The 57,671-nt window shown below is 40.3% G+C and carries 45 protein-coding genes, 2 pseudogenes and 2 riboswitches (1 of these 49 running past the window's edge); of the genes and pseudogenes, 43 read left to right on the forward strand and 4 right to left on the reverse strand.

The window, feature by feature from the left end:
• From H9631_RS11150 to H9631_RS11160, 3 genes are all read left to right on the forward strand, one after another.
• Positions 1-561 (forward strand): DUF1963 domain-containing protein (locus H9631_RS11150; protein WP_191812793.1); only part of this gene is annotated, 561 nt, incomplete at its 5' end.
• Between the two features lie 293 nt (positions 562-854).
• A complete protein-coding gene (locus tag H9631_RS11155) occupies positions 855-1,352 on the forward strand; it encodes a hypothetical protein (RefSeq protein WP_191812794.1) in 498 nt (165 codons plus the stop codon).
• A 468-nt stretch (positions 1,353-1,820) separates the two neighbouring features.
• A complete protein-coding gene (locus H9631_RS11160; RefSeq protein ID WP_191812795.1) occupies positions 1,821-2,261 on the forward strand; it encodes an NUDIX domain-containing protein in 441 nt (146 codons plus the stop codon).
• A 540-nt stretch (positions 2,262-2,801) separates the two neighbouring features.
• Here H9631_RS11160 and H9631_RS11165 read toward each other — a convergent pair.
• Genes H9631_RS11165 through H9631_RS11175 form a run of 3 tightly spaced genes read right to left on the reverse strand, consistent with a single transcriptional unit; the run spans position 2,802 to position 3,942 of the window.
• The gene (locus tag H9631_RS11165) at positions 2,802-3,146 is read right to left on the reverse strand and encodes a hypothetical protein (protein WP_191812797.1); all 345 of its coding nucleotides are present in this window, start codon (positions 3,144-3,146) and stop codon (positions 2,802-2,804) included.
• Positions 3,147-3,152: 6 nt separating this feature from the next.
• Positions 3,153-3,563: an SHOCT-like domain-containing protein gene (locus H9631_RS11170; RefSeq protein ID WP_191812799.1), complete on the reverse strand. Its 411-nt coding sequence runs from the start codon at positions 3,561-3,563 to the stop codon at positions 3,153-3,155.
• Positions 3,564-3,576: 13 nt separating this feature from the next.
• Positions 3,577-3,942, reverse strand: a complete 366-nt coding sequence (locus H9631_RS11175; RefSeq protein WP_191812801.1) for a DUF2089 domain-containing protein — start codon at positions 3,940-3,942, stop codon at positions 3,577-3,579.
• Between the two features lie 505 nt (positions 3,943-4,447).
• On the opposite strand from H9631_RS11175, the gene H9631_RS11180 reads away from it, so the two are divergent.
• The 26 genes and pseudogenes from H9631_RS11180 to H9631_RS11300 all read left to right on the forward strand — a co-directional run bounded on the left by H9631_RS11180 (position 4,448) and on the right by H9631_RS11300 (position 36,363).
• Positions 4,448-5,095 (forward strand): TetR/AcrR family transcriptional regulator, encoded by a 648-nt coding sequence (locus H9631_RS11180; RefSeq protein WP_191812802.1) that lies wholly within the window; start codon positions 4,448-4,450, stop codon positions 5,093-5,095.
• Positions 5,096-5,314: 219 nt separating this feature from the next.
• Positions 5,315-7,633 carry an ABC transporter permease gene (locus tag H9631_RS11185; RefSeq protein ID WP_191812804.1) on the forward strand — a complete coding sequence of 773 codons (2,319 nt, stop codon included), beginning with the start codon at positions 5,315-5,317 and terminating at the stop codon, positions 7,631-7,633.
• A 3-nt stretch (positions 7,634-7,636) separates the two neighbouring features.
• Positions 7,637-8,395 (forward strand): ABC transporter ATP-binding protein, encoded by a 759-nt coding sequence (locus tag H9631_RS11190; RefSeq protein WP_191812806.1) that lies wholly within the window; start codon positions 7,637-7,639, stop codon positions 8,393-8,395.
• 346 nt (positions 8,396-8,741) lie between these two features.
• A pseudogene (locus H9631_RS11195) lies at positions 8,742-9,385 on the forward strand (DUF3885 domain-containing protein).
• A 465-nt stretch (positions 9,386-9,850) separates the two neighbouring features.
• Positions 9,851-10,801: a cation diffusion facilitator family transporter gene (locus H9631_RS11200; RefSeq protein ID WP_191812808.1), complete on the forward strand. Its 951-nt coding sequence runs from the start codon at positions 9,851-9,853 to the stop codon at positions 10,799-10,801.
• A gap of 468 nt (positions 10,802-11,269) precedes the next feature.
• The gene (locus tag H9631_RS11205; protein WP_191812810.1) at positions 11,270-12,178 is read left to right on the forward strand and encodes an EamA family transporter; all 909 of its coding nucleotides are present in this window, start codon (positions 11,270-11,272) and stop codon (positions 12,176-12,178) included.
• Positions 12,179-12,242: 64 nt separating this feature from the next.
• Positions 12,243-12,968, forward strand: a complete 726-nt coding sequence (gene nfsA, locus H9631_RS11210; protein WP_191812812.1) for an oxygen-insensitive NADPH nitroreductase — start codon at positions 12,243-12,245, stop codon at positions 12,966-12,968.
• A 238-nt stretch (positions 12,969-13,206) separates the two neighbouring features.
• Positions 13,207-13,290, forward strand: a riboswitch (cyclic di-GMP riboswitch).
• A 74-nt stretch (positions 13,291-13,364) separates the two neighbouring features.
• Positions 13,365-14,084 (forward strand): EAL domain-containing protein, encoded by a 720-nt coding sequence (locus tag H9631_RS11215; RefSeq protein WP_191812814.1) that lies wholly within the window; start codon positions 13,365-13,367, stop codon positions 14,082-14,084.
• A 41-nt stretch (positions 14,085-14,125) separates the two neighbouring features.
• Positions 14,126-14,464, forward strand: coding sequence for a hypothetical protein (locus H9631_RS11220; protein ID WP_191812816.1), 339 nt, complete (start codon positions 14,126-14,128; stop codon positions 14,462-14,464).
• Positions 14,465-14,679: 215 nt separating this feature from the next.
• Positions 14,680-15,987, forward strand: a complete 1,308-nt coding sequence (locus tag H9631_RS11225; RefSeq protein ID WP_191812817.1) for a globin-coupled sensor protein — start codon at positions 14,680-14,682, stop codon at positions 15,985-15,987.
• A 541-nt stretch (positions 15,988-16,528) separates the two neighbouring features.
• Positions 16,529-18,124, forward strand: a complete 1,596-nt coding sequence (locus H9631_RS11230) for a methyl-accepting chemotaxis protein (protein ID WP_191812819.1) — start codon at positions 16,529-16,531, stop codon at positions 18,122-18,124.
• A gap of 77 nt (positions 18,125-18,201) precedes the next feature.
• On the forward strand, positions 18,202-19,803 hold the full coding sequence (locus tag H9631_RS11235) for a methyl-accepting chemotaxis protein (protein ID WP_191812821.1): 1,602 nt from the start codon (positions 18,202-18,204) through the stop codon (positions 19,801-19,803).
• A gap of 129 nt (positions 19,804-19,932) precedes the next feature.
• On the forward strand, positions 19,933-21,534 hold the full coding sequence (locus H9631_RS11240; RefSeq protein WP_191812823.1) for a methyl-accepting chemotaxis protein: 1,602 nt from the start codon (positions 19,933-19,935) through the stop codon (positions 21,532-21,534).
• A gap of 860 nt (positions 21,535-22,394) precedes the next feature.
• Positions 22,395-23,180: pseudogene (locus tag H9631_RS22850) on the forward strand (HAMP domain-containing protein); the annotation flags it as partial.
• Positions 23,172-23,996 carry a methyl-accepting chemotaxis protein gene (locus tag H9631_RS22855; protein WP_404801737.1) on the forward strand — a complete coding sequence of 275 codons (825 nt, stop codon included), beginning with the start codon at positions 23,172-23,174 and terminating at the stop codon, positions 23,994-23,996. The pseudogene H9631_RS22850 and the gene H9631_RS22855, both read left to right, overlap by 9 nt.
• Positions 23,997-24,411: 415 nt before the next feature.
• On the forward strand, positions 24,412-24,855 hold the full coding sequence (locus H9631_RS11250) for a chemotaxis protein CheW (RefSeq protein WP_191812826.1): 444 nt from the start codon (positions 24,412-24,414) through the stop codon (positions 24,853-24,855).
• Positions 24,856-24,886: 31 nt separating this feature from the next.
• Positions 24,887-26,476: a methyl-accepting chemotaxis protein gene (locus tag H9631_RS11255; protein ID WP_191812828.1), complete on the forward strand. Its 1,590-nt coding sequence runs from the start codon at positions 24,887-24,889 to the stop codon at positions 26,474-26,476.
• Between the two features lie 341 nt (positions 26,477-26,817).
• On the forward strand, positions 26,818-27,243 hold the full coding sequence (locus H9631_RS11260) for a chemotaxis protein CheW (RefSeq protein WP_191812830.1): 426 nt from the start codon (positions 26,818-26,820) through the stop codon (positions 27,241-27,243).
• Between the two features lie 13 nt (positions 27,244-27,256).
• Positions 27,257-29,341, forward strand: coding sequence for a chemotaxis protein CheA (locus tag H9631_RS11265; protein WP_191812832.1), 2,085 nt, complete (start codon positions 27,257-27,259; stop codon positions 29,339-29,341).
• 25 nt (positions 29,342-29,366) lie between these two features.
• Positions 29,367-29,726, forward strand: a complete 360-nt coding sequence (locus H9631_RS11270) for a response regulator (protein ID WP_191812834.1) — start codon at positions 29,367-29,369, stop codon at positions 29,724-29,726.
• A gap of 296 nt (positions 29,727-30,022) precedes the next feature.
• Positions 30,023-30,814 carry a CheR family methyltransferase gene (locus H9631_RS11275; protein WP_191812836.1) on the forward strand — a complete coding sequence of 264 codons (792 nt, stop codon included), beginning with the start codon at positions 30,023-30,025 and terminating at the stop codon, positions 30,812-30,814.
• 11 nt (positions 30,815-30,825) lie between these two features.
• The gene (locus tag H9631_RS11280; RefSeq protein WP_191812838.1) at positions 30,826-31,902 is read left to right on the forward strand and encodes a protein-glutamate methylesterase/protein-glutamine glutaminase; all 1,077 of its coding nucleotides are present in this window, start codon (positions 30,826-30,828) and stop codon (positions 31,900-31,902) included.
• A gap of 123 nt (positions 31,903-32,025) precedes the next feature.
• Positions 32,026-33,612: a methyl-accepting chemotaxis protein gene (locus tag H9631_RS11285; RefSeq protein ID WP_191812840.1), complete on the forward strand. Its 1,587-nt coding sequence runs from the start codon at positions 32,026-32,028 to the stop codon at positions 33,610-33,612.
• Between the two features lie 283 nt (positions 33,613-33,895).
• Positions 33,896-34,966 carry a tartrate dehydrogenase gene (locus H9631_RS11290; protein WP_191812842.1) on the forward strand — a complete coding sequence of 357 codons (1,071 nt, stop codon included), beginning with the start codon at positions 33,896-33,898 and terminating at the stop codon, positions 34,964-34,966.
• Positions 34,967-35,010: 44 nt separating this feature from the next.
• Positions 35,011-35,523 (forward strand): flavin reductase family protein, encoded by a 513-nt coding sequence (locus H9631_RS11295; RefSeq protein WP_191812844.1) that lies wholly within the window; start codon positions 35,011-35,013, stop codon positions 35,521-35,523.
• A gap of 87 nt (positions 35,524-35,610) precedes the next feature.
• Entirely contained in the window at positions 35,611-36,363 is a 753-nt protein-coding gene (locus H9631_RS11300; protein ID WP_191812846.1) for a (S)-benzoin forming benzil reductase, read from the forward strand.
• Positions 36,364-36,773: 410 nt separating this feature from the next.
• Here the strand turns inward: H9631_RS11300 and shc are convergent, their stop codons facing one another.
• Positions 36,774-38,654, reverse strand: a complete 1,881-nt coding sequence (gene shc, locus H9631_RS11305; RefSeq protein WP_191812848.1) for a squalene--hopene cyclase — start codon at positions 38,652-38,654, stop codon at positions 36,774-36,776.
• Positions 38,655-38,792: 138 nt separating this feature from the next.
• Between shc and H9631_RS11310 the strand changes: the two genes are divergently transcribed.
• From H9631_RS11310 to H9631_RS11370, 14 genes are all read left to right on the forward strand, one after another.
• Positions 38,793-39,857, forward strand: a complete 1,065-nt coding sequence (locus tag H9631_RS11310) for a DUF2515 family protein (protein WP_225220995.1) — start codon at positions 38,793-38,795, stop codon at positions 39,855-39,857.
• Positions 39,799-40,242 carry a CBO0543 family protein gene (locus H9631_RS22710; RefSeq protein ID WP_318246802.1) on the forward strand — a complete coding sequence of 148 codons (444 nt, stop codon included), beginning with the start codon at positions 39,799-39,801 and terminating at the stop codon, positions 40,240-40,242. Before H9631_RS11310 ends, H9631_RS22710 begins: the two co-directional genes overlap by 59 nt.
• 52 nt (positions 40,243-40,294) lie before the next feature.
• Positions 40,295-40,705 (forward strand): RDD family protein, encoded by a 411-nt coding sequence (locus H9631_RS11315; protein WP_191812850.1) that lies wholly within the window; start codon positions 40,295-40,297, stop codon positions 40,703-40,705.
• 75 nt (positions 40,706-40,780) lie between these two features.
• A complete protein-coding gene (locus tag H9631_RS11320) occupies positions 40,781-41,692 on the forward strand; it encodes a DMT family transporter (protein ID WP_191812852.1) in 912 nt (303 codons plus the stop codon).
• 249 nt (positions 41,693-41,941) lie between these two features.
• Positions 41,942-43,267, forward strand: a complete 1,326-nt coding sequence (locus H9631_RS11325) for an FAD-binding oxidoreductase (protein ID WP_191812853.1) — start codon at positions 41,942-41,944, stop codon at positions 43,265-43,267.
• Between the two features lie 50 nt (positions 43,268-43,317).
• Positions 43,318-44,622: a (Fe-S)-binding protein gene (locus tag H9631_RS11330; protein WP_191812914.1), complete on the forward strand. Its 1,305-nt coding sequence runs from the start codon at positions 43,318-43,320 to the stop codon at positions 44,620-44,622.
• Positions 44,619-46,070 carry an FAD-linked oxidase C-terminal domain-containing protein gene (locus tag H9631_RS11335; RefSeq protein ID WP_191812855.1) on the forward strand — a complete coding sequence of 484 codons (1,452 nt, stop codon included), beginning with the start codon at positions 44,619-44,621 and terminating at the stop codon, positions 46,068-46,070. Before H9631_RS11330 ends, H9631_RS11335 begins: the two co-directional genes overlap by 4 nt.
• A 456-nt stretch (positions 46,071-46,526) precedes the next feature.
• Positions 46,527-48,320 carry an L-lactate permease gene (locus tag H9631_RS11340; protein WP_191812857.1) on the forward strand — a complete coding sequence of 598 codons (1,794 nt, stop codon included), beginning with the start codon at positions 46,527-46,529 and terminating at the stop codon, positions 48,318-48,320.
• A 33-nt stretch (positions 48,321-48,353) separates the two neighbouring features.
• The gene (locus H9631_RS11345; RefSeq protein ID WP_191812859.1) at positions 48,354-49,091 is read left to right on the forward strand and encodes a TetR/AcrR family transcriptional regulator; all 738 of its coding nucleotides are present in this window, start codon (positions 48,354-48,356) and stop codon (positions 49,089-49,091) included.
• Between the two features lie 15 nt (positions 49,092-49,106).
• Positions 49,107-50,009 (forward strand): ABC transporter ATP-binding protein, encoded by a 903-nt coding sequence (locus H9631_RS11350; RefSeq protein WP_191812860.1) that lies wholly within the window; start codon positions 49,107-49,109, stop codon positions 50,007-50,009.
• Entirely contained in the window at positions 50,009-51,610 is a 1,602-nt protein-coding gene (locus H9631_RS11355; protein ID WP_191812861.1) for an ABC transporter permease, read from the forward strand. The genes H9631_RS11350 and H9631_RS11355 overlap by 1 nt, the downstream gene beginning before the upstream one ends.
• A gap of 397 nt (positions 51,611-52,007) precedes the next feature.
• On the forward strand, positions 52,008-53,585 hold the full coding sequence (locus tag H9631_RS11360; RefSeq protein ID WP_191812862.1) for a peptide chain release factor 3: 1,578 nt from the start codon (positions 52,008-52,010) through the stop codon (positions 53,583-53,585).
• 165 nt (positions 53,586-53,750) lie between these two features.
• Positions 53,751-56,831 carry an efflux RND transporter permease subunit gene (locus tag H9631_RS11365; protein ID WP_191812863.1) on the forward strand — a complete coding sequence of 1,027 codons (3,081 nt, stop codon included), beginning with the start codon at positions 53,751-53,753 and terminating at the stop codon, positions 56,829-56,831.
• Between the two features lie 66 nt (positions 56,832-56,897).
• Positions 56,898-57,064: riboswitch (yybP-ykoY riboswitch) on the forward strand.
• Positions 57,065-57,102: 38 nt separating this feature from the next.
• Positions 57,103-57,671, forward strand: the 5' portion of a protein-coding gene (locus H9631_RS11370) for a TerC family protein (protein WP_191812865.1). The gene runs 202 nt beyond the window's last position; only the first 569 of its 771 coding nucleotides appear in the window; it begins with the start codon at positions 57,103-57,105; its stop codon lies beyond the right edge, outside the window.

A 57,671-nucleotide genomic window follows, 5' to 3' on the forward strand; every position in this document is an offset into this window, starting at 1 on the left:
GCATACGATATTGAGCATAGGGTATTGGTTATGACGACGGAGCAGCTTGCTGCGGCAGTACATCGCCATTCACCGGAGGAGACTACGATGGAAGAGTCGTTTAAAGGGTTTGCATTGAGCGCGCGAGCAACGCTGGAACCGCCAAATTATGCTTATATTGATTATGATCAGATTGAGTCGGATGTTGTAGGTTATGAAGAATTTGAGGAGGTTTACCAAGATATCCGGGATGAGGGGAAACAAGATATTTTGCAGTTGTTTGGCTATCCCACGTCTCAGCATGATGATGAGGAGTACGAAGCGGCACTAAGACTTCTTACTGGCCAAGATTATGACTACAACAAGGACTCAGCTTTGAACCAAATTACAAAGAAGCTTGGAGGAGATAAGGATAAGGCGAAGCAGGAGATCGAGGATATTGTGATGCTGCTCGAGATCGATACAGATGATGACGTCGGATTTTGCTGGTGGGATGCGGGAGTATTACATTATTTTATTCGCAAAGAAGATTTGCTGGCAGGGCGATTTGACCGTACATATTGTTCGCTTTATTCCAGCTAAACAGGTAACACGTACCTTGCTTTTGCAAAAAAGATGATCTAAAGAATTGTGAAATTAACTCAGTTATTATGATAAAACCTATATTATTCGTTATTAAATATAATCTTCAATAAGAAATTAAAAAAGTAAATCGAATGATGCCAATACTTTTTTATGTAGATGTCTTGAAAGAAATTAAAAAAACGTGATAATATGGTTAAATCAGTGTGTAGAGATATTGGTCTTTTTTGGCCAAAAATATATGTCTCGCGATACGTCTACCATATGAAATATTATTTGTGGAGATGATCAATATGCACGAGGAAACAAGATTACCGAGAAATGGAAAAGAATTTGTATTATTCTTAGCCATCATTTCAATACTTTCAGTCAACATTATCGCACCTCTTATTATGGGATTTAAATTTGGATTCAGTAAAGAAGTGTATTTTGAAACCATACAAGTAATTCCCTTTGTATGGGTTTGTGTCGTCTTATTGGTGACACTTGTTGTAAATCCAATTGTTAATAAACTTGTCCAAAAGTTTATTGAACCTACGGACAGTTTTAATGCAAGAGTATTATTCACGATATTATTTAGTGTGACCATTCTGTCCATTTTACTGACAGTTATCGGATCTTGGATTGGCATGAGAGGCATTAGTTTGGAACCGATTCAAACGTTCTTTTATGATTGGCCACGTAACTTTTTCATCGCATTTTGGGTTGAAATTTTGATCGCACAGCCGATAGCAAGATTTGCAATGAAAAAATTACATGCAGTTCAGGTACGTAAAGCTGTAAATGTGTAGCAAATAAACAAGTTAGTAGCCGATTGGTTTTAATAAAAAATCAATAGGCTTTTTCTTATAGGAAAATGTAAGTATTATTCATACAGTATGTCAGCTAAAGAGGATGATAGGTATATTTTATATTTAAAAATCAATCTTCAACCATTTGTCGTTTTTCCGTAGGGAAAATTGTTCTCTTTCTTTATATTAAGAGCTATTTGGTCCAAGACTTCCCCTTTTGAACTTTTTGAATGTTAGTTGTATAGTATAATAATGAAGTGTACAAAAAATTAATAATCGTTTATGAACTGGAAAACTGTAGCTAGGGTTCCGCTATTTATTAAGGTCTGTGACCGAGGGCTACATCTTTTACAAAATGTAAAAGGCACCTATTGACATAAAAGGTCCGAGGGGAAAGGTTCAGCGTATTTGGTATGCGTTGAATTCTTTCCTTTTGGACTTTTTCTATTTTAAAGGAGGTTTAATGGTATGAAGAGAATTGATGAATTAAAAGCTGGAGTTGCTGTTATTATTTTCAATGAAGAGAATCAAGTTTTGTTACAGAAAAGAGCTGATGTAGGGCTATGGGGTATTCCTTCAGGACATATAGAAATAGGGGAAACAGTTTCTGAGGCAGCTATCAGGGAAGTTAAAGAGGAAACTAATTTGGATATAAGAATTAAAAAGCTGATTGGTGTTTATTCTGATGTTCATTCACAAATTTTTACTTATCCAAATGGTAAAGTAGTTCATTTTATAACATCTTGTTTTCTAGCTGAAATTACAGGTGGAGAACTTAGATGTAATTCAGATGAATCACTTGAAATCAAATTTTTTGGACAAGAAGACCTACCAAAGAACCTATTGAAAATGCATCCTAAATGGTTAGAGGATGCGCTTGCTCAAAGAGATTTGGCTTTCATTCGGTAGAATCCTCATTGAGATAAAGAGGGCTTTTCTATCATTAGCTGGATGAAGGGTAATAATGTCGTGAATAATCTTCGTTCAAGGATGCGATTTTTGAAAAAACTTCAGCTTTAATATGACTCTATTGCCCTGTTTCGATAAGATAGGTATAGTTCAATATCCACACCATAAAAATTCAGTCAACGTTGTTGTGAGCTAGAACCATATATTTTGTTTTGAAAAAAGGGATAAATGAGTTTTGAAGGAACGAACAGCTTTCCTTATTTTAACATCAGCAGAAGTCCCCCACTTCTGTAAGTGGTGAGATGAATTTATATTGGTATTCCATTCATTAGGGTTTAAACCCTAATGAATAAATTTAAAGCCTACGGCGGATGCCATAGATTTTCAGAGGATTGCGGAACTCGATAAAAACTGGACGCAAATAAGCCAAGGTGCATTTGATTCTCTAAGATTCTAGTTCCCCGCGGCTATCCGCGGGGAACTTCATTCTGAATCTAATTCCCCTTTAAGCACGCTGAGATACGGTAAATAAAAGCTTCACTACAATTTGATCAATACTTCCGTGCCGTCCTGAGCCTGGACATCGACTAGTACTGTTCCTTTGCAATGTTGCAACTCTTTTATGAGCTGTCTGATCGCTTGCTGCGTGCTTCGATTTTCGAGAATTGACAGCATGATATCACTCACAAACTGGTTGCTGTCCGAATCAAAATCAGCCTTCCGGCTCGAGTGCTCATCTGCATGTCTGTCTTGCTTCTTTAGCCAACCCTTCACTTTGTGTTGAACTAAATTGGAAGTCAGGATTCCGCTTCCCATGCGCAATATGGCATAAGGGATCGGAATTGTAAAAGAGTGCTCTTTGCTCTTAACTCTCACAATCATCATGATCTATCACTCAATCACTACGGTGACGGTATCCTTTTCACCGGATTGGATGTCAATGATTTGCCCGTCAAGCTCGTTTTCGATTGCATCAATCATCAGATCGATATCGATATCCTTCACATATTTCGCAGCTTGTGGAATATTGGACGCAATGCTGTGCCCCGCTCCGAGAACAGCCTTCACCAGTTTAATGGGTAAATTGATGTTGACATTATCATTTTCTTGGGATGTTACCCGTATTTTCAACGTTTTGTCTAAATAACCGTTGGATGTTGATGATAGTTTCTTTGAGTAATCGGGTTTTGAGGTATGAGCCGTTTCCTTCTCCTTCAGTGCATCAATCAACTCCGAAGCTTTGTTTGGATCAATTTTACCTTCTTGCAACATAGACAGCACTTTGCTGATTTCTTCTTTCATCATTTCTTCCTCCTTAATCATCTTTCAACATTTTGACCGCTTCATCCGCAGTGATTTCACCATTCTCTAACATGGAAATAATCTTCTTCTCATCGACTTCCGGCTTCTTCTGTGTATCGTATCCAAGGGCCGTAATGATGTCATTGAGCTTGCCGCGCACCGTCGGATAAGATATGCCGAGCTCTTTCTCCACTTCCTTTATGTTACCTCTATTCACAAGAAAGGTGATCACAAAATGGAGTTGTTCTGGCGAGAGTAGAGCCAGCTTTGATAATTCAAACGTGTTTTCAATCGTTGTCCTGCAATGTCCACATTCAAGCTTGACGGCGTGCAGTGGATTGTCGCATACAGGACACTGTGTGATAATAGGATATTTCATACTCGACTCCTTTCTTTTCTTGCATTATAGATCAATATATTAAATTTGTAAATGAAAAAACTTAATTATTTTAATTCGATAATTAATTTCATTGATTATGTGAGTTGATAAATTAAATATTTTAAAAAACCATTTAAAAAAGTCTCGACGAGTCGATAGGGATGGCGCTCAGTTTCAGTCCGGTCCAACCCTACTGATCATTAGGACGCTTTTTATTTTGGACTGATTTATGGAAAATGCAGCTCGAAAGTGATGATCAGTCAAAGTCTAATTTTAAGAATTCAATCGTGCAAACAGAATATTTTATGCTTATACGATGGTTCGGAAGCTTAGTGCTTGGTAAAAGGAAGGATGTCTGTTCCAATAACACTGAAAAACACAAACGATCCTCTTAGAATTCTGATTTTTTGTTCATTTCAAGTCGAACTTTATTTTAAAAGAACAGTATGATAGTATATTAACATAAAATGACCGATAGTCGGTCTATTATGGGGAGTTGTATCAAATGAGAGTAACAAAAAAAGCCGAGGAGCGCAGAAACGAAATACTTGATGCAGCGGATGAGCTTTTTGGTCAGAAGGGTTTTGACGGGACAACTACAAAAGATATTCTCGAAAAGGTAGGTATTGCGCGCGGAACATTGTATCACCATTTTAAGTCGAAGGAGGATATTATGGATGCGCTGATTGAGCGCTATAATATCCGTCTTTTGGGAGCGGCACAGAAAATTGCTGCAAACAAGAGCATACCTATAGTTGAGCGTATTATCCGTGTTGTTATGGCGCTGAACATAAACGGCAAAAGCAGTACAGAAATTATGGAGCACATTCATCAGCCGCAGAACGCGCTTATGCATCAAAAAATACAAAAAGTCATCATCACCGATGTCCCGCCGATATTGACGGAGATTATTCAAGAAGGAATTGTGCAGGGAATATTCAATACGCCGTTTCCATATGAGTGCATGGAAATGGTTGTAATTTATGCAACGACAGTTTTTGATGGCGATATGGTTGCTATGACAAACGAGGAACGCTTTTCACGAATGCTTGCTTTTATCTGTAATGTAGAAAGGCTGCTTGGTGCTGAAAAGGGAAGTTTGATGGATACTTTGAAAATGTTTGGGATGGAAGAAGGAGACAACGATGGATAACTTGGTGAAATCTTTCAAAAAATTTCTTCTGCTATGGCCGGGTTAGCTTGTTTCCGTTATAGGAGGAGGTCTTTGCTGACAGTGTGGGAAAAATCACCGGTACGGTAGCGGTAGGGGAACAGGATTCCTTTTTATAATTGCAGGAATTTTACTATATGTAATATCAGTCATCCTATACAACTTAAAGTCGGTGAAAAAGCTTGAACAAAGAGGTGACTTATGTATTACAGAATAATTCGAAATGATATTTTAAAAAGCAAATTGATTACATTTACAACTATGATATTTGTTACTGTAGCAGCTGCGCTTGTTGCTCTCTCAGCGATACTTGTTGTAAATCTTTCGGGTGCGATAGACACACTCATGAAGCAGGCGAAAACTCCGCATTTTATGCAGATGCATTCAGGTGATATTGATACTGAACGACTTGCGAATTTCGCGGACCAGAATAGCCAGGTCGATGAATTTCAGGTGAATGAATTTCTCAATGTTGATGGCGCGAAGATTGTAATTGAAGGAACTTCGCTTGCAAATAATATTCAAGACAATGGCTTTAGCACACAAAGCGAGAAATTTGATTATCTTCTGGATCTGGGCGGAGAAGTTATAACTGTATTAGATGGTGAGATTTATGTTCCAGTGGGATACATGAAGGATGGAACTGCAAAAGTTGGTGACACGCTAGTAATAGACAGAAAAAAGTTTACTGTTGCAGGGTTCTTACGCGATTCACAAATGAATTCATTGCTTGCCTCTTCCAAAAGGTTTCTTGTAAGCGAAAATGATTATGCAGCAATAAAAGATTTCGGAAATACCGAATATTTGATTGAGTTCAGATTAAAGGACTTATCCGCGATTAGCACATTCGAGGCTGCATACACTTCCGCAGGGCTTGAAGCAAACGGGCCGACTATCACATATCCACTTTTTAAAATGCTTAATGCCATTTCCGATGGCTTGATGATTGCTGTCATCCTTCTTCTGAGTGCACTTGTCGTAGCAATCGCATTGATGTGCATACGTTTTACGCTCTTAGCGAAAATCGAAGACGATTACCGCGAAATAGGTGTGATGAAAGCAATGGGGCTGCGCGTTTCTGACTTAAAAAAGATTTATCTTGTGAAATATGCTGCGATCGCGGCAGTTGGTTCTATTTTCGGATTGGGACTTTCGCTTGTGTTCAGAGGTATGCTTCTTGAAAATATCCGGCTTTACATGGGAGAAAGTGATCATTATTTTTCTGCTTTTTTATGCGGAATAATCGGTATACTATTTATGTTTTTTGCAATTATTCTCTATGTGAACGGAGTGCTGAGACGCTTTCGAAAAATATCTGCCACCGAAGCTATTCACTTTGGCACTTCACAGGAGAAAACACTGGGGGCCAAGCGTTTTACTCTGAGTGACAACAGGCTTTTTAACATAAATATTTTTCTCGGTATCAAAGATGTTCTTACAAGGAAAAAACTGTACGTCACAATGCTTGTAGTGCTGATGATTTCAATATTTATCATTATTGTTCCGCAAAACTTGTATAACACCATCTCCTCAAAAAGCTTCACCACATATATGGGGATAGGGAATAGCGATATGCGTATTGACATTCAGCAGACCGATCATATGTCTAAAAAGGCTGAGGAAATCATAAATACAATGAGCAACGATCATGCGATTTCGAAGTATGCTGTGCTAACAACAAAACCGTTTAACATGAGGTTGGAGGACGGTACGAAGGAAAGGTTAAAAATAGAGCTTGGCGACCATTCGAAATTTCCAGTTGATTATTCTGAGGGCGCTGCCCCCGCCTCAAAAGATGAAATTGCGCTTTCGGCCATGAATGCCGATGAACTAAATAAAAAAGTCGGCGACATCATTACTCTGGAAAATAAGGGAGAGGAAAGGAATCTCACGGTCAGTGGCATTTATTCCGACATAACCAATGGAGGGAAAACAGCAAAGGCTGTTTTTACCGATAATTCTGTCGATATTATGTGGTACGTGATCAGTGTTGAGTTTTCAGATCCATCACTTATCGGCAATAAGGTTTCGGAATACGCGGATAGATTTGATTATGCGAAGGTCTCAGATATTGATGAGTATATTGAACAGACATACGGATCAACAATCGACTCCATTCGAAAGGCTTCTTTTGCCTCAATTGTCGTTGCGCTGATGATTACGGTTTTGGTTACGCTTTTGTTTATGAAAATGCTTCTTGCAAAGGACAGATACTCCATCGCTGTAATGAAATCGTTTGGTTTTACAAATTTTGATATTACAGTGCAGTATATTGCACGTTCGGTTTTTATTCTACTTGTTGGAGTTGTTTTTGGAACGCTTCTTGCCAACACACTTGGAGAGATGCTTGCAGGAGCGGTGATTTCATCATTCGGAGCGTCGACGTTTAAGTTTGTTGTCGATCCACTTTCTGCTTATCTGTTAAGCCCGTTAATGATGATCTGTTCAGTAATTATTGCAACCATTATCGGCACATTAGGCGCGGGACAAATAAAAATAGCCCAAAATATGAAGGAGTAAATGATGAAGAAGATGATTATCGGTGAAAGTATAGTAAAATCTTTCGGGACAGGTAATGAAAAGCACCTTGTTTTAAATGGCGTGTCCGCCTGCATAAACGAAGGAGATTTTGTTTCAGTTATGGGGCCTTCGGGCTCAGGGAAATCAACATTGATGTATGCGCTGAGTGGGATGGATGGAATTGACAGTGGAAAGGTATCTTTTGCAGGCAGGGATCTATCAAAGCTGAGTGAAAATGAGCTTGCTGATTTACGCAGAACCAAAATGGGTTTTATTTTTCAGCAGCCGACTTTGCTTAAAAACCTGAACATTCTCGATAACATTATTCTTCCTTCCATGCGGGATAACCGAAAAAATGCTGCGGGGATTATAAAAAAAGCAAGAGTGCTTATGAATAAGGTTGGGATTGCAGAATTGGAAAAGCGTGATATTACTCAGGTATCAGGAGGGCAGCTTCAGCGAGCAGGGATTTGCCGTGCACTGATTAGTAATCCAAAAGTCATTTTCGGTGACGAACCGACTGGAGCGCTTAACTCTAAAGCCGCAGAGGAAATTATGGACATTATTTCTGAAATTAATAAAGAAGGTACAACAGTTATACTTGTGACTCATGACGCAAAAATTGCAGCTAGGACTGAGCGCATTATGTTTATGGGGGACGGGAAAATCGTGAGCGAAATGCGGTTCGAAAAATTCACTGGAACAGATATGGATGACAGAATGGCAAAAGTCACGGAAAAAATGCGGGAAATCGGAATATAGTAGGCTGTTTACGAATGACATGATTTTGGTTCAATGTGAGATTTATAGAATAAGGTTTTCTGTCAATCCTGTTGTTCTAAATCCATACATCAAAAGGATAAGAAATCTCTATGCATTGAGAGTGGATTTGTGAAAAAATTTCTCGAAATGATCATTTGCTGCTCCAGCGCTTTCAATGTACAGAATTGAGACTACTATGGGAAGTATGAAACAATTGCGGTTGCTCCCAAAGATAAAAAAATAAGTGAGCTACAATAGAGTAATTCTTTTATTTGAAGAATAAACACAAAGTAATGTAGAAGCGATTTCCTATGAAAAATTATCAGGATGATTCGCGAGGAATGGAATGAGCAAAATTTTACAGTCATTCTTAGAAGAGAATTTTACAGGTTTAACGTTAAGGCCAGCCCTATTTTATTCATGGAAATATGGTCTTCGTTTTGAAATTTCAATACCGTGCAGACCACATTTTGAAAAGGATAATCTAATGCAAATTCTTCATCGGACAAATACCTGTTTGATAAGGTGTTTGGAGAAGAGGATGAATTTTTGTTTGTTACAGATGTATATACTGCTAAACACAGTCTTTTGCTTCAACAAAAACCTTTAAATGTATATCGAAAATACTTAAAAGATAAGGAAACGTTATATCAATTAAAGCATTATCTTTTACCCAGTGTTTTTGAGGGCGATGAACAATCTGTCACTCATCGCTTTGTGCTTTCTTGCAAGAAAAGGGAAATAAAGCATCACCACGTTTTACAGGCAATTAGTCATAAAGATTTTGCACCTATCATTTTGAAAAATAATCTGGAAAGTGGATATGATATCTATTTTGTTAACCTTACGAATAAGATTATATTTCATTTATACGATGATCGCGGCTGTGATATCATCGCGTCAGATAAAGAAGCTATACGGTTCCTATATGATGAATATAATGGGTGGATTTTGGATTATGATCGAGAAGAGATCAATAGAGTGTTTTAATAGATGAGCGCTGTCCTGTCACAAGGATAGACGCTCATTTTATTTGCAGACGGTTTAACTCTGAGATGAAAGCGTATTAGCATTCCATTCAGCAGGGGTTTTAAAACCAGGCTCAATCTATTTAAGCATCCGGTGAATGGTCAGAGGAAATGTATCCAGCAGAGCTCGATACTATCAAATACGCCTATGCGTATTTGATAGTATCGTTTTGTAGTCGTAGAAAGGGGTATCTGACTGAGCTTTCATTAGTCAGATGTGAAAGTTTTTTTATTGACACTTAATGCTTTATATCTTAATATGTACATATGCTCATATAATCAATTATAAGGAGTTTACGAAGCTTTTATCACGTTGTTCGATGTATCAAAAAGATTAGAGGCGATTTAACATCCTTCTTTATTGAGCAAGATGATTATGTTATTAAGTTTTTGAAACGAGCAATTGATTACATAGGGAGGTATTCATATGGCACATAACCATGGGCACGACCATACACATGGTACAAATAAAAAAGTATTATTGATTTCTTTTCTAATCATTACTAGTTATATGGTTGTCGAGGCGGTCGGAGGATTTTTAACGAACAGTCTCGCTCTCTTGGCAGATGCAGGACATATGTTGAGCGATTCGATTTCGTTGGCAATTGCACTGATCGCATTTAAATTTGGTGAAAAGACAGCTAGCAAATGTAAGACTTTTGGCTACAAGCGATTTGAAATCTTGGCAGCGGTTTTAAATGGAATGACATTAATCATCATTGCGTTGTACATTTTTTATGAAGCTGTAAAACGGTTCGCAAATCCTCCTGAAGTGGCTACAACTGGGATGCTGATTGTCAGCAGTATTGGGTTAGTCGTTAATATTTTTGTCGCATGGATTATGATGCGCAAGAGTGATGTTGAAGAGAATTTGAATATGCGAGGCGCTTATCTTCATGTCATTGGTGATATGCTTGGGTCCATAGGCGCAATCGTTGCCGCATTACTCATGATGTTCTTCGGCTGGGGCTGGACAGATCCATTGGCGAGTGTCATTGTTGGATTCCTTGTATTGAGAAGCGGCTATTTTGTTGCAAAGTCCGGACTACATGTATTGATGGAAGGTACACCTCAAAATGTGGACATAGACGAAGTCATCCATACAATCGAGAGCGAAAAGGGAATTCAAAGCATACATGATCTGCATGTTTGGTCTATAACGAGCGGCTTAAACGCGCTTTCCTGCCATGCAGTTGTGAGCGATGAAGTGACGATTGCGGAAAGTGAACAATTACTTCGCAATATCGAACATCAACTTGCACACAAAAATATTAATCATGTAACAATTCAATTGGAAACATCGGCGCATCTGCATGATGACTCAATATTATGCCAAATGAAACCTGAATCATCCGATCATCACCACCAGCATCATTAGAACAATAATGAAATATTGAAACTAGTAAGGCATGTGTTTTTTGCTTGATTATTAATAGTCCTTTTAATAATATTATGCTTATAAAAGTGTTTGAACGTCTTCGTGGAGGGGACGACAGAGGTTTAAAATAGGTAACGAAATTGCTCGGTACTGAGGATTTTGTTTTTAGTTGCTGATAAAATATGATCATTACACATAACGCTCAAAAATAAAGCTCTGTTGTATAGGGCTGGAAGACTCTCGGTAATGAGAGAGGACAGTAAGATGTCTCTTTCCACTTTGGCAGGAGAGGGACAGCGGTTCGAACCTAGTTGGAATCACTGCTGTTAAAGAAGCGTTTAACCTAAATAAGGGTTAAACGCTTCTTTTTTAAGGCTAAGTTTATCTATAATCATCAGAAAATATCAGTTTCAATTGCCGGGCGGTTTTAACAAAAATTTAATAACAGACGGGTGAGATCAAGACATTATGTGGTTTATTTTTTCTATTTTAGCGGCTGTCTCTTGGGGGGCAGCAAATCTTTTTTACAAAAAAGGCTCAGATAGCAGCGACAGGTACAGCCATCTTAAGATTGTAACAATGGTTGGGTTCGTCATGGGGATTCACGCAGTTTTATATATGCTTGTGAAAGGAATTAGCTTTGATCCTTTTGATATGGTCAGATATTTTCCCGTTTCCGCTATGTATATTTTGTCAATGACAATCGGGTATATTGGACTGAGATATATTGAATTATCAATCGCTGCGCCAGTTCAAAACTCTTCTGGAGCCGTTAGTGCGATATTATTATTTATATTTTTCCCGAGGGAAATGAGTTTCATAGAGATTTCAGGAATTGTTTTTGTCACAGCTGGTGTAATCGGGCTGGCTATCTTTGAAAAACAAGCAGACAATGTAGCTTTGCGAGCAAGTAATGAAGTCATCGACAAAAAGTATCAAATGGGAGTATTGGCCATCACCTTCCCCATCCTATACAGTCTCATTGATGGATTAGGGACCTTTGCTGATGGAATATATTTGGATGAAATGAAGCTTATCAGTGAAGATTCAGCTTTATTGGCATATGAATTCACATTCCTGATTGCAGCAATCATCTCCTATTTTTATGTGAAAATCATCAAGCAGGAATCTTTTGTCATTTTCAAAGAACGTGATAAAGGATTAGCTGCCATCCTTGAAACGGTTGGTCAATTCTTTTACGTGTTTGCGATGGCAGGTAATGCAATTATTGCCGCACCACTTATAGCGGCGCATGGAATTTTTTCGGTGATATTATCCCGTATCTTCTTGAAAGAAGTATTGAGCTTTCGCCAGTATCTCATGATCGCAATCGTTATGCTGGGAATCATATTATTGGGAATAATGGAAGGCGGATGATTGTTCAAGGTATTTGTTTATTTGATATGATAATAAAAAATGAGTTTTTTGAAAGGGAGATATTATGCTAGATTTGTTAAGATCACATGCTTCAGTTCGGAAATATAAAGATGTGCCGATTTCGGATGAAACGTTCCATGAAATGCTTCATGCTGCTCAGCATGCAGCTAGCTCTAACTTTGTCCAAGCTTATTCTGTCATACGCGTGAAGGATCAGGTTAAAAGGGCTAAGCTGGCAGAACTATCGAAAAACCAACAATATGATTCAGCCGCGTTAGCACTTGTTTTTTGTGCAGATTTGAAGAGGCTGGAGCATGCAGCTGCTCTTCACGGGAAAAAAATATTGGCTGGCGCGACAGAAAGTTTCCTTGTCGCCGCAATTGATACAGCGTTGTTTGCCCAAAACTTTGTTGTGGCGGTGGAGTCGAAAGGTTACGGCATTTGTTACATAGGAGGCGTTCGTAATAATCCGGGACCAATCAGTGATTTATTGGGGTTGCCTGATCATGTTATTCCTTTGTTTGGCATGACCGTCGGTGTACCCGATGAAGCAAATGAAGTGAAGCCGCGCCTTCCAATTACCGCAATTTTACATGAAGATACATATGACGAAGATAAGTACGATGACATTCTTAAACAGTATGACTCTGTTATGAAAGAATACTACCATAATCGTTCCTCCAATAATAAAAGCAATGGATGGACAGATATTATGGCAGCTTTCTTGTCTGCACCGCGCAGAACATACATGCTTGAATTCCTGCAATCAAAAGGATTTCTAAAGAACTAAATGAAGAAGCTCCTCTCTCAGTCAGCTAGGCTGAGAGTTCTTTGTTTTCACTTGAAATTTTTTGTGTCTTAAGTCATGGTGAAATGTGTTTCTTTTCTTTATTTCAAGGACTTGATACTAGGTATATTAGCTAGTGAGAAATAGGTATTAAGAATCAAAGATAGGCTTAATTACATCAAAAAACTAGGAATTTTGTCATGATTTGCTATAATGATATTTATAATCGTTTAGTTTTAAATCCAGATAAAGGCAAACTTATTGAAAAGTAAGGACGCAAAGCTACGGACCTAAAGCTCATTGCTATGGTGGCCGAGTTGCCAAAGGAAATTGGACACTACAGGTGGGCCCTTTTTTCTTGGGCGCACCTTTTTTTCTTTTGAAGGGAGGTATGAATTTTTGTCTGCTGAAAGCTTTATTCAAATGGACCAGTTTTATCATTTTTTTCAACCGATTTACGACATAAAAAGTAGTAAAAAAGTAGGGTATGAGGCGCTTTTTAGACATGAAACATACCCAAACCCTGAAGTAGCTTTTCAAACGGCCAAACAAGAAAATTGCCTTTATGATTTGGATTCCCAGTCCATTTATAAAGCTCTTTCAAGTTTTTATTCAGTAGATTCAAGGGAAGAACTCGGAGTCCTGTTTTTAAATATTTTCCCGTCGACCATTCTAAATCCGAATTTTCCAGATTTCGTTCAGCAAATAATTGCCGACAATGACACAGTCAATCAACAAGTAGTCTTGGAGATATCTGAATCAGAGGCAATTCCGGACTTGGAAAGTTTAAAATATCGGTTATTTGGACTCCGGCAGGATGGATTTTTAATCGCAATTGACGATATTGGGAGAGGATACTCAAGCGCAGAAACCATTATTGAATTAGAGCCCGATTACTTAAAGTTGGATCGTTACCTTGCTCAAGATTTACATATATTACAAAAAAAGCAAGAGTATATCTCGGTTTTTAAAAACTTTTGTGAAAAAACCGGAAGCAAATTGATATTAGAAGGTGTGGAAACAGAAGAAGAACTTCAAATGGCAAAAGCGTTGGGAATTTCAGGAGCCCAGGGCTATTATCTTGGGAAACCAGCTTTATTACAATCTGTATTTATTTAAATTTTGGAGTAAACAAAATGCCAGGATAAGGAGCATTATTAATGTCAGCAATTCAAGAAATTAGTAGATATGATGTATTGTTATCACAATTTCCCTTTAAAAAAATACCAGTTAATTCTGTAGATTACGATTCGCTAAAGAGGATGTTTGATTTTCTATATGAATATACAGACATTTACCAGCTTGCCTTTTTAAGAGGAGAGACGATGTTCCAATATTTGAAGTATCATCAAACCATGCAATTTGAAATCATTTCTTTTGCCCAAGCAATACAAGACATTAAAATATTTACTTTCTATTTAAAAAATGAAAGAGCGATTAATAATGATTTAAGGCTTGACTTTTCATTGCAAAATTATCATTTATGGGAAAGTTTATAAATCCTAATTGTCTAAACGAAAAATTTAGATGGTTTTTCGGTTTGCGTTTTTGTGAAACTTTTTTACTACATTTTGAAGACGGCATCCCTAATCTACTAAAGATTGCTGGAAAGAAGCCGATACATAATTTGTAGAATATATGTCGAAGAAATAGGGATTAAGACCTATTGTGAGAATAATGTTGAAAACGCAAACGGCAAAGAGGAGGACGAAACATGAGTTTTTTTGGGCTTGGTAAATCAACTAGCAAAAAAGAAGATGGAATGAATCATAGTGAAAAAGTGAATACAAAGGTTGGTACAAAGATAGGGGATACTTCTATATTGGATAAAATCAATATGATCAACCTTACCGAAAAAGATCTGAAGCTCCTCAAAAGTATTCAGCCACTGGTTAAGGAAAATATTGAACGATTAGTTGATGATTTCTATTCGATTGTTATGAAGGTTGCAAGTTTAAAAGAGATTATTCAGAAGAACTCCACTGTCGAGCGCCTGAAGAAAACCTTAAGAGTTCATATTATAGAGATGTTTGATGGGAACATAGATCAAAGCTTTATAGATAAACGATTGAAAATCGCAAAGGTGCATTATGTAATCGGATTGGAACCAGCATGGTATATGGGATCGTTTCAAGGTATTCACGATACGCTTACTCATCTAGCATTTAAGAGTGTAAAAGATAAGAGAAAGTTACAATCACTTCTTTCAGCTATCAATAAAATTCTAAGCTTGGAGCAGCAAATCGTTCTTGAAGCATATGATCGGGAAAACATGATAAAGTTAAATGCTCAGTTTGAAGAAGGGAAGATTTATCTTAAAAACCAAATGACTTCCGTGAGTGAAGGACTGGTTGCCCTTGCTGAACAGACACAGGCATCTGTCGCCGCTTTGAGTAAAAATATTCATGAGGTAAATGAAACGACTACAGAGAACAATGAGCAGTCTATCTTAGCTAAAAATCATGCACAAGATGGACAGAACAAACTAAAGGAATTATTAGAAAAAATCAGCGTTATGGATAATTATTCAAGAGATATGATTGAAAGCATCCATCGCCTGGGAGAGTCCTCTAATCAAATTTCCAGTGTTATTCACATTGTTCAAGATATTGCTGAGCAAACGAATATTTTAGCTTTGAATTCAGCCATAGAAGCAGCAAGGGCTGGCGAACACGGAAGGGGATTTGCTGTACTTTCCCAAGAGGTGCAAAGCCTTGCTGAGCAGACAAAGAATTCCATCTCACAAATTCACGAACTGATTTCTAACTCCAACCTGTATAAGGAACAGGTGATAAAGTCATTGAAGCATGTGGAAGAAGCGTTGATGTCCGGTATTGCAACATCTGAACATACTCATGAAGCATTTCAGAATATTGCTCAGTCCATCCAGCAAAACAGCATGACGAATATGAAGGTCCAGGAGCAGATGGGTCAGCTCGTTGCCGTTGTCAATGAAATTGAAAATGCTTCAGCAATTGTGACGTCATCTGCAGAACAATTGAATGAAACCGCAATGGCTTAGGTTTTTTTGAGGTGCGAAAATAACCGGGTTGAATCAGAACAATCACATTATTTCCCCCTCTTAGGGGGTTTTTTTGTAAGGAAGAAAATATACTTTGTTATGAAAAATGGGTATTTAATACTTCATTCAGCAGAAACCTCCCGCTTTTGAAAGTGATGAGATGAAGCATATGGATATTCCATTGAGCAGGGTTCAAAACCAGGCTGAACAAAGTTAAAGCATCCGACGGATGCTACAGGTTTTCAGAGGAAATTTATTGAGTTAAGCTCGATAAAACCTGGGCGCAAATATGCGAAAGCGCATTTGATAAGAAGCTTTTATTATCCGGATGGGACGTAAAGGAAGTACTAGTGCAAGCAAAGCGACAGGATGCGGCGGCTTGGCTTGAGCGGCCAGACGCCATCGCAAGGATTAAGCCAATTACTTTTGAAGGGAAATTTTGCGGCATTTCTCTTATGCTTGCCGCCTAAGGATGCGCACTTTGCGCTTTTTAAAAAAATGAGAATAGAGAAGACAGCATGACTAGGAAGGTGAGCCCTGAATGAAATTATTACATTGGTTTCTTAATCTAAAAACAGCGACAAAGCTTTTAACGGCTTTTATATTTATCGCATTCTTACAGGCGGGTGCCGGATACTTTGGATTATCAGGTTTGGGCAAGGTTAATGATGATCTCGATCTTATCTATGAAGAAAGCCTGAAACCGATTGAATACATGTCACAAGCGCGAAATAATTTCCAAGTATTAAGCTTAAAATGGCGCGACATTAATTTAATCGACTCTCCGAACGAAAGAGACGGCTTGCTGATGGATGTCAATACACTCAGAAAAGAAATTACACGTTATTTTGAATTATATAGGGACAGACCTTTAAACGTAAACCAGGAAAGGCTGCTTGAAACCTATGATAGGGTGTGGGAGGAATATAACACGAAATACGATGAATCCGTACAGCAAATTGTCAACGGAACAGGCGATTATAAAGCTTATATGGGTGGCGATTTTAACAACCTTCAGCTTCAACTGGTCAGTATTATGAACCAATTGGTGGAATCGGATATGAAAAGAGCCGACAAAGCCAAAAAGGAGTCTGACAATGTACATACGACATCAAGAATTATTACATTGTCTAGTGTGATCATCACTTTAATCATCTGTGTTGCTTTCGGAATATTTATTTCCCGTATCATTTCTCGTCCACTTAAACGTGTGGTTGATCTCGTAGAAAAAATTGCTGATGGGGATTTGACAGAAACAGCTAATATAAATACTCGGGATGAGGTGGGCATTCTTGCGCAATCTGTCAACCGCATGGTAATCAATATCAGGGGAATGATTCAAAATATTTTAAGTGCTGCAGAAAATTTATCGGCGTCATCTGAGCAGGTATCAGCGAGTACCGAGGAAATTGCGAGCGCAAGTGCCAATCAGGCAAATGCTGCACAAACAATGAATGAATTATTTTTGGAATTATCTGAAGCGATCAATGCGGTGGCGCAAAATACAGAGCAAGCAGCTGAGTTGTCTAACAAAACAATTCAGATTGCCCATGATGGTGAACAAGTCGTTTTATCATCTGTGGACGGCGCTAACCATGTAAGTGATAATATATCGAGTTTGGAAGAAGATTCAAACAAAATTGGAGAAATTATTGGAGTAATCGATGATATTGCAGATCAGACAAATCTTTTGGCGTTAAATGCTGCTATTGAAGCCGCGAGGGCAGGAGACCAAGGAAGGGGATTCGCTGTCGTGGCGGAAGAAGTCCGCAAACTGGCCGAAAGAAGCGGTGAAGCTACAAAGCAGATCACGATGATTATAAAAAGCATGCAGGAAAACACAGTACACAGTGTAAAATCAGTGCAAGATGGGCTAGTATACACGAAGCAGTCGGGAGAGGCTTTTGAAAATATTATTCAAATGATTAATGAAACTGGCAACAAAGTGACGGAAATTGCAAGTGCCAGCGAGGAGCAAGCAGCTCAATCGGAAGAAGTACTGTCTTTCATTGAGAGCATTTCTGCTGCGACTGAAGAGGCAACGGCAAGCAGTCAAGAAACAGCGTTGACTGCACAAAGCCTAATTGACTTGGCTGAAGAATTGAATGCATCTGTATCAGCATTTAAATTATCGTGAATGAGTAGAGTGTAACAAATAAAATTTCGTTTTGGAGGTACAGGGAAAGAAAAATACGAAATCAAAGGATGTCAAAAATGCGTTGGTTCATCAATCGGAAAACATCATTCAAATTAATAGCTTCATTTATTATCGTTGCTTTTATTCTTACAGGTGTATGTGCCTATGCGATATCAAATATGAAAAAAATGAATGTGAATGTTGGTAGCCTTTATATTGGATCGATTATTCCAATGAAGGATCTGAATGAATCGAAGTTTGAACTCCAGAAATTAAGAAATGTATGGTTGGATATTGTATTGTTTTATCCCGAAACTGACAATAAAGTGAAAATGGAAGAAATCAAAATGCTCAGAGAGAATATTGTGAAAAATTTCAAAAGCTACACTGATTCCTACTTGGGCTACGGAGAAGCGGCTGAGCGAAAGGCGCAAGAGATTTATGAACAGTTCACCGCGGAGTTCGACGCTTACAATCAATCTTATGACGAGGCAATCCGGTCGGTTTCTGACGGCCGGAACAGCTTCGAACAATTGGATCAAGGATTGAAAGAGTCCAATGAGCGTTTAATCAGCTATATTGATGAAATCTGGGCTGTAGATATGTCGATGTCGACAGAGGAATATCATGATTCGGAGAATATGTATTCTACTTCGTTAGTCGTCATGATTACAGTAGCTATACTTACATTAGCTCTTTGTATCTTTGTGGGGCTTTTGCTGACAAGAATGATTGCTCGTCCACTCCAGGATATGGCAGATTTGATGGAAAATGTGGCTACAGGAGATTTGACCGAGACTGCAAAGATTCAGTCAAAGGATGAAGTTGGAATGCTGGCTCAGTCTGCCAATAGGATGATTGCTCATTTAAAAGATATGATTAGAAATGTTTTAAGTGCGGCTGAAAATCTATCAGCCTCCGCTGAGCAGGTATTAGCAAGCACGGAGGAAATTGCTGGTGTCAGTGTCAATCAGGCGAACGCCTCGCAAAAAATGTATGAGCTGTTCAAAGAGCAGTCAGGAGCAATCCAAGCCATAGCGCAAAACACAGAGCAGGCTGCAAAGCTTGCCAATGATACAATTCAAATTGCTGAAGATGGGGAAAAAGTAGTGCTATCTTCAGTTGATGGTACGAATGTTGTAAGTAATCAAATGGAAAGATTAGAGAAATATTCCAGCAGGATTGGCGAAATCATCATGGTCATTGACGATATTGCATACCAGACGAATTTACTGGCATTAAATGCAGCAATTGAAGCTGCACGTACTGCAGAACAAGGCCGTGGATTTGCTGTGGTAGCAGATGAGGTTCGAAAGCTTGCAGTAAGAAGTGGTGAAGCAACACATCAGATCACTTCAATTATCAAGGGTATGCAGAAAAACACAGCAATTAGTGTGAAATCTGTGCAAAAAGGACTTGCTTTTACAAGGCAATCCGGTGAAGCCTTTGAAAATATTATTCGGATGATTAATGATACAGGCAATAAAGTGACGGAAATAGCAGGTGCTAGTGAGGAGCAGGCAGCCCAGTCGGCAGAGGTTCTTACGTTTATTGAAGGCATTTCAGCTGCGTCGGAGGAAGTGATGGCAAGCAGCGATGAAACAGCAGCAACCTCTCAGAACTTAATAGAATTAGCAGAGGAACTGAATTCATCAGTTGCTGCATTCAAATTATCCTAAGTTACCATTATTTTCATTAAATGGAATTAATAAGAAAAATCATTTTGATAGAGAATGATCAAAATGGTTCAATGACAGGCTTTCCTTGACATCGGAAAAGAAGAATTTTAAGTAAGGAGTGTTTTAAGAATGAGTTGGTTCATCAATAGAAAAACTTCATTCAAACTATTATCATCTTTTATTTTCATAGCGATCATATTGGCTGGAGTAAGCACCTTTGCAATCATCAATATGAAAAAAATTAATATAATTGGCGCAGAGATGTACACTGCTGCATTAAAGCCAATGGAAAATATGGCTAATGCCAAGAATGACCTTCTGCAATTAAGAATTGGCTGGCGAGATGTTACACTGGCTGATTCCGAAGCTTCCATTGATTCAAAGATGGAAGAAATAAAGAAAAATCGGAAGGCTATTGCTGAAAATATTACAATTTATACAAAATCCTATGAGACTGAAGGCCTGGAGGCACAGCAGGAGGCTCAGGAATTCCATGATAGATTTATGTCAGATTTTGAAGCCTACAACAAAGTATTTGATGAAGCAGTTCAAGCAGTAAAAAAAGACCGAAGCAGTTTCCAAAAACTCGATGCTGAGTTGAATGGATACCATGATCGCTTAACAACCTATTTAGAAGAGATTTGGGACGTGGATATGTCAATTTCTGAAGAGGAATACCAAAACTCTGAAAATATGTTTTCCACCACGATAAAAATCATGATTACCATCGTTATATTGACACTTGGAATTTGCATCGCTCTCGGTTTCTTCCTGACAAAGATCATAGCACGCCCTCTTCATGAGATGGCACAAATCATGGAGAATGTAGCTGAGGGGGATCTGACTGAAAAAGCTAATATTCAAACGAAGGACGAGGTTGGAATACTTGCACGATCCGTCAATCATATGATTGATAATTTAAAGGGCATGATTAAAAATATCGTCATTGCTGCGGAAAACCTATCTGCATCTTCTGAGCAGGTTTCGGCCAGTACAGAAGAGATTGCCAGTGCAAGTGCCAATCAAGCAACCTCTGCACAAACAATGAATGAATTGTTCAGAGAATTATCAGAAGCTATTAATGCGGTAGCACAGAACACAGAGCAGGCTGCAATGCTCGCAAATAAAACAATGAAAATTGCGCAGGATGGGGAAAAAGTGGTTCTGTCTTCTGTGGAAGGAGCTAATCTTGTTAGTGACCAAATGGCCCACTTGGAGCAAGACTCCAGTAGAATTGGAGAAATTATCGAAGTCATTGATGATATTGCAGATCAAACGAATTTACTGGCTTTAAATGCAGCGATTGAAGCTGCTCGTGCAGGAGAGCAAGGTAGAGGGTTTGCGGTTGTGGCTGACGAGGTTCGCAACCTTGCAGAAAGAAGTGGAGAAGCGACGAAGCAGATTTCTGCTATTATCAAGGAAATGCAGGAAGCTACAGTATTAAGTGTTCAATCAGTAACTGAGGGTGTTACCTCTACCCAGCGTTCTGGTGAAGCTTTTGGAAATATTATTCAGGTCATTAATGAAACAAGCAATAAGGTGACGGAAATTGCTGGTGCTAGTGAAGAACAAGCAGCCCAGTCGGCTGAAGTGCTCACGTTTATTGAAAACATATCTGCTGCAACTGAGGAAACATCGGCAAGCAGTGAAGAAACAGCTTCTACTGCCCAAGTACTTACCGATTTGGCAGAAGAGTTGAATGCATCGGTGGCTTCCTTCAAGGTGAATTAAACAATTGCTTGTGAAATTTTACACTGTGATGATTGATAAACTCACATTAAAATGCTCCTAAAGTAAATCTGTCGGGAGCTGGGAGAAAGCTGGATGCAACCTTAAAAAGCGCGAGAAATCAACGTTTCTAAAATTGATTTCTCGCGCTTTTCTGATGTGATTTATCAAAGCTTTACTTAAAAATAAACCTATCCCAGCCTTGGCTGATTTTGCCTTTTTGGTAGTCGTGACCGTTTTTAATGGGAGCTGCTCGCAAAGGGAATCTTTCGCTACTTATTATTCCAGTTTTGATTGCTAGTCGCTTAAGCTAGGTCTCTTTCACCACTAATAGTGACTAAAAGCCCTTAAGAATTGTTCCTGCAAACCGCTAAGATGAGAATTTTTCTTCACTTATCATGCCCGTTTTGACTGAAAGTAAAAAAGGGCAGGTAATTATTTTTCTGAACATTCTAATTTTATTCCTTTACTTTGTGACGAATCATTTAATTTGAAATTTCATATGCAGAAGAATTATTTCGAACTAAAACAAATGTTTGAAAAATGCATATTAAAAACAGGTTACATTTACCGATAAAAAAACTAATAGTGAGGACATTCTTTAGTATTGATATTTTAACAAAAATTAACAAATTTAAGTTTTGTTGAAGATAAATATAGTCAATTATTACTAAGTTCATGTTTGTTCTACTATTATCGGAAAAAGCAGCGAAGGAGGGCCTGTATGAAGAAAGAATGCTCTTATTAAAACAGAATGCTCAAAACCGAAAAGCTGGAAAATGTGTGTTTCTATATTGGGCGTCTTCTTTCAGAATAGCTATAGAACGCACGAGGAAATGTTAATTTAAGGGGATGCTGAGAATATGCGTTGGTTTCTAAATAGAAAAACGTCATTCAAATTATTATCAACTTTTGTACTCATTGCTGTGATACTTGCTGGTGTAAGTATCTATTCAATGTCAACCATGAAGAAACTTCGAGGAAATGTCTGGATGACATATGAAAAAACGCTAGTTCCTATGAGTCATCTTACTCAAGCTCAAATCGATCTGTACAAATTAAAAATTTTGTGGCAGGAAATGGCATTGTCTGATTTGAAAGCGGATAACTCAAAGAAATTAGAAGAGATCAAAACGTTGAGACAGGAAATTGAAAAAAATGTAAACATTTACGCAGATGTCTATTTGGATTTTGGAGAAGAGATTCAACAGCAAGGGGAGAGATTTCGTGAAGAGTTTACTTTGAATTTTGATTATTATAACAAAACATATGATGATGCTATTCAAGCTGTTTCTACAAATCGAAGCAGCTTTCAGCAAAAGGATGAAGAATTGAATAAATTACATGAAGGGGTAACGAACTATATCGAGGAGATCAAGGATGTTGATATGGAGATCAATGGAGAAGAATACATAACGACTGGAAACGCCTATTCGATCTCTATAACTATTTTGATTATCGTTTCAATACTAACGTTCTTGATGTGTATCGCCCTTGGGCTCTTCCTTACTAGGATTATTGCTCGTCCCCTTCATGAAATGGCAAATCTGGTAGAGAAGGTAGCCGATGGGGATTTGACCGAAACAGCTAATATCAAGACGAAAGATGAGGTAGGGAAACTGGCTCAATCTTTCAATACGATGATTTTAAACTTAAGGGCTACCGTTCAAAACATATTAAGTGCGGCAGAGAACCTATCTGCGTCATCTGAACAGGTTTCAGCCAGCACGGATGAAATTGCCAATGCCAGCGCCAATCAGGCAAATGCAGCACAAACGATGAATGAGCTGTTTAGGGAATTGTCTGAAGCCATCAATGCGGTTGCGCAAAATACGGAACAAGCGGCGGAACTTGCCGGCAAGACTATCAAAATTGCACAGGATGGGGAAAAAGTACTTCATTCCTCAGTGGAAGGGACTAACCATGTTAGTGACGAGATGACAAAGTTAGAGGAAGATTCTCATAAAATCGGGGAAATTATCGAAGTCATTGATGAAATTGCTGATCAAACCAATCTATTGGCGCTTAATGCCGCTATAGAGGCAGCTCGTGCCGGGGAACAAGGACGCGGATTTGCCGTTGTGGCTGACGAAGTACGTAAACTGGCAGAACGAAGCGGAGAAGCGACGAAGCAGATTACTACAATCATAAAGGGAATGCAGCATCACACGGCACTTAGCGTTAAATCTGTTCAGGAAGGACTTGTTTATACACAGCAATCAAGTGAAGCCTTCGAAAATATCATCAACATGGTGCATGACACGGGCAATAAAGTAACAGAAATTGCCGGTGCGAGTGAAGAACAGGCAGCACAGTCGGCAGAAGTACTTACATTCATTGAAAGCATTTCCGCTGCAACTGAGGAGGCTTCCGCAAGCAGCGAAGAAACAGCGACAACAGCCAATGCACTAACCGAACTCGCAGAAGAATTAAATGCTTCAGTAGCAGCTTTTAAAATAAATTGATTGAACTCCCGTAAGCTCCGGCCAAGACCGGAGCTTTTGTATTGAACAACTTAAAAAGGCTGAAAAGTGAATTTTCAATGACGACTGTAAAAAATATCATGATTATGCCGATAAAAAGGGTAGCCGTTATTATATTGAGCTAGTAACGAAAGAGTCCTGATTTTTAACTTCATTCAGCAGAAGTCTCGCAATTCTGTAAGTGGTGAGATGAAGGATATTGGTAATCCACTCAGTATGGCTTCAAACCAGGGCTGATAAAATCTGTGTACAAGTACGCCAATGTGCATTTTATCAGGTAATAAACTGGTAGTGCCTCAAAAGTTCTGCGGGAGACCTGTCTGATTTTTGCGGAAAATGTCATTCATACAATGGGCAATTTGAGCACTATTACAGTATTTTGAGAGGAGGTATATCGTTGAGTACACAAGATGAACAATATGTAGTTTTTGCTATAAATGAAAATCTTTACGCCATCTCGATTCATGATGTGGCGGAAATTATCCGGATGCAAACTGTCAAATGGGTGCCGAATTCACGTGAGGAGTTTCTAGGTGTCATTCATTTAAGAGAGCATATTATTCCAATCATCAGTCTTCATCGGATTTTTTCTGAGAAAGAAAAAACAATAGATTCTAAAACAAGAATGATTGTTTTGCAGACCAGTGGACAAGAGTTTGGATTTGTGGTGGATGAGGTTGATCATGTCATGTTCTTATCGGATGAACATATCAGTCCTGCGCCGCACATGTCACAAAGTGAATGGATTACCGGGGTATACCACCATGATGACAAGACAATTGCTTTGTTGAATCTACAAACTCTACTGCGGCAGGTAGATATTCAAAAAGTTTTAGAATAGTATCACTTAAAAATTGAGGAAGTGTCCAAGTATGAAGTTTTTTAGCTGGTTTAATCATTTAAAAATAAGGACCAAAATATTATCTGTCTTTATTATTGTTGCCGTCCTTCAAATAGGTATTAATTCTTTGGGCTTGATCAATATGGGCAAGTTGAATGACGGAATGGGAGAAATGTACAACGACAGATTGAAGCTTATTGAGATCATGGCAGATAACGAGGTGCTTCTTCAAGAAGTCAGCGTTAAGTGGCGCGATGTATACGTGGCAGATTCCAGTGCTGAACTAATGGAGTCAGTGAATAAAATCAGATCGCAAATACAAGAAAATATGGAACTATACAGCAAAAATCCATCTTTAACAGATGAACAGAAAAAGCTTGTAGAAGATTTTAATTCTACATTCCAGGCGTTCAACAGCGCATATGATGAATCTATTACAGCGATAATCAACAAAAAGTCAGATTATAAAAGCTATATTGGCGGAGATTTGCTGAGTCAACAGAATAAACTGATTGGAATCGTCGATCAGTTGAAAGAAATTGATTCTGCCCAGGCTCAGGAAACATATAAAGAAGCAGAAGATACATATGGTTCGACCAAAATTCTCGCTAGCGTAATTATCATCATTGTATTGCTGATCAGCGTAGGAATGGGACTATTGATATCGAATGTCATTGCGCGTCCGCTTAAACAAGTAGTTCGACTCGTCGAGAAGGTAGCAGATGGAGACTTGACAGAAACAACAGATATCGAAACAAAGGATGAAATCGGTGCACTTGCTCGCTCAGTCAATACGATGGTGGTAAATTCGAGATCCACGGTTCAAAGCATTTTGAGCGCATCGGAAAACTTATCGGCGTCCTCTGAACAGGTTGCAGCAAGTATTGAGGAAATTGCCAGTGCGAGCACTAATCAGGGGAATGCTGCACAGACAATGAACGAATTGTTCAGAGAATTGTCTGAAGCCATCAATGCGGTTGCTGAGAATACTGAGCAAGCTGCGGAACTGGCGAACAAAACAGTTCAAATTGCACAGGCAGGGGAACAGGTGGTTCTTTCTTCAGTGGAAGGAGCCAACGCTGTAGATGAACAGATATCTAACTTAGAGCAGGAATCAAACAAAATTGGAGAAATTATTGGAGTGATTGATGATATTGCAGACCAGACGAACCTACTTGCTTTGAATGCTGCGATCGAAGCGGCCCGGGCTGGAGACCAGGGTAGAGGTTTCGCTGTAGTTGCGGAGGAAGTCCGTAAACTTGCAGAAAGAAGCAGTGAGGCAACAAAACAAATCACCGAGATTATTAAAGGGATGCAAGAAAATACAGCCCGAAGCGTGAAGTCTGTCAGGGAAGGCAGATCCTTTACTGAACAGTCAGGTGTAGCATTTGAAAATATTATTCAAATGGTGAATGACACAGGTAATAAAGTAACAGAAATAGCGGGTGCGAGTGAGGAGCAGGCGGCCCAATCAGTAGAAGTACTAACATTTATTGAAAGCATATCTGCAACGACGGAGGAAGCGGCTGCAAGTAGTGAAGAAACAGCCTCGGCAGCACAATCACTCAATGATCTTGCAGAGGAATTAAATACATCTGTTTCCTTTTTCAAATTAAAGTAAATGTCACCCAAAGTGCAAGGCCTTCTAACATCACACTGTGGTGCAGTTTGAATGAAGAAATATCTATATTATTTAACTTCACTAAGCAGAAGTCTATCACTTCTGTATGTGATGCGATGAATGCGTATTGGTATTCCATCCAGTGGGAGTTCAAACCTTGGCTGAATAAAGTTAAAGCCACCAGTGGATGCCACGGATTTTCAGAGAGAATTTATCGGGTGGAACTTGATAAATTCTGGGAGCAAATACGTCAAGGCGCATTTAATAATACTTGAGTTCACCCCCAATGGATTAATTGGGGGTGAACATAAATAAAGAAAAATATAGAGCAGGTGATCAAAATGGGGAAAGCAAGACAGGAACAATATGTTGCCATCGGTATTGGAACTGAGAAATACGCCATTAGGATACATGAAATCGAAGAAATTATACGAATGCAGGAAGTTACAAAAATACCAAATGTCCAAGCTCATATTAAAGGGGTTATTAACCTGAGAGGAAGGATCATTCCAATTGTCAGCCTTCGTCATCGCTTTGGATTGATTGAAGAGGAATATACAAAAGACACGCGGATTGTGGTTGTAAAATTTGAAGATGAGATGATTGGGATTGTTGTGGACAGTGTGAGTCAGGTGACTACGTTTAGCGAAATTCAGCCTCCGCCAGAAACGTTCGGAGATGTAAAAGGTTCGTTCTTCTCTGGTATTGGGCATGAGGATGAGGAACTGGTTAGTATATTAAATTTGGATAAAGTTCTCCAACAATAGGTGGTGAAACGAAATGGATACATTTGATTTAAGCGAGTTTTTAGGAGTATTCTTAGATGAAGTCGATGAGCAGCTGGATATTATTGACCAGGAGATTCTTGTGCTGGAACAAGAAGGGGAATCTCCAGAAGTCATACAAAGACTTTTCCGCGCTGCGCATACATTAAAAGGTTCGTCTGCAACAATGGGTTTTGAGGATATGACAAAGCTGACTCATGAAATGGAGCATTTGCTTGATCATGTCCGCAATGGCCGGCTGTCAGTCACTCATGATTTAATCAACCTTTTATTCAAGTGCCTGGATGAATTAAAACAGCTGAAGGAAGAAATTGTTTCGGGTCAAGACCCAAGAACAGACATTACACCGCTAATTGAGGAAGTGGAAAACTTTTCCGGCCAAAAGCCACCAGAGAAGAAAGAGGAAGAAGCTTCTGATGGACCATATTCCCTAGAAATTCAAGGAGACATTGATTCATATAGGGGGCAGGGCCTGAACGTATATAAACTATCTGTCCAGATTTCCGCAGAATGTGAAATGAAATCAGTACGTGCTTTTTTAATTAAAAATCAGTTGGAATCAAGCGGAGCAGACATGATCCAAACCTCACCGGACTTTGAAAACCCTGATAATCAGGAATCGGATTATGAAAAAGTGCAGTTTCTTATTGCAACGCAACAGAGCCAGCCGGAAGTTTTTGATCTTGTAAAAATGATGACCGATGTTGATGAGGTAACCGTGGATGCTTTAGGACAGCAAGCTGCGGAAAAGGAAGCAGCAGTTGCTGTTGAAGTAGAAACTATTGAAAAAGCCCCAGAGCCTGCTGAAGAGAAGAAAAAGGCTGAGGCTACCCTACCGTCAAAGGCTGTGCCACAAAAAGCGGGCGAGAAAAAGCCAGCCAAAGGACGGCAGGCGTCCCAAACGATCCGAGTGGATGTGGAACGTTTGGAGCATCTCATGAATCTAGTAGGAGAACTTGTTATTGACCAAACAAGAATCAGCCAAGTAAGCGGATTGCTTCATAACCGCTACACGGAAGATGATACCATTGATGATCTTGTTCAGGTTTCTGACCATGTTGCTCGTGTGATTGGGGAACTTCAGGAAAGTGTAATGAAAGTACGGATGCTGCCAATTGGGCAATTGTTCAGCAGGTTCCCAAGAATGGTCCGCGATCTGGCACAAACTCTGGATAAGGACATTGATCTTGTCATTGAAGGTCAGGAGACGGAATTGGACAGAACCGTCATTGAGAAAATTGGAGATCCTTTGATTCACTTGATTCGAAATGCTGTAGACCATGGCCTTGAATCAAAAGAGGAAAGGGCTAAAACGAATAAGCCTGCAAAAGGTGTTTTACGGATCACTGCCAGTCATGAAGAGAATCAAGTAGTCATCACAGTTGGAGATGACGGTGCAGGAATAGATCCTGAAAAAATGAAAAATTCGGCGATGAAAAAAGGCATCCTTACTGCTGAAGAAGCTGAAAAGCTTACTGATGATGAAGCGGCTTACCTCATTTTCCGTCCAGGCTTTTCCACAGCTAAAGAAGTGAGCGATGTCTCTGGACGTGGAGTTGGAATGGATATCGTCCGCAGCCATATTGAAAGCTTGAATGGAATCATTGAACTGGATACAAAGCTAGGGCAAGGTACTTCTTTTAAAATTAAGTTGCCATTGACATTGGCTATCATTACAGGTCTGATTATTAGATTGGCTGATAGGACCTTTATATTGCCAATGAGCAATGTCGTTGAAATTGTCCGGATTCATCCAGATACAATTCAAACAATCAAAGGTAAATCGATCGTGGTTGTCCGAGAACAAGTGCTGCCTGTTGTTTGGCTCCACGACTTGCTCCAAATTCCACGGGGAGCTTCGGAAAATAGGCAGCTCCCAGTTGTAATTGTAGGAGTAGGCGAGAAAAAGATTGCTCTGATTGTTGATGAACTCCAAGGAAATCAGGAAATTGTTGTTAAATCATTAGGGAAATATGTAGGAAAAATAAACGGAATCTCCGGGGCTACCATTTTAGGAGATGGCCGGGTAGAACTGATACTGGAAGTGGCCGGTATTAATAGAATGATTAATAATGTATAAATTTATGAACTGGAAGTGAGATTATATGAAAATTTTAATAGTAGATGATGCGGCATTTATGAGAATGACTTTAAGGAAGATGTTGGAAGAGTTCGGTCATGAGGTAATCGGAGAAGCTGTTGACGGGAATGATGCGGTAGAAAAATATAAAGAACTGAAACCAGATTTGGTTACAATGGATATCACCATGCCAAATAAAGACGGAATTACGGCTACGAAAGAAATCAAGCAATATGATCCGAATGCAAAAGTTCTCATTTCTTCCGCTATGGGGCAGGAGTCAATGGTGAAAGAAGCAATCATCGCAGGAGCGGTTGATTTCATTGTTAAACCGATCAATCCACAAAGAATGATGAATGCGGTAGCCAAGGCGGGAAAGAACTGATTTGAAGGAAGGCAGACCTTTAGTAATCTGTTCATGTTCAGGCTGCTAGTGAAGACTGAAATGAAGATTACCTTTACATAATGAAGCAGTTATAAGAGACCAAATGCATTAATGGAACTGACAAGTGGTTAAGCATGAGTCATCTTTCCGACTTTTTTATTATCACGCCCTATGCTTTTCAGGTAGGGAGTTTGTTGAAGTATCAGGAACTACTATCCATAGCATTAATGATAGATGCTATGGATAGAGCAGAAATAAATGTAATGTTTGAAAAGTAAAGAGCTGAAGGTGAAGTAATGCTTGAAGTATTGGACCAAAACCAAGATTACGATTTATTTATCCAGAGAATCAAGAGGCAGACAAACATCGACTTGCACTCTTATAAAGAAGATCAAATGAAGCGGAGATTGGCAGCCTTAAAAAGTAGAAAAGGCTTTCGGACATTTGATGAATTCTATAAAGCTATGATGCAGGATGAAATTCTTTATGAAGAATTTTTAAATCATATGACGATCAATGTCACAGAATTTTTTCGCAATCCCTCTAGGTGGGATGTGTTGGAAAATAAAATTATACCTGAACTACTGAAGGAAAAGAAAAGAATTAAATGCTGGAGTGCTGCATGTTCAACGGGGGAAGAACCATACAGCCTGGCCATGCTGCTTTCTTCGTTTCTGGACTGGAAAGATATACGGATATTAGCGACAGATATCAATCAAAAAGTCATTGATCAAGCAAAATCTGGCATATTCAACACAGGGACACTGAAAAATCTCTCCCCTTATTACCGGGAACAATTTTTTGCCAATCAGGGAAGACAGCATGTGATTGCAGAAAAGGTAAGAAAAAGCGTTCATTTTAGACAGCAGGATCTCTTGGCTGATCCTTTTGAGCAGGGATTTGATTTAATCATCTGTCGCAATGTCTTAATTTATTTTACCGACGAGGCGAAAGATCTTCTATTTCAGAAATTCAGCCGTGCACTGAATAAAGGTGGGTATCTTTTCGTCGGTGGCTCCGAGCAGATTTTTCAGCCGCAAAAGTATCAGTTGAAAGAAGCGGACACGTTTTTTTACAAAAAGATGTAGGTGAGATTGATATGGGAAAAATTAAAGTCCTTATCGTAGATGATTCTATTTTCATGCGGAAGCTTATTTCTGATTTCGTATCAAAGGATGATCGTTTAGAAGTAGCAGCGACCGCAAAGAACGGCCTAGAGGCTATCGAACTGACCGAAAAATTGAAGCCGGATGTCATTACGATGGATGTGGAAATGCCTGAAATGGATGGGTTGACGGCGTTAAAGCATATTATGCAAAGATTCCCGACCCCTGTTCTAATGGTCAGCTCTTTGACAGAAAAAGGGGCTTATGAGACGATCAAGGCTTTACAGCTTGGAGCAGTGGATTTTATTCAAAAACCATCCGGGTCTGTCTCTCTGGACTTGTTTCGGGTCAGGGAAGAACTGATTCTCAAAATCAAGGCAGTCGCGAAAGCGCGTCTGGCGAAAATTGAAGCTCCAGTTCGCAGAGAAGCAGTACAGCTCAAAACGAAGCCAGTCATTCAAAAAATAGAAAAGTCACAGCAGGTTATCACTGGTTTCAAACAATTATTTGTTGTTGGGACATCGACAGGAGGACCGAAAGCACTTGAAACGGTCATCACGGGTTTGCCTGCTGGTTTCAAAGACCCTCTTCTCGTCGTACAACATATGCCTCCAAAATTTACGGAATACCTGGCTAAAAGACTTGACAGCATTTCAAATATGAATGTTGTCGAGGCGCAGAATAATCAGGTTATCAGCGGAGGGACAGTTTATATTGCCCCTGGGGATTATCACATGGGGGTACGTCAAAGAGGGAATGAATACAGAATTGTGCTGAATAAAGAAGCGCAGTGCAACGGACATCGCCCTTCCGTTGATGTCTTATACGATTCAGTTAGTAAACTAACCGGATTAAAACGCCATTATATTATCATGACAGGAATGGGCGGAGATGGAGCTGCCGCAATGAAAAGAGCAAAGGATTCAGGAGCAGCTATTACGACGATTGCAGAATCCGAGGAGACATGTATCGTATACGGAATGCCGAAAACGGCTGTTAATCTTGGCTGTGTCGATCACATTCTCCCACTAACTCGCATTTCTACCAAAATGATTGAGTTGTCCAAATAAAAGTACATAATTGAATCAGCTCTCGGTATTAATCGGGAGCCTCTCTTTATAAAGAATTTTTTCACTTTTAATTTTGTTTTGAATTATTGAATGAATGGGATTTTTTAAAAGGGGGTATAAAGAATGAAGTTTTTCTCAAGATTTTTGAATTTAAAAACATCATTGAAGTTAATATTCGCTTTTATTTTCATAGCCTGCATCCAGATAGGTGGCGGTTTTTTCGCAGTCTATAACATGGGGAAACTGAATGAGAACACAGAAAATATGTATGGTGAAAGCCTTCAGCCTATTCAATATTTGAATGAGACAAGATACCTTTTTCAAGAGTTAAAAGTAAACTGGCGTGATATTTTTATCAGTGTCTCCAATAAAGAGAGGGAGAAGCTTTTGGAAGATGTCAAAGATGCAAGAACCGAAATCAACCGGAATATTGAGTTATACAGCAGAACATCACTGAATAAAGAGCAGAAAGAATTGCTGAATAGATTTGAAACAGAATTGGCTCAATACAACCGAGAATATGACAGATCGATAGAAGTCATTATTAAAAATGATACTAAATACTTTAATCAAATGAACTTGAGCAAATTGCAAATTGAATTGGGGATCATAATCAATAAACTGATAGAAATCAATACTGCTGAAGCAGAAAATGAGAATATGGATTCTGGAAAAACATATACAATGGTGAAAACAATCACTTTGTTTAATATTACGTTAACTTTTATACTGTGTATCTTTTTTGGATTTCTGATCTCGCGTCTTATTGCTAAACCGCTTAATCGAGTCGTCCGTCTTGTTGAGAAAGTGGCTGATGGAGATTTGACGGAAACGACTGATATCCAAACAAAGGATGAAATTGGAGTACTGGCACAGTCTGTTAACCGAATGGTAGCCAACTTAAGGGAAATGATTCAAAAGATATTGAATGCAGCTGAAAATCTGTCGGCATCCTCGGAGCAGGTATCCGCAAACACTGACGAGATTGCCAGTGCCAGCGCCAATCAGGCGAATGCTGCACAGACGATGAATGAGCTGTTCAGTGAATTGTCGGATACGATTCATTCTGTTGCCAAAAATACGGAACAGGCGGCTAAACTGGCAAATGAAACCATCACAATTGCGCAGGATGGAGAAGAAGTTGTGCTATCCTCTGTGGAGGGAGCTAATGTTGTCAGTGACCAAATGGCCAATTTGGAGCAGAATTCAAATAAGATTGGTGAAATTATTGAAGTTATTGACGACATTGCAGATCAGACAAATCTATTAGCATTGAATGCCGCCATTGAAGCCGCACGTGCCGGGGAGCAAGGAAGGGGTTTCGCCGTTGTGGCTGAGGAGGTTCGAAAGCTTGCTGAAAGAAGTGGAGAGGCAACAAAACAGATTACCTCAATCATCAAAGAGATGCAAGATAACACGGAGTTGAGTATAACATCAGTGCAAGATGGACTTCTTATTACACAAAAAACTGGCGCGGCCTTTGAACGAATAATTAAAATGGTAAAAGATACAGGACATAAAGTGACGGAAATAGCCAGTGCCAGTGAGCAGCAGGCTGCTCAGTCGTCTGAGGTGTTACATTTCATTGAAAGTATATCTGCGGCAACTGAAGAGGCAAGTGCAAGTAGTGAAGAAACTGCTTCCACTGCTCATTCCTTGACCGAACTGGCAGAAAAATTGAATGTGTCTGTTTCCAATTTTAAGCTCTAGATCAAACACACCTTGGTGTATTTGCGCCCAGATTTTATCGGGCTCGGCGAGGCATTCGCCGGAGGCTTTAATTTCATTCAGCCAGGGTTTAAACTAATACGCATTGTGTGTTTATCTCACCACTTACAGAGGTGGAAGATTTCATGAAGTAAAATATCCTTATTCAATAAAATAAGTGGGAAATGAAAGAAGGCTTGTTGCAAAAAACAAGTCTTTCTCACTTTATTTTGATAAAATAGATATGATTGTAAAACTCAAATAAAAGACGAAAGAGTTGAAGCACATGGAGACACTTAAAATAGCTGTCATTCCGGGGGATGGAATCGGTCCTGAAGTTATTGCAGAAGGAATTAAAGCCCTGCAAAAAGCTGCTCAGTTAGATGGAAGGGTTCAATTTGAATTTACCCATTTTCCTTGGGGCTGCGAATATTATCTTGAGCATGGCAGAATGATGGATGAAGATGGAATAGATCGCTTAAAGGAATTCGACGCCATTTATTTGGGTGCTGTCGGCTATCCTGGTGTTCCTGACCATATATCCCTTTGGGATTTGCTGTTGCGAATCCGGAAAAGCTTTGATCAATACGTGAATATACGCCCTATTCAGCTTTTGAATGGAGCACCTTGTCTGCTAAAAAACGGCAGCAAGGAAAAAATAGATATGTTGTTTATCCGTGAAAATAGCGAAGGTGAATATTCTGGGGCAGGGGACTGGCTCTTTAAAGGGAAGCCTGAAGAAGTGGTTCTTCAGACAGGTGTTTTTTCCAGGAAGGGAACTGAGCGGATTATTCGCTATGCTTTTGAAACAGCAAAAGAAGCCGGAAAATCAGTAACAAGCATCAGTAAGGCAAACGCACTCAATTATTCTATGGTTTTTTGGGATGAAGTGTTTGAAGAGGTTAGCAAAGAGTATCCGGAAATTCAAACGTATTCATATCTGGTTGATGCTGCGGCCATGCATATGATCACTGATCCGGAACGTTTCGAAGTTGTAGTCACATCGAATCTATTCGGAGATATTTTAACTGATGTCGGCGCTGCACTTGCTGGTGGGATGGGGCTTGCTGCTGGTGCAAATATCAATCCGGAGAGGGAATACCCTTCCATGTTCGAACCGGTACATGGTTCAGCTCCTGATATCGCTGGAAAGGGAGTTGCCAATCCTCTAGCAACGGTCTGGTCAGCCAGCCAAATGTTTGACTTTTTCGGCTATAATGATTTGGGAGAGAAGCTTTTGAAAGCGATCGAAATAATTTTGGAAGAAAATAAGGTACTTACCCCTGATCTAGGAGGAAAAGCCTCTACATCGGAAGTTGGAGATCGCATTTCTGAAATTTTAGATGATCTTTTTTAAAAACACTATTGAAGGATATAGGGGAAAAAGGAGAGAAGAATTACATGCCAAAAGAAGAAAAACAACAATTATTTAAAGAGGCGCTGGGAAATTATCCAACAGGTGTTACAATCGTGACTGCTGTTGCAGAGGATGGGACTCCAGTAGGTCTTACTGTTAATTCATTTGCTTCCGTATCATTGGATCCTTTACTTATTTTATGGTCAGTCGACCATCGTGTATCATCCAAGGATGCTTTTATCAATGGGGAGACGTTTGCAGTACATATTTTGGCTGCGGATCAAGTGGAACTTTGCAAGACGTTTGCCACACCTAATGTCGACCGTTTTAGCCAATGCAACTGGAACATGTCAGAGCATAATGTGCCTGTTATTGATGGAGCGTTTGCTGTTCTGCAATGCAAGTTGCATCAAGCCGTGGAAGCAGGTGACCATACAATTATCATTGGAGAAGTGGTGGATATTGCCGTCGAGAAACGCGATCCAATGCTCTATCACAGAAGAAATTTCGGATCTATTCCTGCCCAATTTTATACAAACATTGATGAGAAAAAATAACGAATATAGGTTGTGAATTAAAACGATAACAATCGTACAAACACTGTTCTAATCAATGCATTATGAATAAGAAAGGATGATAGGAAGATGGATGTCTTTTTTATAACAGGTGCTTCCAGAGGAATCGGTCTTGCTTTAAGTAAAAAGCTCATAGGTTCAAACAATGTGCTTGTTTGCACGGCGCGTTCAAAGAATCAAGAGCTTGAGGAGCTTGCAAATGAACAAAATGGCAAACTGGTGTTTCTTGAGTTCGATTTGGCTGAAACCCCTCGTCTGGAAGAGCTGATGGATGCTATGATTTCTCATGTTCCGGAGTTTCCAAGTTCCATTACGCTCGTCAATAATGCTGGTATGATCGAACCAATTGGCCATACAGAGGACAATTCTCAGGCTGCAATTGAAAAGAACATTGCCGTCAACCTGACTGCACCAATGATTTTGACATCTGCCTTTATCCGAAAGCTCAAGGAAAAGCATGTTCCAAAACGAGTTCTTAATATTTCATCCGGTGCGGGACGTCATGCATATGCTGGCTGGAGCAGTTATTGTGCGAGTAAGGCAGGACTTGACCATTACTCCAATACTGTGGCATTGGAACAGAAAAAAGAACCTTTCGGTGTGAAGATCGTGTCTGTTGCTCCAGGTATTATTGATACAGATATGCAAAAAGAGATACGGGCAACCAACACTCAGAAGTTTGGACTTGTAAAACAGTTTATCGAATATAAAGAAAAGGGACTGCTCAGCACACCAGAGGAGACAGCGTCTAAGCTTGCAGACCTGATCCAAAGCGATCACTTTTCGGAGTTGGACGTCCTGCTTGATTTGAGCACTATTTAAGCCTTTGCATTGGTATTAAAAAATCGCCTGCATTTATATGTGTGGGCGATTTTTTTATGAATAAAGAAAAATATAAGTTGTTATGGAAAATTTTATTCAAAGCAAGCTTTATCTTTGTTCAGCTACAACATGCAAGGACGTCGCGTTCTGAGCCTGCCTCCGTACAAGAAGTCAATTGTACCACCGAAGCGACTTGAGGCGCCATCGGCCAGCGGCAAGGCTCAGGTCACAAGAAGTTCATTCGGGAAAAATATGCTCCTACGGTACAGTTTATTCCCTCGTCTCAAAACTGCATGAAGCTACTCAGGGAATGTAATTGAAATGAGCAGCTTTGCAGTGGTGGCTGAGGAACTCTCCATCAAAATTTCTCCTGAGCTTGCCGCCTAAGGCCGCATCTATCGTTTTTCTTATCATCTATGGAACCTTTTTTCGTAATTGGAGATTGCAAGCAGAGGGAAAATATATTGATAGCTATGATAATGGATGTAAAAAGATCCTCCCATCCCTTGGCCAACTGGATAATCCCAAGTCCAATCTTTATGATCATAAGATTGAAGCAAATAGCGGACTCCCGCTTCAATTTCCGGTGTTGGCTGATTTTCTGAGGCAATTAGTGCATCTAAAGCCCAAGCTGTTTGAGTAATATGGCTTTTTTGCAGCGGCACGTACTTATTTTCAAGGTCGCTATTGCATGATTCACCCCATCCACCATCTTTATTTTGAATTTTTTTAAGCCAAGAGGCTGCTTTTTGAATACTTTTATGTTGTCGGTCAATTCCTGTTGCGAGCAGCCCGGTCATAGCTGCCCATGTGCCATATATATAACAGATTCCCCACCGACCGTACCAGGATCCGTCCTTTTTCTGATCGGCAGTAAGCCATTTCACCCCATCCCTAATCCTCTTACTCGTTATGGGCATGTTTGTATAATTACCTAAAAATTCTAGGGTCCTTCCAGTCAAGTCGGCGCTGCTTGCATCTGAAATAAGGAATCTGGCTTTGTCGATAGGAAGCAGATTCATAATCTTTTTATCAACATTTCTTTCAAAAGCGGGCCACCCGCCGTCATCATTTTGCATAGAAATGACCCAGTTCGTTCCACGATCCCATGATGGGAGTATGGCTGAATTCTCAGTCACTAATGGCGAAAATGCCCGTAAAGCCGCCGTTGTATCATCAACGTCAGGGTTGAATGTATTGATATCTGAAAATCCCCATCCACCAGGCAATACGCCAGGATTATTGATGACCCAGTCACCATATTTATAATGTTCTCTTTCCAATAAGTACTCATTGGCTGCAATGATTGTCGGGTCTGATGGCGAAAGTCCTGCATTTTGCAATGTAAAGGAAATTAAAGTGGTATTCCATACATTCGCTGTCGTGTATTGCATGTGTGGATATCCGTCAATCGTACTTTCCATTGCTTTCAGACCATTAACTGCCTTCAAAATGACTGGATCGTCCTTCTTGTAACCGAGAGACATAAGCGCGAAAATCATCAGAAAAGTGGCGCTGAAATAACTATAAAATGTACCATCGGATTCAAGGTGGTTGAACATGTATCGTTTTGCCCGCTCGATGGCATATGAACGGACTTGCTGGGGAGCCATTAAGATGCTCTTAATCCCATGTTCGATGATAGAAAAGATATTTTCAAAGCCGCGCTTTTCCTCCTCCGAAAAAAAATCGTTTGTCCTTTTGACGAAAAGGTCGGAAAGATCAGGGCTATTCTTAGTCTTTCTAGTGTATTTTTTTGCAGATAAAATCATAATCGGAGCAAGATTGGCCCTTCCAAATACGGAAAAATCATAAAAATTAATTGGGAAAGAAAGGGGGAGAAGGATAAGTTCAACTGGTAGCGGAAAGAACGCGGGCCACTTGTATTGTCCAGTCAACGCTAGCATGATTTTTGTGAACATCTCTGTTTTTTCCATCCCGCCGTTTCTTACTATGAAGCTTTTCGCTATGCGGAGATGGGAGCTGTGCTTTGAATAGAAGCCTGAATACAGCAAGGCATAATAAGCTTCCACAGTGTAGGATAAATTACCATCTTTTTCATCGTAATAAAGTTTCCAGGAGCCGTTTGCCTCTTGTTTACTAAGAATTCGTTCCGCTAACCTCCGAATCAAATCTTCATCATTTATTTCCAGAGTCCTTAATAATATGATCATATAGGCATCGGTTTTGACGCCTGTGTCAAAGGGATAATCCCAGGAACCGTCGGCTGTCTGGTCACCTTTCAGAATTTCTGTAATCTTATGGATCAATTCTTTCGTACTGGTAGCCATATTGAATCATCTCCCTGACAAATATTTATTCAAGAACGGTGAAAGAATTCTTGGCGGGGGTGAGGAAAGATTTTCTTTTGCAAAAAGAAGAAAAAAACAGAGCCGCTTTCTCACCAACTCCACGAAATAAAGGGGAAATTGAAGAAAAGTTTGCGAAATCCCTGCCAACTGAAGATCGAACATGTATCAGAAAAGGATCAAATGATTGTTGGACAAATCAGACAGACAACGAAAATGCTGAATAGTAACAATGTTACAAGGACAAAAGCGTATCTTGATTTTTATCTGCGATACCCGGAAATTCATTGGGCGTTCCTGGGACATCTTGTTTCAAGAAACGGCGGATGGAACATGACTGATTTGAAAGGTGATTTACTTTCAAGACTGATGAGTGAAAAAAAACAGGAAGAATTCTTCGAATTTCTGGAACGCGGCAACTGGCTGATTTTTCAGGATGCATTTCCACAATTTTTACTTTATGAAGAGAGTCTAAGACAGGGGCGAAGCTTGTTCTATCTCCTACCTTGTTTGGACATATCCAGGTTTATGGAGGTGATTTGGAACGATTTTTGGCTGCGGAGAGATTCTTATATATTGGCTATGGCGCAAGTTGTGAATGAACAAAGCTATTTGGAAGCGAGAATGATTCAGAATCCCTTTTATAAGGAAAAAGTTCTTCATACGCTGGAGTTTGTTTTACAGGATCTACTTTCATTTAATCAAATATTATTTCCATCAGGTGGAGAAAAGACTGTACTAACAGGCATGACGATTCATCAATTTGGATCATTGCACGAGCGGATTGTCCTTGGAAGAAAATTGTATCAATTGCTTTTTAAACGACACAAGGAAATCTTAGGCTGGTGCCTGTCTCATGTTCATTCAGGGTCCAGAAAGGACTACTGGCCGCATATATTTAATGATGTCAACGAGGGAGTGCCTGGTCCGCTTCAAATTCGAAGACTCAAAAATTGCCGTTTGATCAAAGGCTCACCCAAATTATTTAGTCCTTTGCTTGAACATGTATGGCCAAATATGAGGCATCGTCCTGCTGAATCCGGTGACTGGTTTGATGATCCTGATGTTGTCGTCTATTTAAAAAAGATTGATGAAGTGATAGATGGAGAAATAACAGGTGATTATTGTGAAACCCTTCAGAATCTCGAACTTGCAGTTCTTGCGAAAAAAGCAGTATTTATATAGAAATCCTGGCAGCTTTCCGGCTATTGTATTCGCCATGCTTGTAGGGACTTATCTGGACTTATTTTTCACCGGGATAGGTATGTATTCGTTTCCGATCCGTCCGTTTGCCGACGTTTTTGACATTCATATCGTTTTCAATCTTGTAGGGCTGCCTATCCTTATCTGGTTTTTTTTATGGGGGGGAAGCAGAATGTCTAAGGGAGGTAGGAGCGTTTTAATCATTTTTTTGAGTCTGGCTGGCCCTGTGCTGGAGGTTTTTTCAGAATCAAAAGGTTTATTCTTACATTCAGAAGAGTGGAAGCACTGGTATTCTTTTGTGGGGTATTTCCTATTTTTGTTATCGGTTTGGGTTATCTTCACGAAGACAAACGGACAAAAGAGTTGATAGGACGTTTGAAATTAGTAGGATATATTTTTTTCAAAAGGGGGAGAGGCGCATGATTCAACACCCGGGCGGGTTTTGGAGAAGGTTGTTAGGAAATTTGTTGGATGCCATCATTATCGGAATTCCAATTGGTATATTAGGATATATTTTGACAGGTGATACAGAAGGCAATTTTTTTACTAAATTGCTGAACTACCTATATTATTTAATTGTTCCGGTAGTTTGGTTGGGATATACAGTCGGCAAGAGAATCGTAGGTGTCCGCATTGTAAAGGTTGACGGTGGAAAAGTAGGACTAGGGGCGATGTTCCTTCGAACTTTCGTGTCGGGCTTGGTCTATGTTGCGACATTGGGCATGGGGTTAATCGTCAGTGCTTTTATGGTGGGGTTACGCGAGGATAAAAGGGCGATACATGACTTGATCGCTGGCACTTATGTTACTACGGATAGCCACCAGCTATAGAATCTAAGCGGGAATTCCCCTCTCTGTGATACAATATGATTAATTTTAGATTTGTTCGGCAATGAGGGGGATTCAATGAAAAATTGGCATTTATATATTTTAATAACAACGGTCATGGTGGTTTGGGGCTTTAATGTGATAGCCATTAAAATCATTGTTACTCATTTTGCTCCAGTAACCATCACATCATTGCGGATTTTCATTGCCTTTCTTACGCTCGCACCTATGTTGTTTTACCGCAGTGAAATTAAAAAGCTTGCGAAAAAAGATATATTGTTCATAGGTTTGGTGGCTGTATTTGGAGTTCTCGGACATCACTGTTTCCTTTCAGTGGGACTCAGCAAGACAAGCGCGGCTAATGGCGGACTAATCCTTGGCTCGGTCCCAATCGTTACAACAGTGGCGGCAGCACTGTTCCTTGGAGACCGCTTGACTATTTTCCGTATTTTCGGACTAGTATTCGGCTTTTCTGGTGTCGCATTAATCATGCTTATGAAACCAGGTGCTTCATTCAATTTTGCTGTGGGTGATATTTTCATATTTTGTGCGGTGTTATCACAGGCCATTAGTTTTATTTTAATTAATAAAATGTCAAACACAGCGGGAACGCAAGCAGTGACGGGACTTTCTCTCATGATGGGTTCAGTCATGCTTTTCTCCGTGAGCCTTGCAATAGAACCAACAGGTTTGGCAACGTTGCAAACTGGCAATCTCACAGCTTGGCTTGTATTCTTCGCTTCTGGCGTCATTGCAACAGCTTTTGGTCACCTTATCTATAATCATGCCATACAGAAAATCGGAGCAGGGCAGGCTTCGTTGTTTTTAAACTTATCCCCGTTCTTCTCACTTGTCGGAGCCTTTTTATTTTTGGGTGAGGAAATTTACTCTATTCAATGGATGGGATTTTTCTTTATTGTGGTGGGAGTTGTATTAGGGACGGGATTTTTGGAGCAGAGGAGCTTAATCCGTACAAAAAAATCGGCGTAAATGTTGATAAAACTATTTTGTAAAAGGCGAAGGAATCACGATTTTGGGGTTTCTTCGTCTTTCCTTTTGGTGTTCTTTCCTTTCTGCGCTTGTATTTTGCTCACTATTGGAAGTTAAGCACATGAAAGAAACATATCACCAAAATGTTTAATAGTTTACCAATCTAAAAGAGTTTGTATATTCGAATAATTGCTTGAATATACTGAGGTTTAGTGATTAAATGAAGGAAACAAGGTGACTTTTACATAAATGGGGGTGGGTTCAATAACTATATCGGGTAGCTTATTAGAATTGAAAACGGTAGTGCCTGAAGAGCGCTTTGCAGATGGAGAAACGGATCATTTGCTTGGAAATGGAGGGAGTATTTCGGTATATCCGCAGTCGGAAGAGGAGATTGTGAATCTATTATCGCATGCCAATCAATCTGGACAAACAGTTTCTATCATGGGAGCGGGAACGAAAAGAGGTTATGGTGGCCTGGCTGACAGTGCCGATATTTTATTGTCATTAAAAAAGTACAGCGGCATTGTTGAGCACATTCATGGGGATATGACGGTCACTGTCAAAGCGGGAACCTGTTTTGGCGACCTTCAGGAATATCTTGCTCATTATAATCAAAGGCTTGCGATTGATCCTTTTACACCACAGTCCTCGACTATAGGCGGGATCATTGCTGCAAATGACAGTGGTCCAAAACGACTCGGTCACGGTTCTGCGAGAGATTCGGTCATTGGATTGAGGGTTGTGTATCCTGATGGGACGTTAATTCGTACTGGCGGAAAGGTTGTAAAAAATGTGGCCGGATATGATATGAATAAATTATTTATTGGTTCAATGGGCACACTTGGAGTCCTTTCGGAAGTGACACTGAAGCTCAAGCCCCTTCCGAAATATGAAAGCTTGGTTCTTCTATCATTTCCTGAAGATGACATGAAGCAGATTAGGCAATTTTCCATCCAGTTGCTTGACTCGATGTTAGAACCCGTAACGCTGGAATTGCTCAATCCGTCATTAGCTGAGAGGTTGACCGGAACTTACAACAAGACATTGGCAATCGCTTTTGAAGATGTCGAAAGCTCTGTCATGTACCAGGAAAATGTATTAAGGGATATGAAGCCTGATACAGCGAATATCAAAATATTCTCAGAGGAAGAAACTCGCGACTTTTGGAAAAAGCTATATGAAAGCCCTATCAATGAATCGTCAGAGGAATTGACAGCGTCAGTGAAAATAGGCGTGGTTAATATGGACGTGCTTCATATAATAGAAGAAACTATCCAGATTGAGAGTCCTGGTCGCTTAGTTATCCAAGCGCATGGGGGATTAGGACACGGTTTATGCCGGGCAGAAATTAAGGGGGAGGAAAGATTAGTAATCAATGCGCTGGCTCAATTGAGGAGCATAGCCGAGGAACGCGGTGGATATGCGACTTTCACCCATTTACCGTATAAGCAAAGAAGACAGGTCGATATATGGGGAGAAAAGCCGCCAGCTTTTTTCCTTATGGAAAGAATTAAGAAAACGATTGATCCAAATGGCATTTTAAATCCGCAAAGATTTTTGGGAGGGATTTAGGAGTGGCAGTGACAGTAAAGGAGACCAATCAGGAACCGGCATGCAGCACGATGCAATTGGGAAATTACCTTTGGAATGATCCGCCTGATCCGAAAAAATGGGCAGATTGTGTCCATTGCGGGATGTGCTTGGAGTCCTGCCCTACGTATGAGATCACCGGTCAGGAGCAACATTCGCCAAGAGGCAGAGTGCATTTGATCCAATCAGTTGCCGAAGGGCGCCTTGAAGTCAATTATGAACTGATTGATCCCGTTTTTGACTGCTTGGATTGCCGTGCGTGCACAACTGCCTGTCCAGCAGATGTAAATGTAGGCGGACTGATTGAAGAGGCAAGAGGTCAGATCCGGCAGGCAATGCCTTTGACAGGCTGGAAAAGGGCAGTCACTAAATTATTTTTGGAAAAATTGTTCCCCTATCCAGAGCGGATGAATGCTTTTGGCAGTTTGCTGAAATTTTACCAAAAGAGTGGTGTGCAGACAGCGGTAAGAAAGACCGGCTTGATTCATATTATGCCGGATCACTTGGTGGAAATGGAAGGAATCATGCCGAACATCAAAAATTCTGTTCGAAAAAAATATAAACACGAAAAAGTAATCAAAGCTCAAATGGATAAGAAGGCGGAAGTTGCTTTGTTTGCGGGATGTGTAATGGATGTGATGTTTGGCGACGTAAATGAAGCGACCATCAATGTACTGATTAGAAATGGCAATGATGTGACACTCCCGAAGAATCAGACATGTTGTGGGGCACTTCATGTTCATGCCGGTGACAGAGAGCTCGGCAGGGAACTGGCCAAGCAGAATATCGCGGCATTCGAAGAAGCGGAAGCAGTTATCGTCAATGCGGCAGGGTGCGGTTCTATGATGAAAGAATACCACGAACTATTTAGAGATGATCCCGAATGGAAAGTGAGGGCAGAGAAATTCTCGGAAAAAGTGGTTGATATTGCAAAGTACCTCCATGATACAGGATACGAAAAACCAAAAGCCTCTATTGAAACGACGATCACTTATCATGATGCCTGTCATCTGGCTCACGGCCAAGGAGTTCGGCAGGAACCGCGTGACCTGCTGCTTGATATTCCCGGGGTGAAAATGGTTCACATGCCAAATGCCGACAGATGCTGTGGCAGTGCAGGAATTTATAACATAACCAATCCTGAAATGGCCGATGCGGTGCTACAAAGCAAAATGGAAAATGTTCCGGAAGAAGTTGAGTTGATATCAATGGGCAATCCGGGGTGTATGCTTCAAATGGCGCTCGGAGTCCAGAAGTATGGCCGTAATCAAAAGATTGTTCATACGGTCCAATTATTGGATTGGGCCTATCAAAAAGAAGTTCGGGAGGTGGAATGAGATTGGCAGCTTCTATAAAAATAAAAGATAAACACATTCTGAACCTTGCGAAACTTGTTTCTGGCCCCCGTTCGATTCTTTATAAAAAAACAGATTTGGCAGCTTATGATTGTGATGGATTCACTATAGAAAAGTATGTACCAAGGGCGGTGGTTTTTCCGAAAAATACAGAGGAAGTGGCAGCTGTTGTCAAATACTGTTCAGAAAACGACCTGCCGTTTTTGGCACGGGGAGCGGGGACGGGATTAAGCGGAGGAGCTATCCCGATTAATGGAGAAGTAATCATCAGTCTGACAAGAATGAAAAGATTGCTTAGCGTTGATCTAGAAAATAGCAGGGCAGTGGTTGAACCTGGTTTCGTCAATTTGAAGTTGACTCATGCCATTTCTGATCAGGAATATTATTATGCACCGGACCCATCAAGCCAATACTGCTGCACCATTGGCGGCAATGTAGCAGAAAATGCTGGAGGAGCACATTGTTTGAAATATGGTGTAACGACCAATCATATATTGGGATTAGAGGTTGTACTGCCGAATGGTGATGTGATTGAAATTGGAAAAAGTGGAATTCCTGATGCGCCTGGATATGATTTGTTGGGGCTTTTGACTGGATCCGAAGGGACCCTTGGGATTGTCACGAAAATCACTGTGAGGATTTTAAAGAACCCCGAAGCCAAGCAGACAGTGCTCGCTTATTTTGACAAAGTTGAAGATGGCAGCCAGGCAGTGTCTGACATTATTTCAACGGGGATTGTTCCTGCTGCTCTTGAAATGATGGATAAAATTGCAATTGAAGGAGTTGAAGCTGCTGCATTTCCTGTTGGTCATCCAAGAGATATAGAGGCTCTTCTATTAATTGAAGTGGATGGCATCTGTGCGGGAATAGAGGAACAGATCAATCAAATTTTGGAAGTATGCAGAAATCGGAATGTCAGGGAAGTAAGGGCTGCGAAAAACGAGGAGGAAAGAGAAAGGTGGTGGGCTAACAGAAAAACAGGTTTTGGGGCAATGGGAGCTATCTCGCATGATTATCTTGTGCAGGATGGTGTTATTCCTCGAAGCAAGCTTCCAGAAGTTTTGAGTCAAATCAATGAAATCAGTCAAAAGTCAGGATTGCGGATAGCGAATATTTTTCATGCAGGAGATGGGAATCTTCATCCGCTCGTATTGTTTGATTCCCGTGTGCCGGGTGAAACTGAGAAGGCCATTGAAGCCGGCAGTGCTTGTTTAAAGGTTTGTGCTGATGCCGGTGGAACGATTACGGGCGAACACGGCGTAGGAATTGAAAAGAAAGAAGAGATGCGGTTTGTCTTCAAAGATGAAGAGATCAGAGCCCAGACAGCTATAAGGAAGGTTTTCAATGATAACGATTTACTTAATGCAGGAAAACTATTCCCAACACCTGGAAAATGCGCTGAGATTAAACAGGAGCTGAAAAAAGCATAAGAGAAAAGCTAAAAAAATATCTGTGGATAGGGTCCATGTGCAGATGTTTTTTTACTTCATTCAGGAGAAGTCCCCTACTTATGTAAATAAATGTAATATTAGCCTGAAAATTGTATCCAAATAATAATGTTACATCTTCAGCACTAGGTGCCATCTGCGTAAGGAACAAGTCGCGTGGAAGTATTCAGGAACAATGTGCTCCTGCGGCGCAGCTTATTCAAAGACGCGCATGTTACCCTCATCGCAAAGCCGCATGATACATTCTCAAGGAATCAATTTACGATGTAGATGTAATTGAAATGAGCAGCTTGTTGTGGAGAGGGAAATACTACCTCCTCTCAGTTTGTCTTGTGCTTGTCGCCTAATGCTGCTCGCTTTGCTATAGATCACAGCTGTATAAAACAACGAAGCACCTTAGAAAGGGCACTGATATAAAAGAAAGGGGAAAGTGCAAATATGAGTACAGGATTACTTGCCATTTTGTCTCTCTTGCCCATTATTGCCGTAGGTGTATTTCTTGTTGGTCTCAGATGGCCCGCGAGCAGGGCGATGCCTATTTCCTATGTTTTAGCTGTTGTACTAGCGCTGTTTGTCTGGAAGGTCCCAGAGTTGAATGTCGCGGCAGCGACCATTAATGGTGTCATTGTAGCGATTACGCTTTTGTACATTATTTTTGGAGCCATTTTACTGTTAAATACTTTACAAGAAAGCGGCGGAATGAGAACGATCCGCCGCGGATTTACGGACATTTCGGAAGACCGAAGAATTCAGGTTATCATTATTGCTTGGCTGTTCGGATCTTTCATTGAAGGTTCCGCAGGATTTGGTACTCCCGCTGCAGTGGCGGTTCCTTTGCTTGTAGGTCTGGGTTTCCCGGCAATGGCAGCTGTTGTAGCTGGTATGGTGATACAAAGCACACCGGTTACCTTTGGGGCAGTTGGTACACCTGTTTTGGTAGGAATTCAATCGGGCCTTTCAGCGGAGCCGAGCATTAGTCATGATTTTCTGCAGCTAGTCACGATGATTGGCGGAAAAGCTGCCATTTTACACATGATCGCTGGGACATTAATCCCGCTGTTTGTCGTTTCGTTGATGACCAGATTTTTCGGGAAAAACAAATCGTTCACCGAAGGGCTCAAAGTGTGGAAATTTGCTCTTTTCGCTGCTTTTGCTATGACGATTCCTTATGTACTTGTCGCTAATACGCTCGGACCTGAATTCCCGTCTATGACAGGAGGACTAGTTGGCTTACTGATTGTTGTCATGGCTGCGAAGAAAGGCTTCCTTTTACCGCCAAAAGAGGAAACGTGGAATTTTGAAGAGGAATCAAAGTGGGATCCAGAGTGGACTGGCAAAATCGTTCTAAAAGACATTGCTCACAAAAATGGTTCGATGAGCATGATTAGAGCATGGTTACCCTATGTCCTCGTGGCTCTCTTCCTAGTATTGACAAGATTGAAGTCACTTCCGTTACTGGAATGGACCCAGTCATGGACGATCGCTTTTGAAAACATGTTTGATTCAGGAATAACAGCCAGCTTTCAACCGCTTTACTCACCTGGTACTATTTTTATTGTAGTTTCTGTCATAACATTCTTTTTACATGGAATGAATGGGAACGCATATAAAAGGGCCTGGGCACAATCGGGTAAAACCGCATTGGCTGCATCTACGGCACTCATTTTTACTGTACCAATGGTGCAGGTGTTTTTAAATACCGGCGGAGGCGCTGCTGGATATGAGAGAATGCCAATTGAACTGGCCCATGGTGTTGCGGCAATTGCGGGTGAGTTCTGGCCGTTTTTTGCTACTTTCATCGGAGGTCTCGGTGCATTTATTGCAGGAAGCAATACAGTCAGCAACATGATGTTCTCTCTTTTCCAATACGATGTTGGTTCTCAAATTGGAGTGGATCCTAGCTGGATTGTCGCATTGCAATCAGTAGGCGGAGCAGCTGGAAATATGATTTGCGTCCATAATGTTGTGGCAGCATCGGCGGTTGTCGGACTCCTTGGAAAAGAAGGGACTGTTATCCGAAAAACACTATTTCCCTTTGCTTATTATGCCTTGTTCACTGGAGCAATCGGCTACTCAATTGTCTGGTACTCCCAGAAAGGGATATTGAATCTAGGCTCTATTATTGCCTTGATTATCGTATTTGCTGCGATCTATATAATTGCTACAAATAAAAAACGGGCAAGCAAGGTCGAAATGCCTGTTTCAACCGATCCATTTAAAAACGTAAAATAAAAGAGAAAGCATTCGCCTGGATTGATTGGGCGAATGCTTTTTCAAGCTTGCTTTTCATTGACCATACTGGTCTATTTTTGTTATATTTGTATCGACCACTTTGGTCTAGAAGTTGTTTTCCAGAATAAAATCATAAAAGGGGTGGATGAAATTACAGAGACCTTTCAAAAAGTTGAAGAAGATAAACGAAATCGTATTATCAAAGCAGCCCTTCAAGAGTTTGCGGATAATGGATATGAACAGGCATCAACGAACCGGATCGTCAAAGCTGCGGAAATAGGCAAGGGGATGCTCTTTTATTATTTCAAGAATAAGGAGACTCTATTTCAATATTTGGCTAAATATAGCTGTGACATCATTATGGATGATTATTTTAGCCAGATAGAACCTAATCCCGATTTTCTGGAAAGACTTAGAAAAGCTGCAAAGGTGAAAATGAAGGCTTACACCGAGTATCCTGAAGTGTTTAACTTTATGGGGAATATCCTGCTTTCCGGTAAGCATGAATTGCCAGCAGACATAAATGAGAAAATCGAAAAATTAAAACAAACGGGTTACGCATTGATGTATAACAATATTAATACTTCTTTGTTTCGAAGGGATGTTGATGTAAACAAGGCCTTTCAACTGATTAGGTGGTCCATAGAGGGCTATGAGAATGATCTGATCGGAAGGTTACAAGGAAAAAAGTTTTCTTCTGTTCAATTTGATCCGTATTGGGATGAATTTTACGAGTATTTGGATATTTTAAGAAAACTGTACTATCAATAGAGAGGATGAGTGGATGTGCCCCTGCTAGAAACGGTTAATCTTACCAAGAGATTTGGCAAATTTACCGCATTGGATCAAGTCAACTTGAAAGTAGAAAAAGGAGAGATTTTCGGTTTCATAGGTCCGAATGGAGCAGGAAAATCAACAACCATTCGCGTACTGTTGGGAGTTTTGAAAGCAACCAATGGTGAAGCCAGGATATTTGGAAAGGACGTATGGAAAGCAGCGGTTGATATCCATCGACATTTAGCTTATGTTCCGGGTGATGTCCATCTTTGGCCAAATTTGACAGGCGGTGAGGTAATTGATTTATTAATCAAACTTAAAGGGGCAAATGATCGGAATAAGCGAGAACAATTGATTGAAATGTTTCATTTGGACCCGTCAAAAAAATGTGGGACGTACTCTAAAGGAAACCGACAGAAGGTCGCATTGATTGCAGCTTTTTCTTCTGATGCTGATCTTTATATTTTAGATGAACCAACATCAGGTCTTGACCCTTTAATGGAGAATGTTTTTCAGGAATGTGTATTAGAGGCGAAAAAGGAGGGAAAGAGCGTCCTTCTATCCAGTCATATTTTATCCGAAGTGGAGAAATTGTGTGATAGGGTCGGGATCATCCGCCAAGGTAAAATTATTGAGACAGGAACACTACGAGAGCTTCGTCATTTAACTCGGAACCATATTTATGTGGAAACGCTACAGCCGATTAAATCATTAGATCGCTTGGAAGGAGTGCACCAGATCGAGACAAAAGATGACGGGGTGACGTTTCAGGTGGATATGGAGAGCTTGGATAGTGCCATTAAACATGTCAGTCAATTTGGTATATTAAAATTGGAAAGTTTTCCTCCTACATTGGAAGATTTATTTTTGCGTCATTATGCACATGATCAAAAGGGTGGAGGAGATTCCTAATGGATAGCGGAAACGCATTTTCAAGAGCTAGTCTCCTCTTTTGCTTCAAACTCAGGACAGATCGATTAAAAATTGTGCTTTGGATTGCTGGAATCACTTTTTTTACACTGATGGTTCCGGTCGCCTTTTCTGATTTATATGCCACGCAGCAGGAAAGGGATATTATGGCCCAAACAATGAGAAATCCCGCAATGACCGCTATGGTGGGACATGGACAGCTGGACCGCTATACGATTGGTGCGATGACGGCTCATCAAATGCTGCTTTTAACTGCGGTTGCGGTAGCCATCATGAATATCCTCCTGATGGTTCGTCATACTAGAGGCGAAGAAGAAGAGGGACGGATAGAAGTAATTCGCTCATTACCAGTGGGCAGACTGGCAAATTTGAATGCGTCATGCCTTGTATTATTTTCGGTGAATCTTGCTTTAGCGTTAATTACAGGTTTTGGATTATACGTATTAGGAATAGACAGTATGAACTTTCAAGGCTCCCTTTTATATGGATTTGTCTTGGGAGGAGCTGGACTAATTTTCGCAGGTATTGCCGCTTTTTTTGCTCAGCTTTTTGAAAGTGCACGGAGTGCGACTGGACTCTCCATCTCTTTTTTAATCTTCTCCTATCTTGTGCGTGCCTTTGGTGATGTTGGGAATGAAACGATTTCATGGTTTTCGCCACTGGGATGGGTTACTGGTGCACAGGTTTACTCTGGGAATAAGTGGTGGCCTTTATTGATATCTGTTGGCGCATCCCTCATGCTGTTTGCTGCTGCCAATTATTTAAACGCTGTTCGAGATTTAGAAGCCGGTTTTTTCACTGCAAAGCCTGGCAGAAAAAATGCTTCTGTTTTTCTACAAGGCACTCTGGGGCTTGCCTGGAGACTTCAACGAACAGGGACGATCGCATGGGCTATCGGGATGCTGGTTCTCGGCCTTTCTTATGGTTCTGTTCTGGGGGATTTGGAAGCTTTTTTTACAGGTAATGAAATGCTGGAACAGTTGCTTTCAGTCAAGGAAGGTTACTCGTTAACAGAGCAGTTTATCCCGAAATTAATGGTTGTAATGGCCTTGTTGGCGACCGTTTCTCCTCTAATAAGCATGAATAAGCTTTATAGGGAAGAGAAAAAGCAGCGGGCAGATCATATATTGGGAAGGGCTGTGTCCCGAATCAGGCTTATGGGAAGCTATTTATTTTTATCTGCTGTAAACGCATTTGTTATGATTTCCTTTGCAGCACTGGGGCTGTGGGCTGCAGGAACTGCTGTCATGGATGATGGCATTTCGCTGACATCCATTTATGGTGCAGCCATGGCTTATTATCCGGCCATGTTGGTCATGATTAGTATTGCTGTTTTACTTATTGGCCTTGTGCCTAAAATCAGCAGTTTTATCTGGTTATACGTATTATATTCATTCGTTGCACTTTATTTGGGCGGCTTATTCCAATTCCCAAATTGGGTTAGCAAGCTTTCGCCATATGGGTATATTCCAAATCTACCGATTGAGGATGCAAGCATGACGGCACTTTCCTTACTGCTGGTGGCCGCTTTGGTTATAACAGCATTAGGCTTTATTGCCTACAATAAGCGTGATATATATTGAAACAAATGAAAATCCATTAAGCATTCGCTAGATATCTCTGGCGGATGCTTTTATTTTCGAATAAAAATATTACTTGTTATGGAAAAAGTTTATTCAACGGAAGCTTTAGCTTTGTCCAAGCTACGCCGTACAGGACGTACAAGTAAGAGAAGCGGCAGGACGTCGCGTTCTGAGCCAGCCGGCGTACAGGACCTACCTAGTGACAGGGTGTTACGGCCAGCGCATTGCTCCGTGCTTCTCTATGGTGGCTAAAAGAAGTGCCTCCTCGATAATCGGCTTGTTTGTCCACGCTGACTAAGGCGCTTGCGCTTTTCTTATTTCTAATCAAAGGATGATTGCAATTCGGCTCTTGTAGGAATAAGATTAAAAAGAGATTGTAATGAAAGGATTTATGTGAATGGCAAACGATTTGGCAAAAGAAGTGAATTCCAGAAGAACCTTTGCAATTATTTCCCACCCTGATGCAGGAAAAACGACTTTGACTGAAAAGCTCCTTTTATTTGGCGGAGCCATCCGGGATGCTGGGACAGTAAAAGGGAAGAAAACAGGAAAATATGCAACATCTGATTGGATGGAAATTGAAAAGCAGCGCGGCATTTCCGTAACGTCGTCCGTCATGCAGTTTCAATACGATGATTTCTGGATTAATATACTCGATACACCGGGGCACCAGGATTTCAGTGAAGATACGTATAGAACCTTGATGGCAGTAGACAGTGCCGTTATGATTATTGACTCGGCAAAAGGGATAGAAGAACAAACATTAAAACTGTTCAAGGTTTGTAAGATGCGTGGAATTCCGATTTTTACATTTATTAATAAACTAGACAGGCAGGGGAGGCCGCCTCTTGAACTTCTTGCAGAAATAGAAGAGGTACTGGATATCGAAACATATCCGATGAACTGGCCAATCGGAATGGGAAAAGAATTTTACGGCATTTATGACCGTTATTATAAAAGAATCGAACAGTTCCGGACTGACGATGAGAGTCGCTATCTTCCGTTGGATGAAGACGGTGAGGTCATTGGAGAACATCCGATTAAACAAACCGGACTATACGATCAGGCACTTGAAGAAGTCTTACTTTTAAATGAGGCGGGAAATGAATTTTCTATTGAAAAGCTCAATGAGGGTGAGATGACACCTGTATTTTTCGGCAGTGCGTTGACAACGTTCGGAGTACAGACATTTTTGGAAACGTATTTGAAATTTGCTCCTGCTCCGCAATCAAGAAATTCAAGCCTAGGTGAAATCGACCCAGCCTCAGAGGGTTTTTCCGGATTTGTTTTTAAAATTCAGGCGAATATGAACCCGGCCCACCGCGACCGCATTGCTTTTGTTCGAATTTGTTCCGGTGAATTTGAAAGAGGGATGTCTGTCACTCTTGCAAGGACAGGGAAACAATTTAAATTATCTCAGTCCACACAGTTTTTGGCTGATGATAGAAGTACAGTCAATAAAGCAGTGAGCGGGGACATTATCGGTCTTTACGATACAGGAACGTATCAGATTGGCGATTCGATTGCCGAAGGCAAGAAAATTATCCAATATGAGAAACTCCCTCAATTTACACCTGAGTTATTTGTTAAAGTTACGGCCAAGAACGTCATGAAACAAAAAAGCTTCCATAAAGGCATCCATCAGCTTGTTCAGGAAGGAGCAGTCCAATTATTCAAGACCTATCGAATGGAAGATTATATTCTTGGTGCTGTTGGTCAGCTCCAATTTGAAGTATTTGTCCATAGAATGAAAAATGAATACAATTCGGACGTCATCATGGAGCCTATGGGCTCGAAGATTGCAAGGTGGGTAGAAGACAATCAGATAGATGAAGCATTGTCCAGCCAGCGAAGCCTGCTGGTAAAAGACAGATTCGACCAACCGGTCTTTCTGTTTGAAAACGACTTTGCTTTGCGCTGGTTCATGGATAAAAATCCATCTATCAAGCTGCGGGACCCAATGGAAATTGATTGATGTTTTTTTAAAAAAAGGGGTGCTCAAGTGGGCATCTTTTTTATGTGAATGTTTGACAAGTTGATGAAAACAATCAAATGCTTGCCAGGAAGCATAAATTCGAAATGTAAAACTGTTATAATTAACAGTTAGTAAAACGTTCTATATCCGAAAGGAGATTCGTTCGTGAACTTAAGCCATTTTGCCATCAGGCGACCTGTTTTTACCATTGTGACCATGTTTCTCGTTATCATCCTAGGCATCGTGTCATTGTTGAAAATTCCGCTTAAATTAATCCCGGAAATCAATCCTCCAATCGCAGTTGTTGTGACTACTTATGATGGGGCAAGCCCGACTGAAGTAGTTGAAAAGATCTCAAAGCCATTGGAGGCGAATTTGTCAACATTGCCAGGGATCAAAAACGTTCAGTCTTTTTCTGAAGAAGGCTCGAACTTAATGGTTCTTGAGTTCACATGGTCTACTCAGATTAGTGATGTTCAGAATGATATTTTGCAGAGAATTGATCAAACTTCTGTTCCTTCTGATGCATCTAAACCAAGATTATTGAAATTTGACCCTTCGCAATTCCCGGTCATACAACTATCGCTGAAGTCCGATACGGATGAAGAATCATTGCGGAAACTAGCGGATCAATTAACCACTGAGCTCACAAGAGTTGAAGGGGTAGCGAACGTCAATGTAACAGGGAAACTGATAGAAGAGATCAATATCACTCTCGATCAGTCTAAATTAAAACAGTACAACCTAGCACAATCTGATATCGTCAATCTGATTCAGGCGAATAATATTTCTATGCCTGGAGAAACCGTCTTAACTGACGGAAAGGAATTAACAACAAGGATTGTCAGTTCACTGCATTCAGCCAAGGAAATTGAAAAGTTAGTGATCACAGTTAATCCACGAACCGGTGATAAAATCAGAATTCGCGACGTTGCAGACGTGAAACAGCAGAAGCAAGATGAAAGAATGATCACCAGAACAAATGAGCTCCCTTCTGTCCTCCTCAGTGTTTTACAAGAATCTGATGCGAATACTGCCAACGTATCCAAAGGATTTCAAAAAGAATTAAAAGTATTGTTAAAGAAGGACCAGTTTAAGGACATTGAAGCGGATGTTTTATTTGATCAGGGTGACTATATCCGCATGGCAATTAGCAATATTGCTTCTTCACTTGTGATAGGGGGAGCGCTGGCCATGCTTGTCCTGTTCCTATTTTTAAGGAATATAAAAAGCCCTCTCATTATCGGTATTGCGATTCCGTACTCTGTTATTGTCACATTTGTCCTGATGTTTTTTGCAGATTTCGCATTGAATATTATGACACTCGGAGCCCTTGCTCTTGGAATCGGGATGCTGGTCGATAATGCCATTGTCGTCATTGAAAATATTTATAGGCATCTGTCCATGGGAAAAGATCCGAAGATGGCTGCAAGAGATGGGGCAAAAGAGGTTGCAGGCGCTATCACAGCTTCAACTTTGACAACTGTTGCTGTGTTCCTGCCGGTCGTTTTCATTAGCGGTCTTCTTGGTCAGCTGTTCAAGGAATTCGCTTTTACTATTTCATTCAGCCTGTTTGCTTCATTATTTGTGGCATTAACGGTTATTCCGCTGTTTGCCAGCAGATGGCTGAAAGTTCCGCCTGGCAATTATGAGGCAAGAAGGCGTAGATCCAAGTCGTTGAATTCTCTTGATAGAGCCGTTCGCTGGTCTTTGAGACACCGTTTTTTCGTTTTGTTCACTTCACTACTGTTATTCGTTGGAGGCGGGCTTGGGTTATTCACGGTCGGTATGCAATTCCTACCGCCGACAGATGAAGGATTCTTCAGTATCAATCTCGAGTTGGAGAACGGTTCATCCCTTTCCGAAACGGGAAAAGTCGTTGAAGCCATAGAAAGTGAATTGAAAGATGAGAAAATCGTTGATACGTTTGTCAGTCTAATAGGTTCTACTCAAGAATCATCATTCCAGGGCACATCCAAAAGCAATACCGCCGAGATGTATATTAAATTAAAGCCTTTAGATAAAAGGGACAAGTCTGTATTTGAGTTTGTTGATGACTTAAAACCGAGACTGGAAGAGAAGGTTGAGGATATTAAAAAAGGAACATCGATTAGATTCAATGTGGATGCGGCTTCAGGTATTGCACCTCAGACATTAACATTCAATGTTGGGGATACGAATGCATCCAGACTTGGTGAAAGCTCTGAGAAAATTTATGATGCGCTTCAGAGGTTGAATCATGTGACGGATTTGTCCACTAGTACAAGCGATACCGTCGAAGAGATCCAAATCACTGTTGATAGGGAAAAAGCTTTTGAAGCGGGGCTTGCACCTGCACAAATTGCCACTGCAGTGAATGATGTGACAAGAGGTGTACAAGCAACACAGATTATTAGCGACAGTTCTGATGTGTACGGAGTTTTCGTCGAGTACGATAAAAAAATTACCACAGATATGGACAAACTAAAAACTCTTTTGATTAAAAAGCCTGATGGTGGGTATGTAGAATTAAAGGATGTCTCAAAAATTAAAACAGGCAGCGGCCCTGTCGAGATCCAAAGAATCAATCAGCAGGACTCAGTAGAATTTACCTTGAAATATGACACTGAGACGAACATTGGAGATATGTCCAAAAAGGTCGAGGAAACCATCGCTGATCTTGATTTACCGGATGAAACGGAGATTACATTTAGCGGAGAGACTGAACTATTGGCAGACTCAATTGATGATATGATGATGGCTTTTGTACTGGCAATCATTCTAGTTTACATTGTAATGGCAGCGCAATTCGAGTCGTTTAAGTATCCTTTTGTCATCATGTTTACTGTACCGCTCATGGTCATTGGGGTAACAATTGGACTCGTCATTGCGAGGATCCCGCTCAGTATACCGGCATTGATCGGAGTCATTATCCTAGCAGGAATTGTCGTTAACAATGCTATCGTCATTGTTGATTATATCAATCAACGAAAAGCGGCAGGTCTTTCCAGCTACGAAGCTCTCGTTGTGTCTGTCAAAGACCGGGCTCGTCCTATCCTGATGACTGCTCTGACAACGATTTTGGGACTGGTTCCTCTGGCACTTGGTCTTGGCGAAGGTACAGAAATGAATCAGCCTATGGGGGTTGCTGTTATCGGAGGCTTAATCAGCAGTACATTCCTGACACTGTTTGTTATACCGGTTGTGTACAGCCTGTTTGATCCAGAAACAAGGAAAATGAACACGAAGACGAAAAAGCGTGCATAGCCTTAAACTTTTTATTGCATTTTAACAGCCTATAAACTATAATGAAGTCAACAACATAATGCTTGACTTATAGTCAAAGGGGAGTAGCATCAAATGAGCTTTTCTTCGCTCATTTGAAACAAAGTCGTCAATTCGTGAAGAAATTCACCGGCTTTGTTGGCATTGAACGTGTCCAGCAAGACCTTTGCCCATCGGGCAAGGGTCTTTTTTGATTTTTTGAAAAAGAAAATGCCGATGGGAATGTTGAACATTTTCGCGGGAGGGGTTTTTTTTGGAATTATCATTGATGTTAGAGTATTTATGGGTGTTGGTTGTATTAGTTGGACTGGAAGGAATATTAGCAGCAGATAACGCCGTTGTTATGGCTGTTATGGTAAAGCATCTTCCAAAAGACAAGCAGAGGAAAGCATTGTTCTATGGTTTGTTTGGAGCCTTCATCTTCCGATTCACGGCATTATTTTTGATTACTTTTTTAGTTAATGTATGGCAGATTCAAGCAATTGGTGCAGCCTATTTATTATTTTTGTCTGTTCATTATCTTGTGAAAAAGTATATGGGGATAGAAAAAGAAAAAAAGGTAAAAGAAAAAAGCAAAATCCAGTCTTTCTGGTTCACTGTATTGAAAGTGGAAGTGGCTGATATTGCATTTGCGATTGATTCAATGCTTGCCGCTGTTGTGCTTGCGGTCACCCTTAAGCCAACTGGATGGTTTCAGATCGGAGGCATTGATGGAGGACAATTTCTCGTCATGCTGCTGGGCGGTCTAATTGGAGTCATTATCATGCGATTTGCCGCAAACTCCTTTGTAAGCCTACTGTCTAAGTATCCTGGGCTGGAAAC

The organism is Bacillus norwichensis, assembly GCF_014836955.1.
GTDB lineage: Bacteria > Bacillota > Bacilli > Bacillales > Bacillaceae_C > Siminovitchia > Siminovitchia norwichensis.

Excerpts from the sequence above, each read along its gene's own strand:
- H9631_RS11155 (WP_191812794.1), top strand. The coding sequence starts at position 855 with ATGCACGAGGAAACAAGATTACCGAGAAATGGAAAAGAATTTGTATTA.
- H9631_RS11160 (WP_191812795.1), top strand. The coding sequence starts at position 1,821 with ATGAAGAGAATTGATGAATTAAAAGCTGGAGTTGCTGTTATTATTTTC.
- H9631_RS11165 (WP_191812797.1), bottom strand. The coding sequence starts at position 3,146 with ATGATGATTGTGAGAGTTAAGAGCAAAGAGCACTCTTTTACAATTCCG.
- H9631_RS11170 (WP_191812799.1), bottom strand. The coding sequence starts at position 3,563 with ATGAAAGAAGAAATCAGCAAAGTGCTGTCTATGTTGCAAGAAGGTAAA.
- H9631_RS11175 (WP_191812801.1), bottom strand. The coding sequence starts at position 3,942 with ATGAAATATCCTATTATCACACAGTGTCCTGTATGCGACAATCCACTG.
- H9631_RS11180 (WP_191812802.1), top strand. The coding sequence starts at position 4,448 with ATGAGAGTAACAAAAAAAGCCGAGGAGCGCAGAAACGAAATACTTGAT.
- H9631_RS11185 (WP_191812804.1), top strand. The coding sequence starts at position 5,315 with ATGTATTACAGAATAATTCGAAATGATATTTTAAAAAGCAAATTGATT.
- H9631_RS11190 (WP_191812806.1), top strand. The coding sequence starts at position 7,637 with ATGAAGAAGATGATTATCGGTGAAAGTATAGTAAAATCTTTCGGGACA.
- H9631_RS11200 (WP_191812808.1), top strand. The coding sequence starts at position 9,851 with ATGGCACATAACCATGGGCACGACCATACACATGGTACAAATAAAAAA.
- H9631_RS11205 (WP_191812810.1), top strand. The coding sequence starts at position 11,270 with ATGTGGTTTATTTTTTCTATTTTAGCGGCTGTCTCTTGGGGGGCAGCA.
- nfsA (WP_191812812.1), top strand. The coding sequence starts at position 12,243 with ATGCTAGATTTGTTAAGATCACATGCTTCAGTTCGGAAATATAAAGAT.
- H9631_RS11220 (WP_191812816.1), top strand. The coding sequence starts at position 14,126 with ATGTCAGCAATTCAAGAAATTAGTAGATATGATGTATTGTTATCACAA.
- H9631_RS11225 (WP_191812817.1), top strand. The coding sequence starts at position 14,680 with ATGAGTTTTTTTGGGCTTGGTAAATCAACTAGCAAAAAAGAAGATGGA.
- H9631_RS11230 (WP_191812819.1), top strand. The coding sequence starts at position 16,529 with ATGAAATTATTACATTGGTTTCTTAATCTAAAAACAGCGACAAAGCTT.
- H9631_RS11235 (WP_191812821.1), top strand. The coding sequence starts at position 18,202 with ATGCGTTGGTTCATCAATCGGAAAACATCATTCAAATTAATAGCTTCA.
- H9631_RS11240 (WP_191812823.1), top strand. The coding sequence starts at position 19,933 with ATGAGTTGGTTCATCAATAGAAAAACTTCATTCAAACTATTATCATCT.
- H9631_RS22855 (WP_404801737.1), top strand. The coding sequence starts at position 23,172 with ATGATTTTAAACTTAAGGGCTACCGTTCAAAACATATTAAGTGCGGCA.
- H9631_RS11255 (WP_191812828.1), top strand. The coding sequence starts at position 24,887 with ATGAAGTTTTTTAGCTGGTTTAATCATTTAAAAATAAGGACCAAAATA.
- H9631_RS11260 (WP_191812830.1), top strand. The coding sequence starts at position 26,818 with ATGGGGAAAGCAAGACAGGAACAATATGTTGCCATCGGTATTGGAACT.
- H9631_RS11265 (WP_191812832.1), top strand. The coding sequence starts at position 27,257 with ATGGATACATTTGATTTAAGCGAGTTTTTAGGAGTATTCTTAGATGAA.
- H9631_RS11270 (WP_191812834.1), top strand. The coding sequence starts at position 29,367 with ATGAAAATTTTAATAGTAGATGATGCGGCATTTATGAGAATGACTTTA.
- H9631_RS11275 (WP_191812836.1), top strand. The coding sequence starts at position 30,023 with ATGCTTGAAGTATTGGACCAAAACCAAGATTACGATTTATTTATCCAG.
- H9631_RS11280 (WP_191812838.1), top strand. The coding sequence starts at position 30,826 with ATGGGAAAAATTAAAGTCCTTATCGTAGATGATTCTATTTTCATGCGG.
- H9631_RS11285 (WP_191812840.1), top strand. The coding sequence starts at position 32,026 with ATGAAGTTTTTCTCAAGATTTTTGAATTTAAAAACATCATTGAAGTTA.
- H9631_RS11290 (WP_191812842.1), top strand. The coding sequence starts at position 33,896 with ATGGAGACACTTAAAATAGCTGTCATTCCGGGGGATGGAATCGGTCCT.
- H9631_RS11295 (WP_191812844.1), top strand. The coding sequence starts at position 35,011 with ATGCCAAAAGAAGAAAAACAACAATTATTTAAAGAGGCGCTGGGAAAT.
- H9631_RS11300 (WP_191812846.1), top strand. The coding sequence starts at position 35,611 with ATGGATGTCTTTTTTATAACAGGTGCTTCCAGAGGAATCGGTCTTGCT.
- shc (WP_191812848.1), bottom strand. The coding sequence starts at position 38,654 with ATGGCTACCAGTACGAAAGAATTGATCCATAAGATTACAGAAATTCTG.
- H9631_RS11315 (WP_191812850.1), top strand. The coding sequence starts at position 40,295 with ATGATTCAACACCCGGGCGGGTTTTGGAGAAGGTTGTTAGGAAATTTG.
- H9631_RS11320 (WP_191812852.1), top strand. The coding sequence starts at position 40,781 with ATGAAAAATTGGCATTTATATATTTTAATAACAACGGTCATGGTGGTT.
- H9631_RS11325 (WP_191812853.1), top strand. The coding sequence starts at position 41,942 with ATGGGGGTGGGTTCAATAACTATATCGGGTAGCTTATTAGAATTGAAA.
- H9631_RS11330 (WP_191812914.1), top strand. The coding sequence starts at position 43,318 with ATGCAATTGGGAAATTACCTTTGGAATGATCCGCCTGATCCGAAAAAA.
- H9631_RS11335 (WP_191812855.1), top strand. The coding sequence starts at position 44,619 with ATGAGATTGGCAGCTTCTATAAAAATAAAAGATAAACACATTCTGAAC.
- H9631_RS11340 (WP_191812857.1), top strand. The coding sequence starts at position 46,527 with ATGAGTACAGGATTACTTGCCATTTTGTCTCTCTTGCCCATTATTGCC.
- H9631_RS11345 (WP_191812859.1), top strand. The coding sequence starts at position 48,354 with ATGCTTTTTCAAGCTTGCTTTTCATTGACCATACTGGTCTATTTTTGT.
- H9631_RS11355 (WP_191812861.1), top strand. The coding sequence starts at position 50,009 with ATGGATAGCGGAAACGCATTTTCAAGAGCTAGTCTCCTCTTTTGCTTC.
- H9631_RS11360 (WP_191812862.1), top strand. The coding sequence starts at position 52,008 with ATGGCAAACGATTTGGCAAAAGAAGTGAATTCCAGAAGAACCTTTGCA.